The organism is Flavonifractor sp. HCP28S3_F3, from assembly GCF_052065355.1.
Taxonomy (GTDB): domain Bacteria; phylum Bacillota; class Clostridia; order Oscillospirales; family Oscillospiraceae; genus Flavonifractor.
In genome coordinates, this window is sequence record NZ_JBQHUF010000008.1 from 1 (window position 1) to 56,928 (window position 56,928).

General features: G+C 62.2%; 49 protein-coding genes and 1 tRNA gene. 20 read left to right on the plus strand and 30 right to left on the minus strand.

What is annotated here, in order from left to right; all coding sequences use genetic code 11:
* The 3 genes from ACTNB1_RS08665 to ACTNB1_RS08675 form a co-directional block, all read right to left on the minus strand.
* Positions 1–1,732 (minus strand): vWA domain-containing protein (locus tag ACTNB1_RS08665; RefSeq protein WP_441168871.1); only part of this gene is annotated, 1,732 nt, incomplete at its 3' end.
* Between the two features lie 453 nt (positions 1,733–2,185).
* Positions 2,186–2,770 (minus strand): recombinase family protein, encoded by a 585-nt coding sequence (locus ACTNB1_RS08670; RefSeq protein WP_441169024.1) that lies wholly within the window; start codon positions 2,768–2,770, stop codon positions 2,186–2,188.
* Between the two features lies 1 nt (position 2,771).
* Positions 2,772–3,008: an LLM class flavin-dependent oxidoreductase gene (locus tag ACTNB1_RS08675; RefSeq protein ID WP_441168872.1), complete on the minus strand. Its 237-nt coding sequence runs from the start codon at positions 3,006–3,008 to the stop codon at positions 2,772–2,774.
* 567 nt (positions 3,009–3,575) lie between these two features.
* Between ACTNB1_RS08675 and ACTNB1_RS08680 the strand changes: the two genes are divergently transcribed.
* The gene (locus ACTNB1_RS08680; protein WP_441168874.1) at positions 3,576–4,421 is read left to right on the plus strand and encodes a helix-turn-helix domain-containing protein; all 846 of its coding nucleotides are present in this window, start codon (positions 3,576–3,578) and stop codon (positions 4,419–4,421) included.
* 148 nt (positions 4,422–4,569) lie between these two features.
* Here the strand turns inward: ACTNB1_RS08680 and rpoD are convergent, their stop codons facing one another.
* From rpoD to ACTNB1_RS08735, 11 genes are all read right to left on the minus strand, one after another.
* The gene (rpoD, locus tag ACTNB1_RS08685) at positions 4,570–5,793 is read right to left on the minus strand and encodes an RNA polymerase sigma factor RpoD (protein ID WP_441169026.1); all 1,224 of its coding nucleotides are present in this window, start codon (positions 5,791–5,793) and stop codon (positions 4,570–4,572) included.
* A gap of 115 nt (positions 5,794–5,908) precedes the next feature.
* Positions 5,909–7,687: a DNA primase gene (gene dnaG, locus ACTNB1_RS08690; protein WP_441168875.1), complete on the minus strand. Its 1,779-nt coding sequence runs from the start codon at positions 7,685–7,687 to the stop codon at positions 5,909–5,911.
* A 58-nt stretch (positions 7,688–7,745) separates the two neighbouring features.
* Positions 7,746–8,750 (minus strand): deoxyguanosinetriphosphate triphosphohydrolase, encoded by a 1,005-nt coding sequence (locus tag ACTNB1_RS08695; RefSeq protein ID WP_441168877.1) that lies wholly within the window; start codon positions 8,748–8,750, stop codon positions 7,746–7,748.
* Positions 8,751–8,845: 95 nt separating this feature from the next.
* A complete protein-coding gene (locus ACTNB1_RS08700) occupies positions 8,846–9,484 on the minus strand; it encodes a YigZ family protein (protein ID WP_441168878.1) in 639 nt (212 codons plus the stop codon).
* On the minus strand, positions 9,481–10,014 hold the full coding sequence (locus ACTNB1_RS08705; RefSeq protein WP_441168880.1) for a GNAT family N-acetyltransferase: 534 nt from the start codon (positions 10,012–10,014) through the stop codon (positions 9,481–9,483). Before ACTNB1_RS08705 ends, ACTNB1_RS08700 begins: the two co-directional genes overlap by 4 nt.
* A 156-nt stretch (positions 10,015–10,170) precedes the next feature.
* Positions 10,171–11,463 carry a GTPase HflX gene (hflX, locus tag ACTNB1_RS08710; RefSeq protein ID WP_441168881.1) on the minus strand — a complete coding sequence of 431 codons (1,293 nt, stop codon included), beginning with the start codon at positions 11,461–11,463 and terminating at the stop codon, positions 10,171–10,173.
* A 34-nt stretch (positions 11,464–11,497) separates the two neighbouring features.
* Complete coding sequence (locus tag ACTNB1_RS08715; RefSeq protein WP_441168883.1) at positions 11,498–12,001, minus strand: flavin reductase family protein; 504 nt, start codon at positions 11,999–12,001, stop codon at positions 11,498–11,500.
* Positions 12,002–12,085: 84 nt separating this feature from the next.
* On the minus strand, positions 12,086–12,292 hold the full coding sequence (rpmE, locus tag ACTNB1_RS08720) for a 50S ribosomal protein L31 (protein WP_007489589.1): 207 nt from the start codon (positions 12,290–12,292) through the stop codon (positions 12,086–12,088).
* A 118-nt stretch (positions 12,293–12,410) separates the two neighbouring features.
* The gene (addA, locus tag ACTNB1_RS08725; RefSeq protein WP_441168884.1) at positions 12,411–15,983 is read right to left on the minus strand and encodes a helicase-exonuclease AddAB subunit AddA; all 3,573 of its coding nucleotides are present in this window, start codon (positions 15,981–15,983) and stop codon (positions 12,411–12,413) included.
* 12 nt (positions 15,984–15,995) lie between these two features.
* Positions 15,996–17,435: an alanine/glycine:cation symporter family protein gene (locus ACTNB1_RS08730; protein WP_441168885.1), complete on the minus strand. Its 1,440-nt coding sequence runs from the start codon at positions 17,433–17,435 to the stop codon at positions 15,996–15,998.
* A 4-nt stretch (positions 17,436–17,439) separates the two neighbouring features.
* On the minus strand, positions 17,440–20,784 hold the full coding sequence (locus ACTNB1_RS08735; RefSeq protein WP_441168886.1) for a PD-(D/E)XK nuclease family protein: 3,345 nt from the start codon (positions 20,782–20,784) through the stop codon (positions 17,440–17,442).
* A 160-nt stretch (positions 20,785–20,944) separates the two neighbouring features.
* Between ACTNB1_RS08735 and ACTNB1_RS08740 the strand changes: the two genes are divergently transcribed.
* Both ACTNB1_RS08740 and ACTNB1_RS08745 read left to right on the plus strand, forming a co-directional pair.
* Positions 20,945–22,417 carry an S-layer homology domain-containing protein gene (locus ACTNB1_RS08740; RefSeq protein WP_441168888.1) on the plus strand — a complete coding sequence of 491 codons (1,473 nt, stop codon included), beginning with the start codon at positions 20,945–20,947 and terminating at the stop codon, positions 22,415–22,417.
* 19 nt (positions 22,418–22,436) lie between these two features.
* The gene (locus ACTNB1_RS08745) at positions 22,437–23,858 is read left to right on the plus strand and encodes a D-alanyl-D-alanine carboxypeptidase family protein (RefSeq protein WP_441168889.1); all 1,422 of its coding nucleotides are present in this window, start codon (positions 22,437–22,439) and stop codon (positions 23,856–23,858) included.
* 44 nt (positions 23,859–23,902) lie between these two features.
* On the opposite strand, the gene ACTNB1_RS08750 is transcribed toward ACTNB1_RS08745, so the two are convergent.
* The 10 genes from ACTNB1_RS08750 to abc-f form a co-directional block, all read right to left on the minus strand.
* Positions 23,903–25,312, minus strand: coding sequence for an aminopeptidase (locus ACTNB1_RS08750; RefSeq protein WP_441168891.1), 1,410 nt, complete (start codon positions 25,310–25,312; stop codon positions 23,903–23,905).
* Between the two features lie 20 nt (positions 25,313–25,332).
* Complete coding sequence (coaE, locus tag ACTNB1_RS08755) at positions 25,333–25,941, minus strand: dephospho-CoA kinase (RefSeq protein ID WP_441168892.1); 609 nt, start codon at positions 25,939–25,941, stop codon at positions 25,333–25,335.
* Positions 25,942–26,006: 65 nt separating this feature from the next.
* On the minus strand, positions 26,007–26,516 hold the full coding sequence (locus ACTNB1_RS08760; RefSeq protein WP_441168894.1) for a hypothetical protein: 510 nt from the start codon (positions 26,514–26,516) through the stop codon (positions 26,007–26,009).
* The gene (locus ACTNB1_RS08765; RefSeq protein ID WP_441168895.1) at positions 26,509–26,988 is read right to left on the minus strand and encodes an RNA polymerase sigma factor; all 480 of its coding nucleotides are present in this window, start codon (positions 26,986–26,988) and stop codon (positions 26,509–26,511) included. The genes ACTNB1_RS08760 and ACTNB1_RS08765 overlap by 8 nt, the downstream gene beginning before the upstream one ends.
* 21 nt (positions 26,989–27,009) lie before the next feature.
* Positions 27,010–27,243: a hypothetical protein gene (locus ACTNB1_RS08770; RefSeq protein WP_441168896.1), complete on the minus strand. Its 234-nt coding sequence runs from the start codon at positions 27,241–27,243 to the stop codon at positions 27,010–27,012.
* Positions 27,244–27,341: 98 nt separating this feature from the next.
* Positions 27,342–28,358 (minus strand): L-threonylcarbamoyladenylate synthase, encoded by a 1,017-nt coding sequence (locus ACTNB1_RS08775; RefSeq protein ID WP_441168897.1) that lies wholly within the window; start codon positions 28,356–28,358, stop codon positions 27,342–27,344.
* A 147-nt stretch (positions 28,359–28,505) separates the two neighbouring features.
* Positions 28,506–28,763: a hypothetical protein gene (locus ACTNB1_RS08780; RefSeq protein WP_441168898.1), complete on the minus strand. Its 258-nt coding sequence runs from the start codon at positions 28,761–28,763 to the stop codon at positions 28,506–28,508.
* A 12-nt stretch (positions 28,764–28,775) separates the two neighbouring features.
* Positions 28,776–29,840 carry a peptide chain release factor 1 gene (gene prfA, locus ACTNB1_RS08785; protein ID WP_441168900.1) on the minus strand — a complete coding sequence of 355 codons (1,065 nt, stop codon included), beginning with the start codon at positions 29,838–29,840 and terminating at the stop codon, positions 28,776–28,778.
* A gap of 12 nt (positions 29,841–29,852) precedes the next feature.
* Positions 29,853–30,488 (minus strand): YdcF family protein, encoded by a 636-nt coding sequence (locus ACTNB1_RS08790; protein ID WP_441168901.1) that lies wholly within the window; start codon positions 30,486–30,488, stop codon positions 29,853–29,855.
* Positions 30,485–32,386 carry a ribosomal protection-like ABC-F family protein gene (abc-f, locus tag ACTNB1_RS08795; protein ID WP_441168903.1) on the minus strand — a complete coding sequence of 634 codons (1,902 nt, stop codon included), beginning with the start codon at positions 32,384–32,386 and terminating at the stop codon, positions 30,485–30,487. Before abc-f ends, ACTNB1_RS08790 begins: the two co-directional genes overlap by 4 nt.
* A gap of 53 nt (positions 32,387–32,439) precedes the next feature.
* Here abc-f and mtnA point away from each other — a divergent pair, with 53 nt between their 5' ends.
* Positions 32,440–33,429: an S-methyl-5-thioribose-1-phosphate isomerase gene (mtnA, locus tag ACTNB1_RS08800; RefSeq protein WP_441168905.1), complete on the plus strand. Its 990-nt coding sequence runs from the start codon at positions 32,440–32,442 to the stop codon at positions 33,427–33,429.
* 197 nt (positions 33,430–33,626) lie between these two features.
* Here the strand turns inward: mtnA and ACTNB1_RS08805 are convergent, their stop codons facing one another.
* The 3 genes from ACTNB1_RS08805 to ACTNB1_RS08815 form a co-directional block, all read right to left on the minus strand.
* Positions 33,627–35,018 (minus strand): UDP-N-acetylmuramoyl-tripeptide--D-alanyl-D-alanine ligase, encoded by a 1,392-nt coding sequence (locus ACTNB1_RS08805; RefSeq protein WP_441168906.1) that lies wholly within the window; start codon positions 35,016–35,018, stop codon positions 33,627–33,629.
* 33 nt (positions 35,019–35,051) lie between these two features.
* Entirely contained in the window at positions 35,052–36,095 is a 1,044-nt protein-coding gene (locus tag ACTNB1_RS08810; RefSeq protein ID WP_441168908.1) for a D-alanine--D-alanine ligase family protein, read from the minus strand.
* 145 nt (positions 36,096–36,240) lie between these two features.
* The gene (locus tag ACTNB1_RS08815; protein WP_441168910.1) at positions 36,241–37,512 is read right to left on the minus strand and encodes an Ig-like domain-containing protein; all 1,272 of its coding nucleotides are present in this window, start codon (positions 37,510–37,512) and stop codon (positions 36,241–36,243) included.
* A gap of 189 nt (positions 37,513–37,701) precedes the next feature.
* Between ACTNB1_RS08815 and ylxM the strand changes: the two genes are divergently transcribed.
* From ylxM to ACTNB1_RS08860, 9 genes are all read left to right on the plus strand, one after another.
* The gene (gene ylxM / locus ACTNB1_RS08820; protein WP_441168912.1) at positions 37,702–38,070 is read left to right on the plus strand and encodes a YlxM family DNA-binding protein; all 369 of its coding nucleotides are present in this window, start codon (positions 37,702–37,704) and stop codon (positions 38,068–38,070) included.
* A 4-nt stretch (positions 38,071–38,074) separates the two neighbouring features.
* Positions 38,075–39,433 carry a signal recognition particle protein gene (ffh, locus tag ACTNB1_RS08825; protein WP_441168914.1) on the plus strand — a complete coding sequence of 453 codons (1,359 nt, stop codon included), beginning with the start codon at positions 38,075–38,077 and terminating at the stop codon, positions 39,431–39,433.
* Positions 39,434–39,499: 66 nt separating this feature from the next.
* Positions 39,500–39,739 carry a 30S ribosomal protein S16 gene (gene rpsP / locus ACTNB1_RS08830; protein ID WP_087346996.1) on the plus strand — a complete coding sequence of 80 codons (240 nt, stop codon included), beginning with the start codon at positions 39,500–39,502 and terminating at the stop codon, positions 39,737–39,739.
* 18 nt (positions 39,740–39,757) lie between these two features.
* A complete protein-coding gene (locus tag ACTNB1_RS08835) occupies positions 39,758–39,988 on the plus strand; it encodes a KH domain-containing protein (RefSeq protein WP_087346993.1) in 231 nt (76 codons plus the stop codon).
* Between the two features lie 67 nt (positions 39,989–40,055).
* Positions 40,056–40,556, plus strand: coding sequence for a ribosome maturation factor RimM (gene rimM, locus ACTNB1_RS08840; RefSeq protein ID WP_441168916.1), 501 nt, complete (start codon positions 40,056–40,058; stop codon positions 40,554–40,556).
* Positions 40,549–41,292 (plus strand): tRNA (guanosine(37)-N1)-methyltransferase TrmD, encoded by a 744-nt coding sequence (trmD, locus tag ACTNB1_RS08845; RefSeq protein WP_441168917.1) that lies wholly within the window; start codon positions 40,549–40,551, stop codon positions 41,290–41,292. Before rimM ends, trmD begins: the two co-directional genes overlap by 8 nt.
* 32 nt (positions 41,293–41,324) lie before the next feature.
* Complete coding sequence (locus tag ACTNB1_RS08850; protein ID WP_441168919.1) at positions 41,325–42,689, plus strand: alpha-amylase family glycosyl hydrolase; 1,365 nt, start codon at positions 41,325–41,327, stop codon at positions 42,687–42,689.
* A 117-nt stretch (positions 42,690–42,806) separates the two neighbouring features.
* Positions 42,807–43,643: a DegV family protein gene (locus ACTNB1_RS08855; RefSeq protein WP_441168920.1), complete on the plus strand. Its 837-nt coding sequence runs from the start codon at positions 42,807–42,809 to the stop codon at positions 43,641–43,643.
* Positions 43,644–43,747: 104 nt separating this feature from the next.
* On the plus strand, positions 43,748–44,245 hold the full coding sequence (locus tag ACTNB1_RS08860; protein WP_441168922.1) for a GNAT family N-acetyltransferase: 498 nt from the start codon (positions 43,748–43,750) through the stop codon (positions 44,243–44,245).
* A 56-nt stretch (positions 44,246–44,301) separates the two neighbouring features.
* Here ACTNB1_RS08860 and ACTNB1_RS08865 read toward each other — a convergent pair whose 3' ends face one another.
* A complete protein-coding gene (locus ACTNB1_RS08865) occupies positions 44,302–45,780 on the minus strand; it encodes a haloacid dehalogenase-like hydrolase (RefSeq protein WP_441168924.1) in 1,479 nt (492 codons plus the stop codon).
* Between the two features lie 350 nt (positions 45,781–46,130).
* Between ACTNB1_RS08865 and rsmA the strand changes: the two genes are divergently transcribed.
* From rsmA to ACTNB1_RS08900, 7 genes are all read left to right on the plus strand, one after another.
* A complete protein-coding gene (gene rsmA / locus ACTNB1_RS08870) occupies positions 46,131–46,994 on the plus strand; it encodes a 16S rRNA (adenine(1518)-N(6)/adenine(1519)-N(6))-dimethyltransferase RsmA (RefSeq protein WP_441168926.1) in 864 nt (287 codons plus the stop codon).
* 184 nt (positions 46,995–47,178) lie between these two features.
* Positions 47,179–48,786 (plus strand): phosphoenolpyruvate carboxykinase (ATP), encoded by a 1,608-nt coding sequence (pckA, locus tag ACTNB1_RS08875; protein ID WP_441168927.1) that lies wholly within the window; start codon positions 47,179–47,181, stop codon positions 48,784–48,786.
* Between the two features lie 202 nt (positions 48,787–48,988).
* Positions 48,989–49,498 (plus strand): CarD family transcriptional regulator, encoded by a 510-nt coding sequence (locus ACTNB1_RS08880; RefSeq protein WP_441168929.1) that lies wholly within the window; start codon positions 48,989–48,991, stop codon positions 49,496–49,498.
* 62 nt (positions 49,499–49,560) lie between these two features.
* Positions 49,561–50,301, plus strand: coding sequence for an N-acetylmuramoyl-L-alanine amidase (locus ACTNB1_RS08885; protein WP_441168930.1), 741 nt, complete (start codon positions 49,561–49,563; stop codon positions 50,299–50,301).
* A gap of 294 nt (positions 50,302–50,595) precedes the next feature.
* Complete coding sequence (locus tag ACTNB1_RS08890; protein WP_441168932.1) at positions 50,596–50,751, plus strand: hypothetical protein; 156 nt, start codon at positions 50,596–50,598, stop codon at positions 50,749–50,751.
* A 97-nt stretch (positions 50,752–50,848) separates the two neighbouring features.
* Positions 50,849–50,925 (plus strand) — tRNA-Arg (locus tag ACTNB1_RS08895).
* Between the two features lie 103 nt (positions 50,926–51,028).
* Complete coding sequence (locus ACTNB1_RS08900) at positions 51,029–51,730, plus strand: hypothetical protein (protein ID WP_441168933.1); 702 nt, start codon at positions 51,029–51,031, stop codon at positions 51,728–51,730.
* A 54-nt stretch (positions 51,731–51,784) separates the two neighbouring features.
* Here the strand turns inward: ACTNB1_RS08900 and ACTNB1_RS08905 are convergent, their stop codons facing one another.
* Complete coding sequence (locus ACTNB1_RS08905; protein ID WP_441168934.1) at positions 51,785–54,046, minus strand: hypothetical protein; 2,262 nt, start codon at positions 54,044–54,046, stop codon at positions 51,785–51,787.
* Between the two features lie 7 nt (positions 54,047–54,053).
* Positions 54,054–56,792: an N-6 DNA methylase gene (locus ACTNB1_RS08910; RefSeq protein ID WP_441168936.1), complete on the minus strand. Its 2,739-nt coding sequence runs from the start codon at positions 56,790–56,792 to the stop codon at positions 54,054–54,056.
* Between the last annotated feature and the right edge of the window lie 136 nt (positions 56,793–56,928).

The window sequence follows — 56,928 nt, forward strand, 5'->3', positions numbered from 1 at the left end:
CAACATAGGTAGCGTTCTCAGTCACGGTCTCTTCGACTTCAGGTTCCCAGCCAGTGAACTGATAGCCCTCACGGGTGGGAGTACCGTTGAAAGCGGGAGTCGCAGTGCCGGGCAGCACGGCGCTGGCCTGATCGGCAAAGATCTCTTCGTCAGTCACGCCGTCCGTGTAGGTCACGGAATATGCCGTGACATTGGCTTCAGGAGACTGGTCCAGCAGCGTGGGATCGACAGCTTCCCCATCTTTATCCGTATAATTGCTCAGGCCAGCCTTGCTGCCCTCGGCAGTGCTGTTTGTGGGGTAAACATGTTCACCGGCTTGCCATGCCGTGCAGGCGGCATCCGGCTTGATGGGGATCGTGACAACCAGCTTGGCACCGGAATAGGTGATAACGCCTTCCTTCGTGGTCGCTGTCACGGCGTTCTCCGTGTAATCAAAGCCGGTGACGTTGATCTTCTTGCCGATGACTTCGATTTTCGTTGTAGGCTGAGCATCCGCCTTAGCCTTTTCCCAAGTGTAGTTGCCATTTGCATCCTTACCGGTGCAGTCCCACTTTTCCGCGGTGATGGCTTTTGCTGCGTCAGTACCCTCCGGGATATCTAAAGCAAAATATTCGGACAGAGTATCGGAAAGGACCGCATCTGTACGGGCCACGATCGCCAGCGTGGAAATTTCCTCGATGATCTGCTGGAAGATGGTGTTCAGACCGCTCGAAGAATCTGCGGTCAGATAATAGCCGCCTTCTGCCGCACGGTCAAAATTCTTGGTAACCGTATATGAGATGCCAGAGTGTAAAATGCCTAAGCCAGATGTCTCACGCTTTAAACCGATCGAATCTGCATTCGGATAATTACTGGAAACCAGATTCAGGAAGCGGTTCCCGGCAGGTCGGTCAGCTTTCGGGAAATCCGTACTCGGAAACAGACCCCAGCTATCTTCTGCCCATTTCGACCCTATAGTTCCATTGCTATTCGTATCGAAGCCGCTTGCACCATACATTTCGTTTGGATTCGCGCCATTAAAGATACCAACAGTATAGATAGTAGCCCCTGTATTCTTCATGGACTTAGCCGCTGTGATTGCGCTATTGGCAACATTGGTATTAAAATCGCTTTCGGTTGTTGGCACGCCGTCTGTAAAGACGATCACGACCTTCTGACGGTCAGTGCTGGTTTGGCTGTTCACCAGCTTTTGGGCTTCCTGCATACCGGCACCAACATTCGTTGCGCCGCGGGGTTCCTGCGGCAATCCATTGATTGCATTGGTAAGCGCAGACGCGCCGGAAGCGTCCACGGCGGTCCAGCCCACCAACTGCTTTGCTTCGCTGCCGAAGGTCACAATCGCCATGTTGTGAGTACCGTCCGCAGAAGCCGCCTTTTCAATAAAGCTGTTGACCGCCTGCTTCATGGCATACTGGCGGCGTTCGGTGTCCTTACGTGTGCTATTGCCATCGAAGTCATACGCCATCGAGCCGGACTGATCCAGCACCAGTACGATATCCAAAGGCTTGGCGCTGACGGTCTGGGTCACCTCGTTCGTGAGATACGCCTCCAGCGTCAGCTCCGTCCCGGCCGCGTTGACGGATTTTTCGATGTGGACAGAGCCGTTATCCTTCTCCACAGATGTTCGGGGAGAAGCTGCTTCATCACCCGGTCCTTCCGCAAAAGCTGCCGTGGGCAAAAGCGTCACGGTCATGCAGAGGATCAGCAACAGGGATAGGATTCGCTTTTTCATTGACTTTCCTCCATGTGTTTGAAGTATCTATATGAAGCCAGCCTTGCGGCGGGACGAATTTTATCGGTGCGCAGTGTGCGTCCTTTTTGTGTCCCACTTGGCGGCGAGGCCCGGATATAGCTGCGCAAAGTTGTTGTTTTGCCTCGCTTTTTTGCCGGTGCAATAGGAACAGCCGAACTTCACCACAAAGGTGGCAGCAGGCAATAAGCCTGTTGCCATTATGAGACAGAGCAAAGTGCTTAAAATACATTTTCACATAAAACATCCTTCTCTCTGTTTTGTAATGTGTACTTTTGCAAATTCACGCACGACTCTATAACTAAGAACATTATATAGAAGTCTGGCTGGAATTTCAACAGCTTTTGTTGCTCTTCATCCAGAAATTTCTCGGTTTGGAGAAGTACACCTTTGCAAATTTAAGGCTTATTTTGTTTATTCCACATTTTCAAATTTTCAGGCTTCGCCGTAGAAGGTTCCAATGGGCATATGACAGGCGGTTGCCGCTTGTTTCAGCGTGATTTTCTTTGCCCTCCATGCCTTGTGTACTTCATAGAAGTTATCCGGCAAGGGCAGCGGTGGCCTACCAAATTTCACACCCTTGGCCTTTGCAGCGGCAATGCCCTCTGCCTGTCGCTGACGGATGTTGGTGCGCTCGTTCTCTGCCACAAAGGACAGCACCTGTAACACAATGTCGCTGAGAAATGTCCCCATCAGGTCCTTGCCCCGGCGGGTGTCCAGCAGCGGCATATCCAGCACCACGATGTCGATGCCCTTATCCTTCGTCAAAGCCCGCCATTGCAGCAGAATTTCCTCATAGTTGCGCCCCAGACGGTCAATGCTCTTGATGCAGAGCAGATCGTTTTTTTTTATTTTCCGAAACAGCTTCTTATATAGTGGACGGTCAAAATCCTTGCCGGACTTCTTGTCCACATAGATGTTTTTCTCCGGGACACCCACTTCCCGCAGAGCCACAAGCTGCCTGTCCTCGTTCTGATCTTTGCTTGATACACGGATATAGCCATAAGTAGTTCCTGCGATCTTACCTCACCTCCCGGCGCTTGACCCATACAAGGTCATACCCCAGCACATCGGCCAGCTCTACGGCCTCGGTGTACCGCAGGGAGCCTCGCCGCAGCTTGCCGGACAGGTTAGAGACGCTGCTGCTCCAGCCGTATTCGTCGGCCAGCAGCTCCACCACCTCCGTCATGGTCATACCCTCCCGGGTGATGTATGATTTCACTTCGTTGCGGCAGTTTTCTGCCTTGTTTCTGCTCATATTTACAATTCCTTTCCCTTTTTGGATTCGCTCTGTGGTAGAATGGATGTGCTGGATGGCGGCACCCATTTGCCGCAGAGCGTTGTTTGATTATGAACGGCCATCCGCTGGAATTGCCGCCCGTGTATCCTTGTTCACAAGGGCCACCTATCGTTTTTGCTGTTCCGTGTGACTTTTTGTGGTTCGGTGAAAACGCACACGGAACGGCGCACTGCGTTCGCTGTCCGGCGCATCGCAGTTTGATATGGGCAACGGCACAAAAACAGCGGGTTCTTCGCTGTTTTCACATGGTTTGAAAATAGCTGTGGTTTTTGCCGCTTTTCCCGAATGTCGTTCCTGCCCGGAGGATCGCTCCCGGCGTTCCCGTCCCCGTTGGTGCGCGGATGCATCACTCCGCCGGGGGACATATCCCATTCGGACGGTCATTCGATTTTCAAGGTTCAGGTGTTGTTACAGGTACAGTTTAACGAAAAAATGCGCTCTTTCCCGTATATCCATGAGGTCGGAAAAGAGCGCAAAACAGGGTAGATTTCCACGCTTAGAGACAGAAAGAAGGAGGGGTGCGCCATGCAGGTAAAGCTCACCATACAGGAGCGATTGAAGGATTTGCGAGTGGAACGGGGCCTGACGCTGGAACAGCTTGCGGAGCAGACCGGGCTTTCCAAGTCCGCCCTCGGCAAATATGAGGCAGACGATTTCAAGGACATCAGCCCATTCAGCATTGTCACGCTGGCGAAGTTCTACGGCGTGTCCACGGACTATCTGCTGGGTATGACAGAAACGAAAAATCACCCAGACACAGAGCTGGACGCTCTGCATCTGAGTGATGGTGCGATAGAAGTATTAAGGACGGGGATGTTTAATCACCGACTGCTGTCGGAAATGCTGTGCCACAAAGATTTCCAACGTATGATGTTAGATGCGGAGATCTATGTGGACCGGATTGCAGATATGCGGATCAACGATATGAACGCCATGCTGGAAGCAGTACGGAAGATGGCCCTGATGAAGCAGGACGGGCAGGACGATCTTTCCACCCGGACATTGGAGCTGGCCCAGGTGCGGGAGGATGATTATTTCGGTCATGTGCTTGCAGACGATCTGAAAGCGATCCTCCGTGATATTCGGGAGGAACACAGCAACGATACCACAACGGCAGACACCCCCTCCATCGCAGAGGAAGTGCAGGCCCAGTTGAAGGATTCCATGAACTTTGAGGGCAGCGACGCCGAGAAACAGGCGAGGATCTACCTTGCAACATTCGGCATTGACTACGACGCCATTACCAAGGAGCAATTTGTAAATATCATTGATGTTTTGAAGCTGTCCAAGTACATGAAAAGCTCAACCAACCAGCGTGGTAAGGCGAGGGCATACCAGCCGCATGGAAAAGGAAAACGGAAACGCAAATAAACAGAAAACCACGCCATCCTCAGCCTTTGAAGCTGAATATGGCGTGGTTTTTCGTTGACCAATCCTGTCTGACAGATGCTCATTTCGTGTTATTTGGCTAACACTGTTTTACGAACACCTGCCGTTATCCAGGCGCTCTTTTTTATACTCAGTTCAGGAAGTCCTTCAGTTTCTTGGAGCGGGAAGGATGACGCAGTTTCCGCAGAGCCTTGGCCTCGATCTGGCGGATACGCTCGCGGGTGACGTTGAACTCCTTGCCCACTTCCTCCAGGGTGCGGGTGCGGCCGTCTTCGATACCGAAGCGGAGCTTGAGCACCTTCTCCTCCCTGGGGGTGAGGGTACCCAGCACATCCACCAGCTGCTCCTTCAGCAGGGTGAAGGAGGCAGCCTCGGAGGGCTCGGAGGCATCCTCGTCGGGGATGAAGTCACCCAGGTGGGAGTCCTCCTCCTCACCGATGGGGGTCTCCAGAGAGACGGGCTCCTGGGCGATCTTCAGAATCTCACGCACCTTGTCCACAGGCATGCTCATTTCCTCAGCGATCTCCTCCGGCGTGGGATCGTGGCCCAGCTCCTGGAGCAGCTGACGGGAGACGCGGATGACCTTGTTGATGGTCTCCACCATGTGGACGGGGATGCGGATGGTACGGGCCTGGTCGGCGATGGCGCGGGTGATGGCCTGCCGGATCCACCAGGTGGCGTAGGTGGAGAACTTGTAGCCCTTGGTGTAGTCGAACTTCTCCACGGCCTTAATGAGGCCCAGGTTGCCCTCCTGGATCAGGTCCAGGAACAGCATGCCCCGGCCCACGTAACGCTTGGCGATGGACACCACCAGACGGAGGTTGGCCTCCGCCAGACGCTGCTTGGCGGCCTCGCCCCGCTTCACCAGGCGGCGCAGCTCCTTCATCTCCTCGTCGGAGAGGGTGATGCTGTCGTCCCCCTCCAGCTCAGCCAGCTGCTCCTTGGCGGCGTCGCCGGCGCCCATGTCCTGGGCCAGCTGCACCTCCTCGTCGGGGCTGAGCAGGTTCACCTTGCCGATCTCCTTCAGGTACATGCGCACAGGGTCGTCGATGCCGAAGGAGTCCACCAGGGTGTTGGGGTCCACCATCTCCTCCTCGGGCAGCTCCTCGATCTCGTTGAGCTCCTCCAGAGGGGGCATCACGTCGTCGGCCAGCTCGGGCAGATAGTCGTCGCCCACGGTGTCGATACCCAGGTTCTCCAGGGTATCGTAGATCTTGTCCATCTGCTCGCTTTCCAGGTCCAGGTTCTCCAGCACGTCCATCAGCTCGCTGGCCGACAGCTTGCCGTTCTTCTTGCCCCGCTCGATCAGCTCCGCCAGCTTCTCGGCGCCCTGGACGCCCTCTACCACCTTCATGACCTCGACCTTGCCCTGCTCCATCTTCTTGGCGTTTTCCCGGGCAAGCTTGCTCTGGTCCTCCAGGGTCAAGGTGTGTACCCTCTTACCGGTGGTCTTCTTTTCACTCATGCGGCTATCCTCCATACGCTTTTTTCTCTCTGAATTTCTCCCGCGCAGCCAGCAGCGGATCTTGTTCCGACCCGCCTCGCTTCAGCGCTTCCGTTTCTATGGTCTCTATGTAGTCCTTCAGGGCCTGTTCACTGTTGGACAGGACCTGCGGCTGATCCATGATTTCTACCAGGCAGCTCATTTCCTCCGACGTCAGCTCGCCCGTCAGGGCGGCCAACTGGAGGCTGCGCCCCTCCCGGTGCCGCTGACGGAGCAGTCCGTAGATCTTGGCCAGCACCGGCGCGGAGAACCGGTCGGGCTCCAGACCTTCCACCGATGGAAACAGGGTGGGCTCCAGCAGCAGCAGACGGAGCACGCCCTCCTCCGCCCGGGCGGAGCGGACATTCTCGTACCGCAGCTCCCGCTCCCGGGGCTGAACCCGGACCGCAGGGGTCAGGTCCCGGCGCTCCTGCCGCTTTTTGGCCTGCCAGGTGCGGTTCTTCCGGTACCGCTCCACCTCCTGGGCAAAGGCCTGGCCGGAAATACCCGCGGCGGCGGCGGCTTTGTTGCCGTAGATCTCCCGCTCGATGGGGCTTTGCAGGGCGGCCACGGTGGCCACCGCCTCCTTCAGATAGGCCAGACGGCCCTCCTCCGACGACAGGTCGAACCTACTTTGCAGGTCTCCCAGCCGGTAGTCGTTCTGACCCGCGCTGCCGTTGAGGCACTTCTCAAAGGCGGCGGGGCCGAATTTCTTCACAAAGTCGTCCGGGTCCTGCTTCAATGGCTTGCCCTCGCTGTCATAGGCGTTGGGCAGCTGGAGCACCCGCACGGTGAGGTCGGCGTTCTTCAAAATGTCCAGCACCCGCTGGGTGGACTTTTTGCCCGCCGCGTCGTTGTCGTAGCACAGCACCAGCTCCTTGGTGTACCGGGAGAGCACTCTGGCGTGCTCCTCGGTGAGGGCGGTGCCCATGGTGGCTACCACGTTGTCAAATCCCGCCTGATGGAGGGTGATGACGTCGATGTTGCCCTCCACCAGCACCAGGTTGGGCCGCTTGGTGTTCTTGGCCAGGTTCAGGGCGTAGATCAGCCTGCCCTTGTGGAACACCATGGTCTCGGGGGTATTGAGGTACTTGGCCCCCTCCTCCCCCGGCAGAATCCGGCTGGTGAAGCCCGCCACCTCACCCCGCACGTCGATGACGGGGAGCATGAGCCGGGCGCGGAATTTATCGTACACGCCGCCGTTTTTCCCGGCTACCGCCAGGCCGGCGTCGATCAGCTCCATTTTGCTGAAACCCTGGGCTGTGAGGGCTTTTGTCAGGGCGTCCCAGCTGTCCGGGGCGGCACCCAGGCCGAACCGCACGGCGTAGCGGCGGCTGATCTGCCGCTGGGCAATATAGTCCTGGACCCGCTTCCCGCCGGGGCTGTTGAGATACTCGTAATAAAACCGGGCGGCCTGCTTGTTGGCCTCCAGAATGCGGGAACGCTTCTTCCGCCCTGCCTCGTCGGTGCCGGTGTCCGGCACCTCCAGCCCCGCCCGCTGGGCCAGCAGCCGCACCGCGTCGGGAAAGGACAGGTTCTCCATCTCCATAATAAAGGAGATCACCCCGCCCCCCTTGCCGCAGCCGAAGCAGTGGTAAATCTGCTTGTCGGGCGAGACGGAAAAGGAGGGTGTCTTTTCACTGTGGAAGGGACACAGCCCCCACAGATTGCCCCCCTTTTTGGTCAGATGGACGTAGGAGGATACCACGTCGGCAATGTCGCTGCGGGCCACCAGCTCGTCAATGAATTGTTCCGGGATGGCCACCGCATATCCTCCTTCCGACTATGTTTTCCAAAAAGTCCCACATCCATACCTGGGTGGGCTATTTCACGCTCCAGGATTTGGGGATAAACAGCTCTCCGAACTGCTCCACGGCGTATTTGTCCGTCATACCTGATATGTAATCGCAGACGGCACGCTCCACGCCCTCCTCCACACGGATGGCCTGGTACTCCGGCGGCAGCTTGTCCGGGTCCTTCACATAGGCCTCAAACAGGCGGCGGAGCATATCCTGAGCCTTGCCCTCCTCCCCCTTGGCCACCGGGTTGCGGTAGACGTACTCGAACATGAACTCCCGCAGCTCGTGCATGGCGTCCCGGCAGGCGGGAGACTGAAGAATCTCGTCCTTCCCGTCGCTCTGGGTCATGATATCCACCGTCAGGGTATTGATCCGCTCCGAGTGGGTGAAGCCCAGCACCTGGGACACGGAGAGGGGGATATCCATGGGGTAGATGATCTTGCCCCGGATGGCGTCGTCAATATCGTGGTTGATATAGGCGATCTTGTCCGCCAGGCGGAGGATCTGGCCCTCCAGGGTCTCGGCCCGGTCGGGGCCGGTGTGGCACAGGATGCCCCGGCGGACCTCATAGGTCAGGTTGAGCCCTTCCCCGTCCTTCTCCAGCCGGTCCACCACCCGCAGGGACTGCTCGTTATGGGCAAAGCCCCCGGGCATGATCTCGTTGAGCACCCGCTCCCCGGCGTGGCCGAAGGGGGTGTGGCCCAGGTCGTGGCCGTAGGCCGCCGCCTCCGCCAGGTCCTCGTTCAGGTTCAGACCCCGGGCGATGGTGCGGGCGATGCGGCTGACTTCAATGGTATGGGTCATCCGGGTGCGGTAGTGGTCCCCCTCCGGCTCCAGGAAGACCTGGGTCTTGTGCTTGAGCCGCCGGAAGGCCTTGGAGTGGACGATCCGGTCGATATCCCGCTGGAAGCAGGTGCGGACGGGACAGTCCGCCATGGGACGCAGCCGCCCCTTGGACTGGGCGGACAGGCAGGCATAGGGGGACAGGATCTCCCGTTCCCGCTGTTCGGTCTGCTCTCTCAGTGTCAAAAAGGGTCACCGCCTTCCCTTTTTTCGCGCCGGTCTATCTGTCTATATACGCCCTTTCTCGGAAAAACCCTTCCTTTTCCCAAAACATTTACGATTTATTCACAATTCTTTTTGGGTACGCCCCGGAACTGCTCCCCGGCCACGGTGACGCTCAGGCCTCCGGCGGTGAGCTCGGTGAGCCGGGATGTAAAGTTTTCCACACGTTCCTCCGGCAGCAGAGCGTGAATGGTGACGTCGGCGGCGTACTCCACGTCGCCCACCACGCCGTTCTGCCCCTCCACCTCCTGGCGGACCCGCTCAAAGAAGGCATAGGGACAGGGGACGGTCACTTCCACCCACCGCCGCACCACCGAGATGCCGGCGGCGTCCAGAGCGTCCTTGGCGCCCTGGGTGTAGGCCCGCACCAGGCCGCCCGCACCCAACAGGATGCCGCCGAAATAGCGGGTCACCACGCAGCACACGTTGGTGACCTCCTCCCGCTGGAACACGTTGAGCATGGGCTGGCCGGCGGTGCCCTGGGGCTCCCCGTCGTCGGAGTAGCGCTCCACGCCGCCCTCCTTGATGCGGTAGCACCAGCAGTTGTGCCGGGCGTCGTAGTACTTCTTCTTCATTGCCTCGATGCAGGCCCGGGCCTCCTCCTCGCTCTCCACCGGCCAGACGTGGCCGATGAACCGGGAGCGCTTTTCCACCAGCTCCGCTTCCCCGGGAGCTGTGGGGATCTGGTACTCGGTCATTTCCCCTCCCACTCCCTCCTGGTGATGGCAAAGTAGTGGGCCAGCCGGGTCTCGTTCAGCTGGTCCACCGCCTCCACCCGGGACAGGCGGTAGGTCATGCCGCACTTCTGCATCACCCGCTTGGACTTGCGGTTTCCGTCATAGTAGGCCGCCCACAGAGCCTGGTAGCCAAGCGCTGTAAAGGCATGGCGCATGATGGCCTCCACCGCCTCGGGGATCAGGCCCTGGCCCCAGCAGTCCCGGGCCAGGGAGTAGCCGATCTCCTCGCTGGGGGTGCCCAGTTCAGTGCGGTGGCGGTCCACAAAGCCCGCCGAGCCGATGAGCCGGCCGTCGGACTTGCGGATGACGGCCAGGGAATCGGCAGGCTGGAAGATCTCCCGGATCACCCGGAGGCTCTCCTCCACGCTCTCGTGGGGCTTCCACCCGGCGGGAGGACCCACCTCCGGGTGGCTGGCGTAGGCGTACAGGCCCTCTGCGTCGTCTTCCGTAAAGGGGCGCAGAAGCAGGCGGTCAGTCTCCAGTAACTGCATGGCGGTTCCTCCTCATATCGCAAGCATTGAATCCCCCTCGGAGAGCGGAGGGGGTATCGCGCCGTTTACGGCGCGTATCTAGGGGGAACTGGTTCCCCCTGGAAGGCGCTGCTTGGAGCGAAGCGACGCATTTCCCGCAGAAAATGCCAGCGCCGCTCAGTCTTCCCAGAACTCCTTGGGGGGCGTCCAGCCGGAGACGATATACTCCTTCAGGCGGCCCAGCTGGACGGGGGTGCAGATGGCCTCCACCTCGATGCTCTCCCCGTAGTCCACCCGCTCCACCTTGGCCTCCCGGTGGAGCAGATCCACGATCCCGCCCTTATCGTAGGGGATGTGGAGCACTACCTTCTGGGCGCCGGTGTCCAGCCGGTCTCCGATCTTTTGGAGCAGCTCGTCCAGGCCCTGGCCGGTCCTGGCGGACACGGACACGATATCCTCTCCGTGGGGCAGGATCTCGCCGGGGCAGCGGTCGATCTTGTTGAACACGTCGATGCGGGGAGTCTGCTCGGCCCCCAGCTCCACGATCAGCTTTTCCACCACGTCGGCCTGCTCCCGCCACTCCGGGTTGGAGGTGTCGATGACGTGGAGGAGCAGGTCGGCATAGCTCAGCTCCTCCAGGGTTGCCTTGAAGGCCTCCACCAGGTGGTGGGGCAGCTTGCGGATGAAGCCCACGGTGTCGCTGAGGAGCACCGTGCAGGTGTCGCTGATCTCCAGGGTGCGGGTGGTGGTGTCCAGGGTGTCGAACAGCCGGTTGTTGGCCGGGATGTCCGAGCCGGTGAGCTTGTTGAGCAGGGTGGATTTGCCCGCGTTGGTGTAGCCCACGATGGCCACCACCGGCACCTCGTTCTTCTCCCGGCGGGTCCGCTGGGTGGCCCGCACCCGGCGCACCTGCTCCAGCTCCTCCCGCAGCTTCTGGATCTTTCTGCGGATGTGCCGCCGGTCGGTCTCCAGCTGGGTCTCACCGGGGCCGCGGGTGCCGATGGCGCCCTCCTGCCGCTCCAGGTGGGTCCACATGCCCAGCAGACGGGGCAGCAGGTACTGGTACTGAGCCAGCTCCACCTGGAGGCGGCCCTCCTTGGTGCGGGCCCGCTGGGCGAAGATGTCCAGGATCAGGGCCGCCCGGTCCAGCACCTGCACCTTCAGATCCTCCGACAGGGCACGCTGCTGGGAGGGCGACAGGGGATTGTCCACGATCACCATGTCCGCCCCCATGGCCTCCACCAGCTCCTTCACCTCGGCCACCTTTCCCTCGCCGATAAAGGTGCGGGGGTCGGGGGCGTCCTTGTTCTGGAACACGGTGCCCACGCACTCCCCGCCGGCAGTCTCCAGCAGGTCGGCCAGCTCCTCCATGGAGGAGTCGTCGGCGTTTTCCTCCCGGGACAGGCAGTGGGCGTTGAGGCCCACCAGCACTGCCCGGTTGATGGCTTTTTTCTCTTGGTTTTCTGTCATTGGTTCCTCCGCGCCGGGCTCGTGGGCCCCGGCGTCATTTCTTTTTCAGCACCGTCTCGATCTCACCGATGAAGATGCGGTGATAGTCCTTCTGGGGATACCACTTGCCGTCGATCTCCCCGTCCAGGAAGTGGGTGGGGTCCATGTCCTGCCAGTAGGCCTTCTTGCACACCAGCACCAGGTCGGCCTCGGCAAAATAGGGCGCGCCGTCCTCCGTCTCCACCGTAAAGTTACATTCCTTTACCTTGTCGATGTCCCGGCCGCTCTTGGAGCCGCACAGGTTCAGGGCCTTCCGGTACTCCTCCCCGAAGAAGCAGAGGGTGAACTTATCTTCCCGCTCCACAAATTCCAGGGTATACCGCTGGGGGCGGATATATACCGTGGCTACCGGTTTACCCCACAGCACGCCCAGGCCGCCCCAGCTGGCGGTCATGGTGTTGCACTGCTCGCGGGTTCCGGCGGTGATCAGCATCCACTGATCTCCAATCATGGAAAATACATTCTGGTCCAGGCTCTTGGGGTCGAGCTTCTCAAACATGGCGTTTCCCTCCTGTCAGGCTATTGTATGCGTGCCGGATGAAAAAGAGCCCGTACCGGCTCCGGTACGGGCTCTTTGACCAGCTTACTTCTTGTCCAGGCCGAACTTCTTGTTGAAGCGGCTGACACGTCCGCCAGTATCCACCATCTTCTGCTTGCCAGTAAAGAAGGGGTGACACTTGGAACAGACTTCAACGCGGATGTCCTTCTTGGTAGAACCGGTCTCGATCACGTTGCCGCAGGCGCACTTGATCGTAGTCTGCTCATAGTTGGGATGAATGCCTTCCTTCATGTTGTGTTCACCTCTTTCTCGTTCCGGATGAAGCGGCGCAGCAAACCTCCACGCCTTATAAACGCTAGAATATGATAGCACAAAGAAACTCCGATTGCAAGCACTTTTTTAAAAAATTTTACAGCTCCACCGCCCGGCTCAAATGGAAGAACCACAGCACCCGGCGAACCACCGGTTTTCCGGTGATCTCAGACAGGGCGTTGCTGTACGCCTCCAGCTGAGGCCGGTAGTTTTCAGCCCGCTCCCTGACGGTCTTGTCCGTCACCCGGTCGGTCTTGAAGTCCACCACCGTGATACCTTCCAGGGTTTCGAAATAGCAGTCCACCACGCCCTGGAGGAGCACCTCCTCCCCTTCTGGGGCTGTGGGGATATACTGCCGGGCGGGCACCAGGATGGAGAATTTGAACTCCCGGCGGAGGGACACCGAGGCCATCAGCTCCCGCCCCAGCTCCGACTGGAAGAAGGCGGCGATGGGCGCCGGGTCGGCGGCCTCACCCTGCTGGGGGGTGAGGAACTGCTGCTCCACCAGCCGGGAGATTTCCGCCGCCACCCCCTCCACAGTGCCCGCCTTCTCAAAGTCGATGTACTGCATCACCAGATGGAGGGCGGTGCCCTTCTGGGCGGGAGTGAGGCCCCACTCCTCGGCGGCGAACCGGGGCCGGCCGAAGGTGAAGGTCCGGGGAGGCCGGGGCGCCTGCTCCGCCGCCTCCTCGTCCAGCCCCCGCCCCTTCAGCTGGGTGGCGGTGAGCTTGGAGGGCAGCGCCTCGCTGGTCTCATAGGGATAGCGCCAGGCCAGTTTTTCCGTCAGTTCCGCCGGGTCGTGCTCCGGCTCTCCCTCCTCCGGGGTAGGGGCGGCGGCGGGATACACCCGCTCCGGCCCCTCCAGGAAGGGAGTACCGTCCACAAAATGTACGTCCCAGCCCGGGCCAAAGTCCGTGTCGGGCACCGGCACGTCGGTCTCCGCCGCCCGCCGGAGGGCTCCGGCGTCCGGGCGGCACAGGGCAGAGAGCAGCACCCACTGGCCCACGCTCTGGCAGGCCAGCAGCACCTGGGGATCCACCGGGCAGCCCGCGTCCCCCGCCAGCTTGGCCAGGTCCTTCCCCCCGCCGGTGAGGGCCACCGACAAAATCAGCTTCTCCTTGGCCCGGGTCATGGCCACATACAAAAGCCGCAGCTCCTCGGCCATCATCTCCCGCTCCAGCTGCCGGGCCACGGCGGTGCGGGCCAGGGTGGGGTACTCCACCCCCCGCTCCACATCCAGGCCCTTGGGGCCCACACCCAGCTTGGGGTGGAACAGGATGGGCCGGCTCATGTCCTCCCGGTTGAGCCGCCGGGCCAGGCCGCACAGCAGCACCACCGGGAACTCCAGACCCTTGGACTTGTGGATGCTCATGATGCGCACCCCGCCGCCGGTGCGCCCCGCACCGGGCAGGGCCAGCTTGGAGCCGTTCTCCCGCAGACGGGTCAGGTAGGTGAGGAAGCGGAACAGGCCCTTGTGGCCCGCCCCCTCGTACTGCCGGGCCAGCTCCGCCAGGGTGAGCAGGTTGCCCTGCCGGGTCTCCCCCTCCCCCATGGCGCCGAAAATGCCCAGCAGGTTGGTGCGGTCGTAGAGGTGCCAGATCAGCTCATGACTGCTCATGTCCCCCGCGCCCAGCCGCAGCCTGGCCAGCTCGTCCAGGAAGGCCCGGCAGTCCTCGCCGCCGTCGGCCTCCAGGGCGGCGTACAGGTCGGTGTCCGGGGAGGCGGCCCGGAGCTGGGCCAGCCGGTCGGCGGAAAAGCCGTACACCGGGGAGCGGAGGGCCGACACCAGGGGCACGTCCTGCCGGGGGTTGTCGATGATCTGCAACAGGGACAGGGCCACATTCACCTCGGTGGCGGCGAAGAAGTCCCCGCCTCCCTCCGCCTCCCAGGGGATGTCCTGCTCTCCCAGGGCCAGGGCGTAGTGCCGCAGCACCGTGTTGGGGGAGCGGAGGAGGATGACGATGTCGGAGGTGCGCACCGGCCGGGTGCCCCCCTCCCCGTCGGACACGGGAAAACGGGCGTCCAGCAGCTCGCGGATGCGCCGGGCGGCGAAGCGGGCCTCCAGCAGATCCCGGGCCACCTTCTCCCCCTCGTCCTCCCCGGTGACCGAGGCGTCCAGCACGTCCAGCTCCACCTGATAGGTCTGGTCGGGCGCATAGGGGGCGCCGGGATAGAGGGCCTGGTCGTCGGTATAGTCCATCTCGCCAAAGGGCACGGACATGAGGCTGCGGAACAGAAAGTTGCACCCCTCCAGCACCTCGGGCCGGGAGCGGAAGTTCTTTGACAAAATCACCCGCCGCTCTTCCCCCTCCTGGGCCTGTTCATAGGGGGTAAAGCGCCGGTATTTTTCCAGAAAGATAGTGGGGTCGGCCAGCCGGAAGCGGTAGATGGACTGCTTCACGTCACCCACCAGAAAGAGATTGGTTCCGTCCTTGGACAGGGCGGAGAAAATGGCGTTCTGCACCTGGTTGGTGTCCTGGTACTCGTCCACCATGATCTCGTCGTACCGATTGCTCCACTGCCGGGCCAGAGGGGTAGGGCGTCCGTCCGCCCCCACCAGCAGAGCCACCGCCAGGTGCTCCAGGTCGGAGAAGTCCAGCAGGCTCCGCCGCTTCTTCTCGGCGGTGTAGGCCTCCTCAAAGTCCTTAACCAGAGCGAACAGCCCACGCACCGCCGGGTGCACCGCCCGCAGGCCGTCCAGCAGCTCCGAGCCGTTCTCACAGAACCAGTCCTCCAGCTTCTCCATCCGCTTCTTGCAGGCAGTTCGGATGGCCTTCACCCGCTCGGCGGCGGCAGGGTCGTCCACCATCTTCTTCCGTCCCACCGTGGGGAACGGGATGGGCAGGGCGGCGGCAGCGGCGTCCCAGCCTGTCTTGGTACCCGCCAAAAAGGCGTCCAGGGCGGCGATGGTCTCCCCGATGCTGGGGGCGTAGTTGGCCTCCAGATTGGCGTCCCGCTCACACAGCTCCAGGGCCTGACCCATCCGCCGCCGCCAGTAGGCCGCCTGCCCGGCGGCGTCGGTCAGCAGCAGCTCTCCCCAAGGGGTACCGGCGGGGTCGGTCACCCCCTCCAGGGCGAAGGCACGCTCCTGTTCATCCAGCCAGGCCGCCGGATCCGGGTGGGCCTGAACCCGGCCCCGGATATCCAGCACGATCTGCACCAGCCGGGAGTCATCCCGCCCGGCGGACATGGTGTCCACCAGGTTTGCAAAGTCGCTGCCCTCGCTGATGTCCTCATAGCGGGCGTCCAGCACGTCATTGAGGGCGCGGAGCATCAGGATGCCCGTCTCCCCCTCGTCGCACAGCCGGAAGTCCGGGTCCACGTCGGCCTCCTGCCCCCGCTCCCGCAGCAGCTGGGCGCAGAAGGCGTGGATGGTGGAGATCTGGGTCTTGTACACCAGGGCGGCCTGACGGCGCAGGTGGCCGTCGGTGGGCCGTCTGGACAGGCGGTCGGACAGCTCCTCCACGATCCTCCCCCGCAGCTCGGCGGCGGCGGCCTTGGTGTAGGTGATGACCAGGAAGCGGTCGACGTCCGCCCCCTCCTCCACCCGGGCCAGCAGCCGCTCCACCAGCACCCGGGTCTTGCCCGACCCGGCGGCGGCGGATACCAGCAGGCCGCCGCCCCGGTTGTCTACCGCGGCCTGCTGTTCACTTGTGAGGGAAAAGGCCATGGCATTTCCTCCTTATTGTTGCTCCCACTTGCGGGCGTGAGCCTCGTCCCAGATGGAGGGGTCGCCCACCTGGACCTCCTCCCAGCGGTAGACGGGGTTCTTCCCCGCCTTCTTCTGGGCCACGTAGTCGCCCAGCACCTTGACGGCCTTGCCGCCCAGCAGCAGGATGGCCACCAGGTTCACCAGGGCCATAAGGCCCATCAGCACGTCGGCCAGATCCCACACCATGGAGAAATTCATCTGGGCGCCGATGAAGATGGCGGCCACACAGGTGAGGCGGAACACCAGCAGCAGGGGCTTGGAATCCTTGATGAACTTCAGGTTGGATTCAGTATAGTAGTAGTTGCCCACCAGAGAGCTGAAGGCGAACAGGAAGATGGACACGGTGATGAACACCGGGCCCGCCGGGCCAACCTGGGCGTGGACTGCCGCCTGGACGAAGTTCATGCCTTCCTTATAAGCGTCGATGGGCACCCCGGACAGCAGCAGCATGAAGGCGGTGGTGGAGCAGATCAGGATGGTGTCGATAAACACGGAAAGCATCTGCACCAGTCCCTGCTTCACTGGGTGGGACACGTCGGCGGCAGCGGCGGCGTTGGGGGCGGAGCCCATGCCCGCCTCGTTGGAGTAGAGGCCCCGCTTGATGCCCTGCATGACGCAGGAGGCGCCCACCCCGGCGAACATGGCCTTGGGGTCGAAGGCCTGGGAGACGATCAGGGAGATCATCTGGGGCACCTGGCCGATGTTCTTGATGGTGATGAACAGGCCCAGGGCGATATACACGGCGGCCATCACCGGCACGATGCCGGAGGTGATGGCGCTGATGCGCTGCACCCCGCCGAAAATGCACACGCCGGTGAGGATGGCCAGCACCGCGCCCACCACGGCGGGCAGGATGCTCTCGGAATAGCCGGGCAGGTAATACTGCAGGGCGGAACCGGCGTTATAGGCCTGGAGGGCGTTGAAGCCGTAGGCGAAGCAGGCGATGAGCAGCACGGCGAACACCACGCCGAACACCCGGCTGCCCAGGGCCTTTTGGATATAGTAGGCCGGGCCGCCCACCCAGTTCTCCCCGTGCTTTTCCTTATAACACTGGGCCAGGGTGCTCTCCACGAAGGCAGAGGCGGCGCCGATGAGGGCCAGCAGCCACATCCAGAACACCGCGCCGTAGCCGCCGATGAGGGTGGCGGCGATGATGGCGTTGGCCACGCCGGCGATGTTGCCGGTACCCACCCGGGAGGCGGTGGAGATCATCAGGGCCTGGAAGGAGGAGATGTCTTTGCCGTCTTTCTTCTTCTCACCCAGCACCCGGATGGCCTCGGGGAACAGCCGGAACTGCACCCCCTTGGTGCGGACGGTGAAGTATACCCCCGCCGCAATGAGCAGGGCAATGAGAATATAGGTGTACAGAAAGTTGCTGAGATGGCTGAGTATGGCTCCAAACTGGGTCATATCGTCAAGTTTCCTTTCTATCCTCGGTTTCGTTTGCCACCGCCGTCCAGAAGTCCTCTCCCTTGACGGTGGGCAGCCAGCGCCGGCGGTCGTTCCCCCGGCCCTCCTCAAAGTGGCAGGCGGCGGCGTATTCGCACCACTGGCAGGCGTTGTGATCCGGCCCCCGCCAGAAGGGGTCGGCATTGATGTTTCCGGCGGCCAGCTCCTTGCCGATGTCCTCCAACACCTTTTGGGTGTGCCGGGCCAGCTTGCCCAGCCGCTGGGCGGACACCAGGGCCTCCCCGCTGATCGTCCCGGTCTTGGTCACCCGGACGGGCAGGAAACGGATGCCTCCCTCCGCCGGGTCCTCCATGGCGGTGAGCACGTCGGGGTCATCCAACAGGATGCCCTTCCGCCGCAGCTGGGTATCCACCAGCTTCTGGCGCTGGGCGTCGCTCATGGCCCGGCTCCCCGCCGCCACCGCGTCCCGGGCGGGCAGGTATAGCACCCCGGCCCCTGTCACATCCATGTTGTAAAGTTGTTTTCCTTGCTCCTCTAAGGTGAACAGGTAGAGCAGCATCTGCAGGCCCATGCCGTTCCAGATCTCGGTGAGGTCGAAGGATTTCCGGCCGGTCTTGTAATCCACCACCCGCAGGTAGAGCCGTCCGTCGTGGACCCAGCCGTCCACCCGGTCCACAAAGCCGGAAATACTCACCGTCACCCCGTCCACGCTCAGCTCCACCGGGGGCAGGTCCTGATTCCTGCCGAACCCCAGCTCGAAGGAGATGGGCTGGAACTGGGAGGAACGCAGCTCCTCCGCCACGTTGTCCACCACGGCGTACACCGACTTTTTCAGCCGCCGGAACAGGTAGCGGAACCGGGCATTTTCCCCCTCCAGGCCGCCCAACTCCTCCGCCGTGTAGGTTTCCACCGCCTGGTCGCACAGGGCGTGGAGCTCCTCCTGAGAGACCTCCTTCACGCCGCCCTTCTCCTTGCACCACAGCAGCACATGTTCCAGCACATAGTGGACGAAGGTGCCGTACTCCGGTGCCTGGAACCCGGCGGCCCGGCGGGGCTCCGCCTTCAGGCCGTACTGCATGAAGTAGGAGAAATGGCAGGCCTTGTACTTGTCCATCCGGGAGGCGGACATGGGCACCCGGCTGCCGTAGAGGGCGTCCACCGCCTGCCGGTGGAGCCGGCCCCGATCCAGGGAGGCGGCCCTGCGCATCCGCTCCACCAGGGGGGCGTAGTCGGGCAGACGTTCCAACGCCGCCCCCGCCCAGCTCCAGCGGCCCGCCAGCTCCAGGGCGGGCCGGGGCGCGGCCAGCCGGAAGGTGCCGTCCAGCCGGCCCTCCTCCACCCGCTCCAGCTTGGGGAAGAGCAGCTTTAACTTCTCCGCCAGGAAGGAGGGGCGGCGTTCCGCCCCGTCCGGCCCGGCGGCGGCCCAGCTGACGGAGAACCGCTCCCGGGCCATGGCACAGCACTCGTACACAATGGTCATTTCCCGGTACAGCTTGTCCCCCAGCTGGGGAGCCAGCTCCAGGCCGTAGGAAGCCAGCAGGCTCCGGTCGTCATCGTTGAGCAGGCCGGGCGAAGGGGCTGCCGCCGGGATGGCCCCGTCGTCCGCCCCCAGCAGGAATACCGCACGGTAGCGCTTGTGGGCCAGCCGGGGCATCTCGCCGCAGGTCACCTGATCCAGGGACACAGGGATGGAGCCCACGTCGTACTGGGAAAGCACCAGGGCGAACAGCCGGGCAAACTCCTCCAGCTCCATGGGGCTCTCCCCCAGGATCTGGGCGCACTGCTCCAGACCCCCGCACAGGATGTCCCACAGCTGGGCGTACTCCTCCGCCAGGGCCTGCTGGCCGTCCTCGCTCAGGGCCCTGGCCCGCTGGGCCAGCCGCTCGGGCACCCCGATGTCCTCCAGCAGCTTGTAAAGGGCTTTCGCCTGCCCCGCTCCTGTCTTGTCCGGGTTCTTCCGCAGGGTCTCCAGGGGACCTACCACCTGCCGCCGCAGGCCCTCCAGCCGCTCCACCAGGTCCTTGTCCTCCTGGGTGAAGGTACGGCCGTAGCCCTTGGGGTGGTTGGTCCAGGGCTTCTTGCCGGTCCAGGCGCTCCCCTCCAGGTTCCAGGTGAGGGCGTAGTTTTCCAGCAGGTCCACGTCCTCCTGGCTCAGGTCGGTGAGGCCGGTCTTGAGATAGCGGAAAATATCGTCGTACCGATAGCCCCCCGCCGCCGTGTCCAGGGCGGCGGTAATGAGGGCCAGGATGGGCTTTTCCAGAATGTCGCTCATGCGGCTGAGGAAGACGGGCACGCCGTACCGGGCGAATACCGTCTGGATCAGACTGCCGTACTCCTCCATGCCCCGGGCGCACACGGCGATGTCCCGGAACCGGTAGCCCTCTTCCCGCACCAGCCGCAGGATCTCCGCCGCCGTCCACTCCACCTCGGAGTAGGGGGACAGGGCGGTAAAGAGGCTCAGTCCCTCCGGCTGCTCCGGGAAGGGCATGGGCTGGGGGGCGAACAGCTGACTTTCCAAGTGGGCCAGGGCCGGACTGCGGCCTTCGTCGGGCAAAGTGCGCACCTCCACCTGGGCGGGCACTCCCTGCTCCTTGGCCAGCCGGAGCAGCTGGCGGGCGGTGCGGCGGGCGGGCGAGAAGATCCCTGCGCCCCCCTCGTCCTCCTCCAGCTTGTCACAGGTGAGAGCTACTGTAAGGCTATTGCACTTGTCAGCTATGACGGCTACCACCTGCCGCTCCTGGGGGGTCAGGTCGGTAAAACCGTCCAGGTAGAAGTCCTTTCCCTCGGCCCAGTCGGTCCCCCTGAGAGCCTCCGCCAGGCGGGTGAGCCTGTCCCGGGGGTCGGCGCCCTGGCGGGCGGTCAGAGCCTCATAGGCGCCGTATATGAGGGAGAGGTCTGTCAGCTTCTCCCCCTCCTCCCCGCCGCTCTCCGTTCCGGCGTTCCACAGCTGTTCCGGGGTGATCCGGCAGGTCTTCAGCTCGTCCACCGTGGACAGCAGGCCGCTGAGGAAGGCGGGCTTCCGGGAGGGGCGCTGGTAGACCTTCAGCTGGTCTGTCACCGAGCCCAGGGCCATGCGCAGCAGCAGCAGCCGTCCGCCGCCGTCCAGGGCGGGGGCGGCCAGACCGCCGCAGACGGAAAAGACCCGGCTGGCCAGGCGGGTGAAGGAGAGCACCTCCGCACCCAGGGAGACGGAGTTGCCGCCGATGGCGCACAGGGCCCGCTCCATGTCGTGGGAGTGCTGCTCCGGCACAATGAGGATCTGGGGCCGCTTGCCCGCCGAGGCCGCCATGGTCTCCAGCATGGCCCGGGTCTTGCCCGACCCCGACCGGCCCAGCAGCAGCTTCAGCATACCGGATCTCCTCCTTTTTTGCAGAATGATTTATTATACCATAGCTTGCCCAAAAGCAAAAGCCAGACCGCTCCTTATTTGACAATAGGAGGGAACTATGCCATACTAAATTTCAGATATGCGGGCCTCTGACCGCCCGCCGGAATTGGAGATGAAAGGTATGTATCAGCGCAAAGTCCCTCTGTTCGCCCGACTCACCGCACTGACCCTGCTCTTTGCCCTCCTGCTCACATCCACCGTTCTGGCTGCCGAGCCGCCCAAAAAGCCCTCCATCACGGCAGACAGCGCCATCGTCATCGACTACGACACCGGCGAGGTGCTCTACGAGAAGGACGCCGACACCATGCGGGTGCCCGCCTCCATGACCAAGGTAATGACCGCCTACATCATCTTTGAGGAGCTGGAGGCCGGCAACCTGACACTGGACACCATGGTGCCGGTGAGCAAAACCAACGCCGACCGCTCCCGCAGCTCCAGCTATCCCGCCATCGTGCCTCTGCCCTATGGGCAGTCCCAGTCGGTGGACACCCTGCTCAAGCTGATCCTGATCCCCTCCGCCAGCGCCAGCTGCATCGTCATGGCGGATTACATCTCCGGCAGTGAGGAGGCCTTCGTCCAGCGGATGAACGAGACCGCCAAACGGCTGGGCATGACCGCCGAATACAAGAACTGCCACGGCGCCCACGTCCACTACCTCACCGCCCGCTCCCAGGCCATTCTGGTGCGGGAGTTCATCAATCGATTCCCTCAGGTGCTGGAGTACACCTCCATGACCGGAGTGACCTTCAACGGCAAGTACTATCCCAACACCAACAAGCTGCTGCCCGGCCTGGACTACGCCTATGACGGGGTGGACGGCTTCAAGACCGGCACCATCACCGCCGCGGGCTACTGTCTCAGCGCCACCGCCGTGAAGAATGGCCGGCGGATCATCAGCGTGGTGATGCATTCCGACAACGACAAGACCCGCCACACCGACAGCGCCGCCATTCTGGACTACGGCTTTGCCATGCTGGAGTACCAGTCCCCCTACGCCGACGTGGCCTACCACTGGTGCCGGGAGGACGTGGCCGCTCTGAAGGAGCTGGGTGCGGAGCTCCACCCCGACGGGGAGTCCTTCCGGCCTGAGGACAACGTGACCCGGGCGGAATTTGCCGCCATGCTGTGCACCGCCCTGGAACAGTCCGGCGTCCTGCCGGAGGTCCCTGTGGAGGAAACCGCACCGCCCGCTGAAACCACCGAGCCGGAAGGCGCGGAGGAGACCGCCCCTGCGGAAGAGCCTCAGGCTCCCACCTTTGCCGACATCGAGGGTCACTGGGCCCAGGCGTACATTGAGAAGGCCGCGGAGCTGGAGCTGATCTCCGGCACCGGCGACGACACCTTCTCCCCTGACCGCTCCATCACCCGTCAGGAGATGATGGTGCTCATTGACCGCTGCGTGGATCTGCCTGACGAGAACGGCCTGGGCTTCTCCGACGACAGCCAGATTGCCTTCTGGGCTCTGGAGGCCGCCGCCCGCACCGCCGCCGCCGGTCTGTTCCAGGGTGACAACAACAAGCTGATGCCCACCGACACCGCCTCCCGCGCTGAGGCCGCCGCCGTCATCAACCGGGTCCTGGCCCTGACCGCCTGAGAAAGGAGGGAACCGCCCCATGCGCCGAGGTCTTTCCCTGGTGTGCGCCCTGGCCCTGGCTCTGAGCCTGACCGCCTGCGTCCACCGGGAGCCCCAGCCCACCTCCACCCCCACGCCGGAACCTACTCCCACCGCCACGGCGACCCCCACACCCACGGCCACCCCGTCGGCGGAGCCTACCCCCACCCCGGAGCCCACGCCCCCGGTCTTTGACGAGGATCATGAGTTAGACCGGGAGCTGCCCAAGCTCACCTCCGCCGGGCTGGAGCTGCCCATTTACGGCGCTACCGGCTGGGCGGCGGTGGAGATCGGCCTGTATGAGGCCGTGCCCACCCCGACGCCTACGCCCACTGCCACCCCTACACCCACAGCAACGCCCACGCCTACTCCCACTCCGACGGTTACGCCCACCCCGACACCTACGCCTGTGCCGTCGGCAGAACCGCAGGTCTCCCCTTCCCCTGCGCCGGAGCCCTCCGCCACTCCGGAGCCAATGCCGGAGGCCTCCGCCCCGGCGGTTGTTGTCTCTCTGCTCTGCGCACCGGCGGCCACACCGGCTCCCACCCCCGACCCCTTTGCCGGGGCCATGGCGGTGCTGTCCCCGGGAGACTCCTTCACCATCCTCAGCGAGAAGGGCAACTGGTGGAAGGTGTCCTCCTCCCACGGCACCGGGTGGGTGGATCACCGGTTCTGCATGATTAACCTGCCCGACGTGGTGCCCTCCATGGTGTATGACGCCACCAACTCCTACTCCTCCCTGTATGTCAGCTCGGGAAAAGAGATCCCCGGCATCACCGGGGAGGCGTTGTATCAGGGGAAGGTATACAATCCCCGGTTCGATACGGAGCAGTATCTGATGCCGGTGCTCTACCACACCGCCAAGAAGGTGTGCGCGGCCCAGCAGGCGGCGCTGAAGCAGGGCAACAGCCTGAAGCTCTATGAGGGCTACCGGCCCTACTCCGCCCAGCGGGCGGTGGTGAAGGCCCTGTCCGCTCTGGCGGAGCGCGACCCGGAAGTGAAGGCGGGCATCACCACCAAGCCCTGGACCATGACCTACTTCATCAGCACCGGCTACTCCAACCACCAGAAGGGGCTGGCGGTGGATGTGAGCCTGGTGCGGGTGAGCCGCACCGAGACCCGATCCACCGGCGGGTACCGCTACCTGGTGCCGGTGGAATATGAGGAGTACGAGATGCCCACTCCCATGCACGAGCTGAGCATGGCCTCCGCCTCCACCACCGGCCCGGGACAGGACACCCTGGCGGACACCATGAACGAACCCGCCATCGCCCTGCGGGGCTATTTCGGCAAGGCGGGGATGACCCCGCTGGAGTCGGAGTGGTGGCACTTCAACGACTATGCCGCCCGCACCGCCGCCGGCGGCGTCACCGGCACCGGCGGATTTGAGGTCACCCGCTGCCGCAGCCTGGCGCCGGGATAACAAAAAAGTCCGGACCCATCTGGGTCCGGACTTTTTTATGCGTTTTATTCCGCCTCGTATACGGCCTTCATGCCGCGGTAGGTCATATAGCAGTCCAGCTTGGACACGGTCTCGAAGGGGGCGTGCATGCTCAGCACGGGCACGCCGGCGTCGATGGTGTCGATGTCACGCTCGGCCATATAGCAGGCCACAGTGCCGCCGCCGCCGGCGTCCACCTTGCCCAGCTCGGCCATCTGCCACGCCACGCCGTTGGCGTCCAGCACCTTGCGGACGTAAGCCACCAGCTCGGCGGAGGCGTCGGAGGCGCCGGACTTGCCCCGGGCACCGGTGTACTTGCACAGGCCCATGCCGTAGTTCACCCGGGCACTGTTGCGCTTCTCATACACGTCGGCAAAGTTGGGGTCAAAGGCCGCCGTCACGTCGGCGGACAGGCAGAAGGACTTCTCATAGCACACCTTCAGGGGCACCCGCTGGGCGTCGCACAGGTCGCTCATAAAGGTGTCGAAGGCGGCGGAGCGCATGCCGGACACGCCTTCGGAGCCGATCTCCTCCTTGTCGGCCAGCATGCACACGGCGGTGCGGGCCGGGGTGCCCAGCGCGAACAGGGCGGCCAGGGAGGCGAAGCCGCACACCCGGTCGTCATGGCCGTAGGCGCCGATGAGGGAGCGGTCGAAGCCGATATCCACGGCCCGGAAGGCGGGCACGGCGGACAGCTCGGCGGAGATGAAGTCCTCCTCCACAATGCCGTACTTCTGGTTCAGCAGGTCCAGAATGGCCAGCTTCACCCGGTCGGCGCCCTCGTCGTCCTTGAAGGGGCGGCTGCCGATGAGCAGGTTCAGGCTCTCACCGGGGATGGCCTCACCCAGGGGCTTCTTGGACTGCTCCACACCCAGGTGGGGCAGCAGATCGTCGATGGTGAACCGGGGCTCGTCCTCCCCGGCGCCGATGACCACGTTGACGGTAGAGCCGTCCTTCAGGGCGATGACGCCGTGGAGCTCCAGGGGGATGGTCACCCACTGATACTTGCGGATGCCGCCGTAGTAATGGGTCTTGAAGAAGGCCAGCTCCGCGTCCTCATAGAGGGGGTTGGGCTTCAGGTCCAGGCGGGGAGAGTCGATGTGGGCGGCGCCGATGTTGACGCCCTCGCTGAGGGGACGGCTGCCGATGACGGCCAGCATAACAGCCTTGCCACGGTTCACCCGGTAAACCTTGTCACCGGGGTTCAGCGCGGTGCCCCGGGTAAAGGGCTTGAAGCCGTGCTGCTCAGCCAGGCGGACGGTCTCCGCCACACACTCCCGCTCGGTCTTGCCCGCATCCAGGAACCGCTTGTAATCCTCGCAGTAGGCGTTCATGTCCGCCTCTTCCTGGGGGTTGAGCCGGTCGTATCCGTTCTTGGGTTTATAGCACAGCGCCTCACGGCGCAGGTCGCCTTGGGTCTTCTGCTTTTCTTCCATGGGGTAGTTCCTCCTGTATCTTAATTTTGGTTTTTCTCCAGCCAGGGGCGAAACAGTGCCAGAGCCCTGGCCTCAAACTCGGCCGGGTCCTCCCCACCGTTGTCCAGGATGTGGGTGCAGTTGGACCGGAAAAAGTCGTCGCTCTGCTGAGCCTCCACCCGCTTGCGGGCGTACTCCTCCGAAATGCCCTCCCGGGCCATGATCCGGCGGATGCGCACCTCCTTGGGTGCCAGAACGCCCACCACTGCGTCGCAGCCCTCCGCCGCGCCGCTCTCGATCAGCGCGATGGCGTCGATGGCTATTGCGGGCCGTCCTTCCGCCTCCGCCTGAGCCGCCTGCCGGTCGATCTCCGCCAGGATGAACCTGTGGGTGATCCCGTTCAGGTCGGACAGCGCCTCAGGGTCGGCAAACACCACGCCGCCCAGAGCCTTTCGGTCTATTTTGCCCGTCTCGTCCAAAATACCCCTGCCAAAACGTTCCGTCAGCGCCTGACGCATGGGCGCGCTGGACGAAAGCAGGTCATGGTACACCGCGTCCGCGTCGATGACGTGAGCGCCCAGACTGGTCAGGGCATTGAGGGCGGTGGTCTTGCCCGCTCCGGTGGGGCCGGTGATGCCGATACGCTTCATGGCTGTTCGCCTCCAGCAGTTAGTATACCACATCATGCAAATGGTGTGTGAGAAATTTGTAAATTTCACCGTCCGCCGTGGCCATAGCCATGGCCGTGGCCGTTCCCGGCGCCCGCCTGGCCGCAGCGGACGTTCTCATGCCCGGCGGCGCAGCGCCGGGTCTCCTCCAGCAGACGGCCGCACTGGCCCTCCGCTCCGGACACGGTGATGGACACCGGCTGGTTTGTCCCCAGCTGGTCCAGCAGCAGCTCCAGAGCCTGGGCGTAGCTGAGGCCCCGCAGGCTGTCCGCCAGGCCGTCGTCCCCGCCTTGCACCGCCACCACCCGGTCGAAGCGGTTGAGCTCCAGCTCCAGGCCGGAGCCGCTCTCCACGCTGACGGCGGAGGTGGGCACGAACCAGGCCCACCAGCCTCCCATCAGCACCGCCAGCAGCACTGCGCAGGCCGCCAATGCCCCCAGCCGCCGCCGGGGCGCAGTCCGTCTGTGCCTGGCCCGGTCCAGAAAGGCCCGGGTCTCCTCCTTCTGCTCCTCGGTGGCCCGCACCTGGTCAAAGGCCGCTTTGATCCGTTCATCCATCCGCCTCACCTCCCAGCATGGTCCTGAGCTTCTCTCTGGCACGGGTCAGGTCCGTGTAGACCGTGTTCACGTTCCTGCCCAGAATGTCTCCGATCTCCGGGGCGGTGTACCCTTCATAGTAGTGGAGATACACCACCTCCCGGTACTTGGGAGGCAGGGACAGCACCGCACGGAGTACTTCCCCGCTCTCCCCCTCCGGGGCGGGCAGGTCCCGCACCTCCTCCAGAGAAACGGTACGCCTGCGGAACACGCTTTTCAGCACGTCCCGGCAGGCGTTGATGGTGACCCGGATGAACCAGGCCTTTTCATGCTCCCGGCTCTCGAAGTCGGCGGTATGGAGGAGATACTTCAGAAACACCGTCTGAAAGATGTCCTGGGTATCCGCCTCGTTTTTCAGATGAAGCATGCACAGCCGCCGGACGGTATCGCCGTACCGCTCGATGGCCTCGTTGGTCTCCCGCTCGCTCCGCATCCGGTCTCCCGTCCTCTTTTCTTACCAGCGGCAGCCGTGACAGCCCCGTCCAGCCCATCGGCCGGTGCCGTAGTTGTCGCACACGCCGTCGCCGTCAGCATCCACATAGCAAACGCCCCGACCGGTGCCCCGGTTGTCGCAGATCCCGTCGCCGTCGGCGTCCACAAAGTTTCTGCCTCCCGCCGCAAAGGCGGTGGTGACGCCCAGGGCCAGTACGACGGCGGCGGCAATGGCCGCGATCCTGATCTTCTTCATGCTGAGTTCCTCCTTAAATAAATGGGGGCTGATTGACCCGTCTCACTACCAATACGACGGAGCGCGCCCCATCCATTCATGCACGGGAGGAAAATTTTTCAGGTGGCGTCCACGATGTGGAAGCCGGCGGCCTTATTCAGGCGGTTGGACACCGCCAAGCCAATGCCGGCGGGGTCGGGGCACTGGGCCCAGATGTGGGTGACGTCGGTGCCGTCGAAGTACCGCAGGGCGTCAAACACCCGCCGGGCCTGCTCCGCCACGTCGTCCTTGGGCCCGATGGGCTCCACCGGATGGCCCTCGAACAGGGGCACGAACTCGTTGAAGCAGATGACGCCCTCCCCGTCGGTGAGGTGGCGCCGGATGTACCGGGCGGCGTCGGCGGGCTCTCCCCGCACCACCGTCACGGGAGCCTTGGGGGCGTAGTGGCGGTACTTCATGCCAGGAGCCTTGGGCTGCTCCCCGGCCCCCATGAGCCGGGTCACCGCCGGGTCTACCGCCACCTCACCCAGCACTTCCTCCAGCTCCTCCAGGGTGATGCCGCCGGGCCGCAGCAGCCGGGGGGGCTGCTCGGTGAGGTCAATGATGGTGGACTCCACCCCCACCGCGCAGGGGCCGCCGTCCACGATACCGTCGATCTTGCCGTCCATGTCCTCCAGCATGTCCGCCATGTTGGTGGGGCTGGGCCGGCCGGAGGTGTTGCCCGAGGGGGCGGCCACCGGCAGGTCGGCGGCGGTGATGATGGCCCGGCACACCGGGTGGGCCGGGCAGCGCATGCCCACCGTATCCAGTCCGGCGGTCACCGCGTCGGGGACGATGGGTTTCCGCTTCAGGATCATGGTCATGGGTCCCGGCCAGAACCGCTCCGCCAGGGCGTAAGCCGCCGCCGGGATATCCGCGCAGTACCGCTCCAGCCAGTCGGCTGTGGGGATATGGAGAATGAGGGGGTTGTCCTGAGGACGGCCCTTGGCCTCAAAGATATGGGCCACCGCCTCAGAATTCAGGCCGTCGGCCCCCAGACCGTACACCGTCTCGGTGGGGATGCCCAGCAGGCCGCCCCGGCGGAGGATCTCCGCCGCCTGTTCCGTCTGGGCGGCGGTCAGTCGCTGTGTATTCACGCTGCTCGCCTCGCTCCTCAGAAATGACGGCGGCTCCGCCGGGTACGCCGGGGCTGGGCGATGGTCAGCACGCCCGCCGCCACCAGGGCGGCTCCCGCCACGATATTCAGGATGCCAATGGCAGTCTTCATAGAGGTGTCCTCCTTCTTATTCGTAGATGCCCACCGGGGTGCCCGCCAGCTCGATGGAGGTGTCAGGGGCAAACTGGGCCTTTTGCAGGTAGTTCTTTACGGTGAGAATGCCGTACTTGGGGTTGACCTTCTCGTCCTCCAGCTCCAGCTCGATATAGTCCGCGCCCGAACCGGTGAGCCAGCCGTCATCCTCCAGCAGCTCCGCCAGGTCGGATTTCACCGCGTCCAGAGAGAGCTTTTCCGGAATGGCGGTAAAGTGAATGATCAGTTCCATGGGTGTTCCTCCTTATGTGTCCTGGCTGTTTTTCAGCCGCTCTGCCTGGTCGGCGGTAATGAGGCCGTCGATGATCTCGTCCAGGTCGCCGTTCATCACGTTTTCCAGCTTGTACAGGGTCAGGCCGATGCGGTGATCGGTCATCCGGCCCTGTGGGAAGTTGTAGGTGCGGATACGCTCGTTGCGCATGCCGGTGCCCACCTGGCTGCGGCGCTCCGCCGTCACCGACTCCTCCTGCTCCCGCACCTTCTCCTCGTACAGCCGGGAGCGCAGGAGCTGCATGGCCTTGTCCCGGTTCTGGAACTGGCTGCGCTCCTGCTGGCACTCCACCACCGTGCCGGTGGGCTTGTGGATCAGCCGTACGGCGGAGGAGGTCTTGTTCACGTGCTGGCCGCCCGCACCGGAGGAGCGGAAGACCTGCATCTCGATATCTGCGGGGTTGAGCTCAAAGTCCACCTCGTCCACCTCGGGCAGCACCGCCACGGTAGCGGTGGAGGTGTGGATGCGCCCGCCGGACTCGGTCTCGGGCACCCGCTGGACCCGGTGGACGCCGCTCTCGAATTTCAGCCGGGAGTAGGCCCCGTCCCCTTCAATGGTGAAGCAGATCTCTTTCACGCCGCCCAGCTCGGTCTCGCTGACCGAGTCCACCTCCACCTTCCAGCGGCGGGCGTCGGCGTACATGGAGTACATGCGGAACAGAGAGTGGGCGAACAGGGCGGCCTCCTCGCCGCCCACCCCGGCCCGGATCTCCACGATGACGTTCTTGTCGTCGTTGGGGTCGCGGGGCAGGAGCAGGATGCGGATCTGGTCCTCCAGCCGGGCCAGGTCCTCCTTGGCCTGCTGGAATTCCTCCTTGGCCATGTCACCCAGCTCCGGGTCGCCCATCAGCTCCTCCGCGTCCTTCAGGTCCTGCTGACGGCGCAGCCAGCTCCGGTAGGCGGTGACCACCGGCTCCAGCTCTCGCTGCTCCTTATTCAGTTTGGCCACCAGGGCGGGGTCCTCGTAGGTCTCACCCGCACCCAGCTGGGCCTCGATATTGGAAAAGCGCAAGTCCAATGCGCTCAGTTTTGCCTGCATATCCAAACTTGATCACCTGTCGAACACAAAGGATTTTACCAGAGCCAGAGGCTCCCGGATGTACATTTTCAGACGGGAGGGCACATGGGAGCTGGGTGCCGCCAGGGTGGACAGATTATAGTCTCCCCCGCATACCCGGCTCCACAGCATCCGCACCCGGGTCAGGTGGAAGCCGTTGGACACCACCACCACGTCCGCGGTGGGATCGTACCCCTCTTCCGTCAGCAAGTCCACGGTATAGCGCAGATTTTCCACCGTGTTGTGGGACTGGTCCTCCATGAGGATCTGATCCCCGTCCACGCCGTGCTCCGTCAGATAGTCATACATGCACTGGGCCTCGCTGATGTGCTCGTCGGGGCCCTGACCGCCGGAGACCACGATGGTCAGATCCGGGTGGTCCTCCAAATAATCCAGAGCCTTGTCCAGACGGTCCTGAAGGAGGATCGAGGGACCCCAGGGCTTCACCTGGCAGCCCAGGATGACCATCACCTGGGGATCTCCCTGAACGTGGTCATAGGAACCGTACAGCACCGCCCCGAACAGGGCACCGAAGGCCAGGACCCCGGCCAGGATCAGACCCAGCAGCACCTTGAGCCACAGGGGCTTCCGCTTCCCCTCGTAGGGATGATAGTACTGCTTCTTTCTCACCCCTTGGCCTCCTCCAGCTCCGCCGCCAGCTTCTCCCACTGGGTATAGAGGGTGGCAATCTCCTCCTCCAGAGCCTTCTGTTCCTCATAGACCTTCTGGAGCTCCAGATAGTTGGAGGCCACCTCCTCGGCCTTCAGAGACAGCTCGTACTGCCGCTCCTCCGCCTTGGCCACCGCCCGCTCCGCCGCGGCCACCTGCTTTTCCAGCTCCTTGGTGCCGCCGGGGCGCTTGGGCTTCTCCTTCTTGGGCTTCTCCGGCTCAACCTTCGCGGGCGCGGACGCCAGATTTTTGGCCCGGTCACGGGCCGCCCGGAACTCCTCAAAGGTGCCCCGGAAATCGGTGATGTGCCCGTCCTCCAGCATCCAGATCCGGGTGGCAAACTGCTTGATGAAGTAGCGGTCGTGGGAGACGAAGAGCAGGTTGCCCTCGTAGTCGGCCACCGCGTCCTCGATCCACTCCCGGCTGGCGATGTCCAGGTGGTTGGTGGGCTCGTCCAGAATCAGCAGATTGATCTTCTCGTCCATCAGCATGCACAGCCGCAGGCGGCTCTGCTCGCCGCCGGACAGGGCGGATACCGGCTTGAACACGTCCTCCCCACGGAAGTTGAAGGCGGCCAGCCGGTTCCGGGCGGTCTGGGTGGAGCAGTCCTGATCGTAGATCATGGTGTCCACCAGGTTGCGCTCCGGGTGGGAGAAGTGGATGATCTGCGGCAGGTAGCCTACCTTTACAGTGGGCCCCATGCGGAGCTTTCCGCTGTCCGGCTCCTCCTCACCCAGCAGGATTTTCAGCAGGGTGGATTTGCCGGTGCCGTTGTCGCCCAGCAGGGCGATGCGCTCGCCGCCCACCACCTCCAGATCCACGTGGTCGAAGAGGGTGCGCCCGTCAAAGGACTTTTTCAGGTCCTTGATGGTAAGCACCTCGTCACCCCGGAACTCCCGCTCCCCGAACTTCACGTCCAGGCGGCGCTCCTTGGTGGGCTTGTCAGTGGTACGCATCCGCTCGATGCGCTTCTCCATGGACTGGGCGCGCTTGAAGGTCTTGTCCATGCCGGAGTAGGCCCACACCCGCAGCTGCTCGGCGGCCTTCTCCAGCTGCTCGATCTTGGCCTGCTCCTTCTCGTACTGCTTCAGCTTCTCCTGATAGCGGCGCTCCTTCTCCTCCACATAGAAGGAGTAGTTGCCGGAATAGAACTCCGCTTTGCCGTTCTGGATCTCGATGACCCGCTTGACCACCCGATCCAGGAACCAGCGGTCGTGGGAGATGGCCAGCACGGTGCCCTTGTACTTGTCCAGATATTCCTCCAGCCACTCGGTGGCCCGCAGGTCCAGGTGGTTGGTGGGCTCGTCCAGCAGGAGGATATCGGTGTCCTCCAGAATCAGGCGGGCCAGGTTCACCCGGGTCTTCTCCCCGCCGGACAGGGAGGAAAAGAGCTGGCTCCGCATGTCCTGGGAAATTTCCAGGCCATTGCACACCTTGTTCAGGGGGGTGGTGGTGTCGTAGCCGCCCCCCGCCTCATAGGCAGCAGTCAGGGCGTCGTACCGGCGCAGCAGGGCGGGGTCGCTGTCCCCCGCCATCCGCTCGGTCAGCTCCACCATCTCCCGCTCCATGTCGTGGAGCCGCTGAAAGGCGGTCTGGAGCACATCCTCCACGGTGTACTCCGGGGGATACACCGGGATCTGGGAAATGAGGCCCAGGCCCTTGCCGGGGGCGATGTGGATCTCCCCCTCGTCCCAGTCCAGCTCCCCGGTGAGCATCTTGAACAGGGTGGTCTTGCCGGCGCCGTTCTTGCCCAGCAGGCCCACCCGCTCGCCCTGATCCACCTGGAAGGTGAGTCCGTCCAATATTTTCTTGCCTACCTCGAACTCTTTCACCAGGTTCGAGACGGAGATATCGATCATAGCTTGTCTCCCCGTACTGTATGTGGTATGATTCTCCCAAAGGAGGTCGTCTTATGGATGCCATTCAATGGAAAGGAAATACCCTTTACCTGCTCGACCAGGCCAAGCTTCCGGTGGAAGAGGTCTGGCTGTCCTATACCGATTACCGGCCAGTGATCGACGCCATCCGCACCATGGTGGTGCGGGGCGCTCCCGCCATCGGTGTCACCGCCGCCTACGCCTACTGCCTGGCCGCCCTGGAAGGAGCCGACCTGAAGCAGGCCAAGGAAGCCCTGGCCGCCAGCCGCCCCACGGCGGTCAACCTGTTCTGGGCCCTGGACCGGATGGAGAAAAAGGCCGAAACCTGCGGCGGCAACCCGGAAACCCTGATCGCCGAGGCCGTCGCCATCCACCAGGAGGACGTTGCCATGTGTAAGGCCATGGGCCTTTACGGCGCAGCGGTGGTTCCCGACCACGCCCGCATCCTCACCCACTGCAACGCAGGGGCGCTGGCCACTGGCGGCTACGGCACTGCCCTGGGTGTTATCCGGGCGGCCCACGAACAGGGGAAAGTAGAAATGGTTTACGCCGACGAGACCCGTCCCCTCCTCCAGGGAGCCCGTCTCACCGCCTACGAGCTGGTTACCGACCACATCCCCGCCACCCTGATTGCCGACAATATGGCGGCCAGTCTGATGGCCAAGGGGAAGATCGACATGGTGGTGGTGGGCTGCGACCGGATGGCGGCCAACGGCGACTTTGCCAACAAGATCGGCACCTACTCGGTGGCGGTGAACGCCCACCATCACGGAGTGCCCTTCTATGTTGCTCTCCCCTGCTCCACCATCGACCTGTCCATTCCGGACGGCTCGGGCATCCCCATCGAGGAGCGGGAGAAGGACGAGGTGCGCACCCTGTACGGCGTGCAGACCGCGCCCAAAACGGTGGAGGTGTACAACCCCGCCTTCGACGTGACCCCCCACAGTCTGGTCACCGGCATCATCACCGAAAAGGGCGTCATCTATCCGCCCTTCAAGGAAAATCTGCAAAAGCTGTTTGGATAAGGCACGGGGGCCGGTGGAAACACCGGCCCTCTTTTGCTATGCTTTGCATAGCAAAAGAGGGCCATGTGCCGCTTCCAGCGGCATGGCCGTAAATTCACAGCGCATGGGCCGGAACGGCCCATATGCGCATAAACTTCATGCGCAGCAGGCCTTTGTGTGCTTTCACAGTGCGCTCTTAGCGCATGAAGTTTTACGTTTTATGCCTCTTTCGTAATCGTCAGCAGGTACTCCACCAGCTCCTCCAGGGCCATGCCCCGGGAGGCCTTGACCAGGATGGTGGCGTGAGGCTTCACCAGGCTGTCCAGCACCGGCTTGGCCTGCTCCTTGGTCTCGCAGTAGAAGCACTGGGGCACCCCCGCCTCCTGGGCGGCGGTGTAGATGTGCTTGGCCAGCTCGCCTACCGCCACCAGGCAGCCGATGCCCGCCTTGCCCAGGTATTCTCCGATACCGGCGTGGAGGGCAGGGGCCAGGGGGCCCAGTTCGAACATGTCGCCCAGCACGGCGATCTTATCCGCCCCGTTGGCGTTGGAGAGCACCTCCACCGCAGCCCGCATGGACTGGGGATTGGCGTTATAGGTGTCGTTGAGGATGGTGATATCGTCCTGCCGGTTGAGGATGTTCATCCGCATTTTGGTGGGTGCGAAATGGAGCACGCCGCTGGCGATCTCCTCCGGCGTGAGGCCGAAGTGCTCGCCCACGGCGGCGGCCATCAGGGTGGGGTAGATCATGTGCTCGCCCAGGGCGGGGATCTCCGCCCGGAAGGTGCCCCGGGGGGTGGTCACCTGGCAGGTGAGGCGGCTCTTGCCGTCGCTGCTCAGGCTGCTGGCCCGGTAGTCCAGGCCCTCCGCCGCCCCTACCCGCACGAAGGGGAAGGGCAGCTTGCCCGGCAGGGTGTTCAGCAGAGGATCGTCCCCGTTGATGATGGACAGGGCGCCCGGCTTGGCGTGGTGGAAGATCTCGCTCTTGGCCTCCAGGATCTTCTCCCGGGAGCCGAAGTGCTCGATGTGGGAGTCCCCGATGTTGGTCATCAGGATCACGTCGGGCTCCACGATGGCGGAGAGGTAGTCGATCTCCCCGGCGTGGTTCATGCCCAGCTCCAGCACCGCCATCTCATGCTCCGGCTTGAGCCGCAGCAGGGTCATGGGCACCCCGATGTCGTTGTTCAGGTTGCCCTCGGTCTTGAGTACGTTGTACTTCTCCCCCAGCACCGCCGCCGTCATGTCCTTGGTGGTGGTCTTGCCCACCGAGCCTGTGATGGCGATCACGGGGATGGGGAACTTGGCCTTGTAGTATTTAGCCAGGTCCCGCAGAGCCCTGTGGGTGGAATCCACCTTAATATAGAACTTTCCGGGCAGATAGCTCTCCCGCTCCCGCTGGGTAAAGCACCCGGCGGCACCGCCCTCCAGGGCGGCGTTGATATAGGCGTGGCCGTCAAACCGCTCTCCCACCAGGGGCACAAACAGGGACCCGGCGTGGATGGTGCGGCTGTCGGTCTCCACCCGGCTGACGGTGCGCTTCAGATCGCCGAACTCTCCCAGCAGACTGCCGTGTACGGCCTCCAGGATCTCACCTATGGTCATGGGCTCCATAACTAGCTTCCTCTCTACTTCTCTTCTGTCCTGTTACCTGCCCTGCTGGCGGGCCTCCAGGGAGGCCTCCACGATCCGGCTGCACAGTTCATTGTAGTTGATACCCACTGCCGCCGCCTCCTGAGGCAGCAGGCTGGTGGGGGTCATGCCGGGCAGGGTATTGATCTCCAAAAACCAGGGCTCCCCGTCCTCGGTGACAATGAAGTCCGCCCGGGAGTAGACGCTCAGTCCCAGGGTCTCGTACACCCGCAGAGCGGCGGCACGGAGCTTCTCCTCGATCTCCGCCGAAATCTCCGCCGGGCACACCTCCAGGGCCGCGCCGGGCTGGTACTTGTTGGCGTAGTCGTAAAAGCCCTCCTTGGGGATGATCTCGATGGAGGGCAGTGCCTTATCCTCCAGGATGCCCACCTGGATCTCCCGGCCCTTGATGTACTCCTCCAGCACCGTGCGGCCGCCCAGAGCCAGGCCGTCGGTGAGGGATTTCCGCAGCTCGTCGGCAGTATGGGCGATGGACACGCCGATGGAGGACCCGCTGGCCACCGGCTTCACCACCAGGGGCAGCCGGGCGTTCTTCACCAGGCTGTCGATGTCCTCGGCGGTGTAGGTCACCGTCTTCCAGCCGGGGGTGGTCACTACGTCCTCCACCATCCGCTTGGTCAGGTCCTTATCCATGGCGATGGCACTGCCCAGGTAGCCCGCGCCGGTATAGGGGATGCCCATCAGCCCCAGAGCGGCCTGGACCCTGCCGTCCTCGCCGCAGGAGCCGTGGAGGGCCAGGAACACCAGGTCGGCCATCTGGCACAGCTCCAGCACGTTGGGACCGAACATGCTCCGGCTGTCCCCGGGCCGGCTGGAGCGGACCTGCTCCAGGTCGGGAGCCTCCCGGCTCACTTTCTTGAAGGTCTCGGGCACCGGGGCGTCAAAAAAGCCCTCGTCCGCACTCTCAGTTCCAAAATACATGTCCACCAGTCCCGCCCGGTGGCCCAGCTCCCGCAGGGCCTGGGTCACCATGGCACCAGTAGACAGGGATACGTTCCGCTCAGGAGAAAGGCCGCCGGCCAATACAACGATCTTCATATTCACACCTCGTCAGAGAGAAATGGACTCTCGTATCATATGCGCTAATGCTACATTATACCACACATTTCTGTTATACTCAACCATGATTCCCCTACCTAGGAATGAAAAAAGGACCGGGCCGTTTATGGCCCGGTCCTCCGGTTCAGAACCAGCCGGTGTCCCGGCTGTCCAGCAGCTCCAGAGCGGAGCACAGCAGCTGGGCGGCCTCTCCCCGGGTCAGCTGGGTCCCCAGACTGGTGCCGCTGTCCAGTACGCCGCAGGTGGACAGATTGGCCGCCGACTGGGCGGCCCAGGCGGGGGCATCAGCGGAGGCGAAGGTCTGAGCGTCCACATCGGTGATCTGGAGGGCCCGGTCCAGCAGCACCGCCGCCTCAGCGGCAGTCACCGTCTCGCTCCCCCGGAACACCGCCTGGCCGCTCTCGTCCAGGCTGCCCTGGATCAGTCCGCTCTTCAGGGCGGAGGACACATAAGGCTTGGCCCAGGTCTCGATGGCCTCGTCGTCGGCAAAGCCGGTGCGCTCCACACCCTCCAGGGCCTCCAGACCCGCCGCGTCCATCACCATGGCCACAAACTGGCTGCGGGTAACGGCGGCGTCAGGCTGGAAGAAGTAGGAGCCGTTCATGCACTCCCCCACAAAAACACCCTCCTCCGCCAGGCGGATGGCCGCCTTCTGAGCGGGGTGGCCGTCCAGGTCTGCATAGGTCACCTTGGTGTCCGGCTTCTCGATCTTCACCTTCACCGTGGCCGGGTCGGAGGAATTGCCCACCGCGTCCACCGCCACATAGGTGAAGGTGTCCTTCCCCGTCTTATTCTCATAGGGGGTGTAGACAAAGGTGCCGTCCTCCTGAACGGTGACGGCTCCCCGGGCGGGCTTTTTCACCACATGGTAGGTCAAAAGGTCGCCCTCCGGATCCACTCCGTTGAAGCGCTCGGTAACGGCTACATTTTTATAGGTGGTCAGCTCCAGATCCCGGGCCACCGGAGCGCCGTTTTCCTCGGCAAGCAGGAACAGGTCGGCGTTGGCCGCCTCCCCGCTGGTACCGTTGGCAAACACCGGCAGGAACTGGAAGCTGGCGGCAGAGGAATTGACGGTGTCCTTGGCGGTATAGGTCAGGCCGTCCACCGCCTCCATGGAAATCACGTCGCCCACCCGCAGCAGCTGGCCACCCAGGGTCAGGGTGCCCGTCTGGCTGTCCGGCAGGGCCGAAATGACGATGGCGTCCAGCTCGTCGCCGTCGGTGAGAAAGTCGGCCTGAGTAAAGGTAAGGCTCTGGCCCACGGGAGCGTTTTTCATCAGGTCGTAGGCCACGGGGACCGTCTCCCCTTCTTCCGCGGAGAAAAAGGCGGAGGCGGGCAGGGCGGCGGCAAACAGCAGCGCCGCCGTCATTGCCGCGGTCAGGATGCGGTATTTCAATTGGATGACCTCCTTATTTGGTAATCGCCCATAGTCTCTGCCAAAAGGGCCAAAATATGCGCGCTCTGCCAGGGAAAAATCCCTCTTGACAAACGGCGGAAAATCGTGTATCATCCTTCTTGTTGTTGTAAAGCTTTGAAACTTTACTTCCTTTACAGAACCACCGGAGGTCCGGAAGGAGGCGGCAGGATGAAGAATCAGGCATACCGTATGGCTCTGCTGTACGATTTCTACGGCGACATGCTTACCGACCGGCAGAAGGAGTTCTACGACCTTTATTACAACGAGGACCTGTCTCTGGCGGAGATCGCGGAGAACTACGGCATCACCCGTCAGGGTGTGCGGGACGTGATCGTCCGGGCGGAGGCAGTGCTCACCGAGCTGGAGGACAAGACCGGCATCATCAAGCGGTTCCACAAGATGCAGGGTCAGTTCGCCCAGATCCAGGAGGCGGTGGACATCATCGCCAAGCGCAACGATCAGAACTGGCAGGACGACGAGGTGGAGGTCCAGTGCGGCCGCATCCGTGACCTGCTGGCCCAGCTGAAACAGGAGTGACCCCATGGCATTTGAGGGATTGACCGAAAAGCTCTCCGCCGCTTTCAAGAAGCTGCGGGGCAAGGGCCGTCTCACCGAGGCCGACGTGAAGGAGGCCATGAAGGAGATCCGGATGGCCCTGCTGGAGGCCGACGTCAACTTCAAGGTCGTCAAGCAGTTCGTGGCCTCCGTCACCGAGCGGGCTGTGGGCTCCGACGTACTGGAGAGCCTGACCCCCGCTCAGATGATCGTAAAGATCGTCAATGAAGAGCTCACCAGCCTGATGGGCGGTGAGAACACCAAGCTGATCATTTCTCCCAAGCCCCCCACGGTAGTCATGCTGTGCGGCCTCAACGGCGCGGGCAAGACCACCAACGGCGCCAAGCTGGCGGGGCTGTTCAAGCGGCAGGGCAAGCGGCCCCTGCTGGTGGCCTGCGACACCTTCCGTCCCGCCGCCATCACCCAGCTGGAGGTGGTTGGCTCCCAGGTGGACGTGCCGGTGTTCCAGATGGGCCAGATTGACCCCATCGACATCGCCAAGGCGGGTATCGAGCACGCCAAGAAGCACGGCAACGACATCGTATTTATCGACACCGCCGGCCGGCTCCATGTGGATGAAGAGCTGATGGATCAGCTCAAGCAGATGAAGGCGGCCATTGACCCCACTGAGATCCTGCTGATCGTGGACGCCATGATCGGTCAGGATGCTGTGAACGCCGCCAAGGCCTTTGACGAGGCGCTGGACATCACCGGCGTGATGCTCACCAAGCTGGACGGCGACGCCCGGGGCGGCGCGGCCCTCTCCATCAAGGCGGTGACCGGCAAGCCCATCAAGTTCGTGGGCCAGGGCGAGAAGCTGGATCAGGTAGACCTGTTCTACCCCGACCGGATGGCCTCCCGCATCCTGGGCATGGGCGACGTGCTGTCCCTCATTGAGAAGGCACAGCAGAATTTTGACGCACAGAAGGCCGCCGAGCTGCAGCAGAAGCTGCGCAAGAACAAATTCACTCTGGCGGACTTTTATGACCAGCTGGTGCAGCTCAAGAGTATGGGCTCTCTCAGCGATATCGCCGGGATGCTGCCCGGTGTCAACGGCAAAGCCCTGGAGGGCGCCATGGTGGATGAATCCGCCCTGGCCCGCACCGAGGCCATCATCCTGTCCATGACCCCCGCCGAGCGGGAGGACCCCTCCCTGCTGAACAACAGCCGGAAAAAGCGCATCGCCGCCGGCTCCGGCACCCAGGTGGTGGACATCAACCGTCTGCTGAAGCAGTTCGAGCTGATGCAGCAGATGAGCAAGCAGTTCTCCGGCAAGAACATGAAGAAGCTTGGCCGGATGGGAAAGATGGGCGGCTTCGGAAAGCTGCCCGGCCTGCCCTTCTAAATGTTGGTAAGCGCGCCAAGCCGCGTTTCCATAGATGTTTGAAACTTACATGGAGGTGAAGATACAATGGTTAAGATCAGACTGCGTCGCATGGGCGCTAAGAAGTCTCCTTTCTACCGCATCGTGGTGGCGGACTCCCGCTATCCCCGTGACGGCCGCTTCATCGAGGAGATCGGCACTTACAACCCCCTGACCCAGCCCGCCGAGATCAAGGTGGACGCCGAGCGCGCCCAGGCCTGGATCAAGACTGGTGCTCAGCCCACTGAGACCGTGAAGGCTCTGCTGAAAAAAGCTGGCGCCATCTAATTTGGAGGTCAGGCTGGCATGAAGGAACTGCTCACCTACATCGCCCGCAGCCTGGTAGACCATCCCGACTCCGTGGTGGTCACCGAGCACGCCGGCGAGAGTGAGACCGTCCTGGAGCTTCGGGTGGCCCCCGAGGACATGGGCAAGGTGATCGGCCGCCAGGGCCGCATCGCCAAGGAGATCCGCACGCTGATGCGCTCCGTGGCTCAGCGCCAGGGCACCAAGGTCTCCGTCGAGATCGTCGACTGAAAAGCGGGGGGGTAGCTACCCCGCCGCTTTTTGCATCAAATTCCAGCCTGCAGGAGGTTGCAGAACTATGAAAAACCAATTTCTCGAGGCCGGGCAGATCGTCAATACCCACGGTATCCAGGGTGAGGTCAAGATCGTCCCCTGGTGCGACACCCCGGAGTTCCTCTGCCAGTTCGATACTCTTTATATCGATGCCAAGCCCGTCAAGGTCCGGGCCACCCGTGTCCACAAGGGCAATGTGCTGGCTACCCTGGAGGGGGTAAGCGACGTAAACGCCGCCATGGCCCTGAAGGGCAAGACCGTCTCCATCGACCGCACCGGCGTGGTGCTCCCCGAGGGGCGGCACTTTATCGCCGACCTGATGGGCCTGGAGGTCATTGACGCCGCCACCGGCGAGAAGATCGGTATCGTGGCCGACGTACTCACGCCCCCCGCCCACGAGGTCTACGTGGTCAAGGGCGAGCATGAGTATATGATTCCCGCCGTGGACGAGTTCCTGGCGGAGACCAACGTGGAGGGCGGCTATATCAAAGTCCGGCTCATTGAGGGGATGCGCACCGATGTATAGCATTGATATTATGACCCTCTTCGATCTGACTGTGGGGGATATGATGAATGAGTCCATCCTGGGCCGGGCCCAGGAGCGGGACATCATCCGCATCGAGGCCCACCAGATCCGGGACTACACCCTGAACAAGCAGAAGCAGGTGGACGACTACCCCTACGGCGGCGGCCGTGGGGCAGTGATGCAGGCCGACCCCCTCTACCAGTGCTGGAAGCACATTGTGGACACCTACGGGCCGGGGCATACCATCTATATGTCCCCCGCGGGTAAGACCTTCACCGAGGGCGACGCCCGCCGTCTGCGGGACGACTACGACCACCTGATCCTGGTGTGCGGCCACTATGAGGGCATTGACGAGCGGTTCATCGAGGAGTGCGTGGACGAGGAGATCTCCATCGGAGACTTCGTCCTCACCGGTGGCGAACTGGCCGCCATGGTGGTGGCCGACGCGGTGTCCCGTCTGGTACCCGGTGTACTGTCCGACCCCGAGTGCTTTGAGAATGAGAGCCACTGGAACGGCATGCTGGAGTATCCCCAGTACTCCCGTCCCGAGGAGTGGCACGGCCGGAAGGTCCCCCCTATCCTCCGCTCCGGCGACCACAAGAACATCGCCAAATGGCGGCGGAAGCAGTCCATCCTCCGCACCCGCCAGCGGCGGCCCGACCTGTATGAAAAGCTGGACCTGTCCTCCAAGGAGGACCAGAAGCTGCTGCGTGAGCTGGAGGAAGAGGGCAATTAACGGATCCACACATTGAAACGGAGGCATTTGTTATGAGTCATTGGTCCACCGATTCTGTGTTCTACCATATCTATCCCCTGGGATTCTGCGGCGCGCCGGAGTACAACGACTTCGGAGCCCCGGTCCAGCGGCTGGAGCAGCTGCGGGACTGGATCCCCCATCTGAAGGAACTGGGGATCAACGCCCTCTATCTGGGGCCGGTGTTCCAGTCCGTCAAGCACGGCTACGACACCGCCGACTACTACCAGGTGGACTGCCGCCTGGGAGATAACGAGTCTTTTGCCAAGCTGTGCGACGAGCTCCATGAAAACGGCATCCGCGTCGTGCTGGACGGAGTGTTCAACCATGTGGGCCGGGAGTTCTGGGCCTTCAAGGATGTGCGGGAAAAGGGCCAGGGCTCTCCCTACTGCGGCTGGTTCCACGACCTGAACTTCGGCGGCCCCTCCCCCATGGGAGATCCCTTCTGGTACACCGCCTGGCAGGGCCACTACGAGCTGGTGAAGCTGAACCTGCGCAACCCCGATGTGGTCCGTCACCTGCTGGACGCAGTGGGCATGTGGATGGACAAATTCCACATTGACGGTCTGCGGCTGGACGCCGCCGACTGCGTGGACTTCGACTTCTTCCGCACCCTGAAGGGTTTCGTCAAGAGCCGGGACCCGGAGTTCTGGCTCATGGGTGAGATCATCCACGGGGACTACGCCCGGTGGGCCAACCCGGAGATGCTGGACACCGTTACCAACTACGAGTGCTGGAAGGGTCTGTGGTCCTCCCACAACGACAAGAACTACTTCGAGATCGCCCACTCCCTCAACCGGCAGTTTGGCCCCGGCGGCATCTACCGGAATCTGAGCCTGTACAACTTCGCAGACAACCACGACGTGGACCGGCTGGCCTCCAAGCTCACCGATCCCGCTCACCTGGAAAACGTGTACACCCTGCTGTACACCATGCCGGGCATCCCCTCTCTGTACTACGGCAGCGAGTGGGCGCTGAAAGGCGCGCGCACCAAGACCTCCGACGCGGTGCTCCGCCCCCATCTGGAGCTGAAAGAGATGATGGAGCTGGACCAGAGCCTGTGCGGCCACCTGTCCAGGCTGGCCGCCATCCGCGCCTCCTTCCCCGCCCTGCGGGTGGGCCAGTACGAGAATGTGGTCATCAAGAACCAACAGCTGGTCTTCCGCCGCTCCACCGACAATCAGCGGGTATACGTGGTCCTGAACCTTGAGCCCCAGGAGGTCCACGTGGAGTTCCCCCACAATGAGCCGGTGCTCCAGGACGTGCTGAACGACAACACCATTTTCAACAACGACGGCGGCCGCACCTGGCTGCCGGTGCCCCCCTGCTCCGCCCGGATCCTGGTGGGCGCCCCTGACCGGTTCGCCTGGCCCGACTGATCCACCCAAGGAAATCCAATTTGTTTACATCTTCTCCCTTTACTTTTTGCGGTATTGATGATACAATGACCCAAAAGAGAGATGTAATCTTTACAATTATATTTGAGGGTTTCTATTATGAGTTTTAAGATCATTGTCGATAGCTGCTGCGACCTGACGCCCGCCCAGCTGCGGGACGGTCCTTTTGTCAGTGTACCGCTGACCATCCATGTGGGGGAGCAGTCCATTGTGGACGATCCCTGTTTTGACCGGGGCGCCCTGCTCCACGCCATGAAGGAGTGCCCCACCGCCCCCCACACCTCCTGTCCTTCCCCCGCCCAGTATCTGGACGCCTTTGACTGTGGGGCAGACGATATTTATGTGGTTACCCTGTCCGCCCTGCTCTCTGGCTCCCACAATGCCGCGGCTCAGGCACGGAACCTGTGGCTGGAGGATCATCCCGGTACCAATGTCCACATTTTCAACTCCTGCTCCGCCTCCGCCGGCGAGGTGCTGGTGGCGCTGAAGATCCAGGAGCTGGCCCAGTCCGGCGTGGACTTTACCACCGTGGTGGCTCAGGTGTCCCGGTATATCGAGGAGATGGACACTCTGTTTGTCCTGGAGAATCTGGACAACCTGCGGAAAAACGGCCGTCTGTCCCGGATGCAGTCCCTGGTGACCAGCACCCTGCGCATCAAGCTGCTGCTGGGCTCCACTCCGGAGGGAGAGATCTGCAAAAAGGGGCAGGCTATGTCGGTGAAGCAGGCCCTGAGCAAGATGGTGTCCATTATGGCTGCCGACCCCTGCCACGTGGGCAAGCGGCTGGCCATCGTCCACTGCAACTGTCTGGAGCGAGCCTACCACCTGCGGGAGCTGGCGCTGAAGCAGTGCCAGTTCTCAGAGATTCTGATCAGCGAGACCGGCGGCATCTCCACGGTGTACGCCAACGACGGCGGCGTGGTGGCCGCGTACTGAGCGCTTTGTTCTGCCGCCCGGAGGGTATGCCCTTCCGGGCGGTTGTTTTTTGCTTCCTTTTGTGGTATAGTGGCAAAAATATTTTGTTGTAAGGAGGATGCCCTATGAACTATACCATTCGCCCCACCCGGCCGGAGGACGCCGAAGGAACCGCCGCTCTGCGGAAGATGCCGGGGGTGTTTGAAAATACCCTGGGCCTGCCCTCCTACCGGGCGGCCGACAGCGCAGCCTTCATCAATGGGCTGGGTCCCAATGACCATCACTTTGTGGCGGTGCTGGAGGACGGCACCGTTATCGGCGCCGCAGGTCTTCAGGTCTTTTCCAATCCCCGGATGCGCCACGTGGGCAGCGTGGGTCTTTTTGTCCACACCGACTACCAGAACATGGGGGTGGGCACCGCCCTCATGCGCACCCTGCTGGATCTGGCGGACAACTGGCTCATGCTGGTGCGGGTGGAACTCACAGTTTTTGCCGACAATCAGCGGGCTATCCACCTCTACGAAAAGCTGGGCTTTGAAAAAGAGGGACTCAAGCGTATGTCCACCGTCCGGGACGGACAATATGCCGACGAGTACATGATGGCCCGGCTGAGAATGTCCTGAAAAAGTACCGGAGGCGCCGCAAATGCGGCGCCTCCGGTTTCTTCTCTCTGAATTAGTTACTGTGCAGGACGGACCAGCACCTCTTCGGTGGTGCCCAGCATGATGGACTTCTCGCTGGGACGCAGTTCACCGGTGTTCTCGTCCCGGCCCTGAAGCACAAACCGGGCATCGGGATCGCCGATGGTCTGGGCCGCCTCGTTGGAGCCTTCCCAGATGGGATCGCTGGAGGGCTTGCGGTAGCGGTTGAAGATGACACCCAGCACGGTGTCGCCTTCATCCATCCAATCGGTCATCATGTTCCAGTCGCCCGCGCTGTCGCCGAAGACAATCAGCGGGCCGGAGCCGTTGTACTTGGGCGCGATGAAGTTGGTGATGATGGTGCTCTTCCCCTCACCCTGGGTCTGAGCGTACTTGCCCTCGCCGCCCCAGTCGTAGTTATACTCGTTGATGTAGCGGCCGTTGGCGTCCAGCTTGTTGCGCATGGCGAAGACCTGATCCTCCGGCACACCGTAGCCCATGGCCTTGTTGGCCGCCAGGACGGTGTCGATGGGAGAAGCGGAAACGATGTACACATCGATGCCGTTGGCCATCAGGGTGGCATACAGGTCCTTCAGCTCGTCGGTGAAGGTGAGGCCGGTGATAAAGCTGGCGGAAACCACGCCGCTCTTGCCGGGCAGCTCAACGGGAGAAGTCCAGGTCTCCTCGGCATAGCGGCCGTAGGAAGCCCAGTACTTGTGGGAAGCGGTGGCCAGCTCCTGGACCTCAGCGGGGGTCATGCCGGTGAACAGATAGGTGACCCAGGGATAGGAGACGGCGTGATCAAAGTAGTCGCCCAGGTTGTTGTACATGAAGCGCACCTTGGCCGCGAAATCCTGGTACTGGTTGGAGGCGTGGATGTAGTCCAGATCCTTGTCGCCGGCCAGGCCCTTGTAGTTCTTGTACAGCCAGGCATAATCGCTGGAGATGTCGGCGGCCAGGGTGGCGGGGGTGATGTTCTTGCCATCGATGCTGGTGCCCATGCTCTTGTTCAGATCGGGGATGCCGGTCTCCAGCACCTCGGTCATGTCCTCGGGCTTGATCTTGAAGATCAGGTTTTCGATCTGATAGACCAGGAGGGCTTCCTGAATATCAAAGATCACGGAAGTATTATCAAAGTCAAAGACCACATATTTGCCCTTGTTGGCATTTTCATCGATTACAGCCTGGATCCGGGCCCGGGTAGCAGGCGCCCAGTTGCCGGTGATCAGCTGAGTGGGATCGGGCTTGTAGTGGCTGGTGGTGTCGATGGCGGCGGAATCGGTAGCCGCATCCCAGGTGACGCCGATGTCCAGCGCTTCCGCCAGATCCCGGATCTTGAAGAAGTTATTGCCGTTGTTGATGTTGTAGGCTTCCACCTGAACGGGCTTGCCGTCCACGCTGATCTTGGTGGTGGCAGGATTGACCGACAGCGCCGCAAAAGCGGTGGTCATACCCAGGCCCAGAGCGGTCGCCAGACCAAGGGCAAGAATCTTGCTGCTGATGCGATGTTTCTTCATAAAGGGTCTCCTCCTAATACACAATGTGGCCGGAACAGGCCGAACCTGTCCAGCTGCGGAGTCTGTCCTCTTTGCCGGCTCTCCCTCCTTCCTGGTAAAGGCAGGGCCATCATAACACGAGCATGTTTTCCTTTGCAACGAAGCATCGCTATTTCTCCGTATGCGACAATTTCGCTTTCGTTATTTGTGCAATTTATACATTTTTATCTTCCAATATTTCTCTGTTTTTAGCAAGCATGCTCAGTTTGGTGCAAAACAAGTCCATGCTTCCTGTTTTCTTTCCCACCTGGCTGTGGTATAATGCAGGCACGATACGCCCTGCGGCAGACTGAGACATGAGGTGATCCCCAATGGATCTGTGCAACGAAAAAGACATCCGGGCCCTGCTGGGCCGTCACGGCTTCCGGTTCTCCAAGAGCATGGGCCAGAATTTTCTGATCGAAGGATGGGTTCCCCGCGATATCGCCGACGCCTCCGGCGCTGACGAGCACTGCGGCGTGCTGGAGATCGGGCCGGGCATCGGTCCGCTGACGGTGCAGCTGGCCCAGAGAGCGGGCAGAGTGGCCGCCGTTGAGCTGGACAAGTCCCTGCTGCCCATCCTGGACGAGACTCTGGCACCCTATGATAACGTGACCATTATTCCCGGTGACGCCATGAAGCTGGATCTGGCCGCTCTGGCGGCGGAACAGTTCCCCGGCCTCACTCCCCTGGCCTGCGCCAACCTGCCCTACAACATCACCACGCCGGTGATCACCGCCCTCATTGAGGCGGGCTGCTTCCAGGCCATCACGGTGATGATCCAGCGGGAGGTGGCTCTGCGCATCTGCGCCGCCCCCGGCTCGGCGGATTACGGCGCATTTTCCCTGTTCTGTCAGTACTACACCACCCCGGAGCTGCTGTTCCAGGTGCCGCCGGAGTGCTTCCTCCCCGCCCCCAAGGTCACCTCCGCCGTCATCCGGCTGGTGCCCAGGCAGACGCCGCCTCAGGATCTGGTGGAGGAAAAGCTGTTCTTCCGGGTGGTGAAGGCCGCCTTCGCCCAGCGGCGCAAGACGCTGCTCAACACCCTCTCCTCCTCCCTGGGCTCTTCCCTGGACAAGGACGGCCTGCGGCAGGCCATCCAGGAGGCCGGGCTGTCTCCCGATGTCCGGGGCGAGCGGCTGGGAATTGCTGAGTTCGCCGCTCTGGCTGCAAAAATCCGGGATCTGGAGCCCTGACCTCCCGTCGTTCTCAGGTCTGTTTGAAACTTGCAGGAAATAAAATTGCAAAATTGCGCAGGATAGAGAATTGACTTTATGGCCATTTCTGTGTATGATTATGGTCATAGCATCTGAAACTTCCGGGGCTTGACCGCTCCAACCGAGCCCCAGAGAGATCAATACAGAAAAGGGGTCATGCATTATGGCAAACATTGATTTGAATCAATACGGCATCACCGGCGTCACCGAGGTCCTCCGCAATCCCTCTTATGAAGTCCTGTTCCAGGAGGAGACCCGCCCCGACCTGGAGGGCTATGACAAGGGCCAGGTCACCGATCTGGGCGCCGTCAATGTTATGACCGGCATCTACACCGGCCGTTCCCCCAAGGATAAGTTCATCGTCATGGACGACGTGTCCAAGGACACCGTGTGGTGGACCTCCGACGAATTCAAGAACGACAACAAGCCCGCCTCTCCCCAGGCCTGGGCAGCCTGCAAGGAGCTGGCCATTCAGGCGCTGTCCAACAAGAAGCTGTACGTCATGGACGTGTTCTGCGGCACCAATGCCGACACCCGCATGGCCATCCGCTTCATCATGGAGGTGGCCTGGCAGGCTCACTTTGTGAAGAACATGTTCATTGAGCCCACCGCTGAGGAGCTGGAGAACTTCAAGCCCGACTTCGTCTGCTACAACGCCTCCAAGACCAAGGTGACCAACTATAAGGAGCTGGGCCTCAACTCCGAGACCGCCGTGATCTTCAACCTCACCTCCCGTGAGCAGGTCATCCTGAACACCTGGTACGGCGGCGAGATGAAGAAGGGCATGTTCTCCATGATGAACTACTTCCTGCCCCTGAAGGGCATGGCCTCCATGCACTGCTCCGCCAACACCGACATGAACGGCCAGAACACCGCCCTGTTCTTCGGCCTGTCCGGCACCGGCAAGACCACCCTGTCCACCGATCCCAAGCGTCTGCTCATCGGCGACGACGAGCACGGCTGGGACGACAACGGCGTGTTCAACTTCGAGGGCGGCTGCTACGCCAAGGTCATCAACCTGGATAAGGAGTCCGAGCCCGACATCTACAACGCCATCAAGCGCAACGCTCTGCTGGAGAACGTCACTGTGGACGAAAACGGCCACTGCAACTTCAACGACGACTCCGTCACCGAGAACACCCGTGTATCCTACCCCATCGACCACATTGAGAAGATCGTCCGCCCCGTGTCCGCCGGCCCCGACGCCAAGAACGTGATCTTCCTGTCCGCCGACGCCTTCGGCGTGCTGCCTCCCGTGTCCATCCTGACCCCGGAGCAGACCGAGTATTACTTCCTGTCCGGCTTCACCTCCAAGCTGGCCGGCACCGAGCGGGGCATCACCGAGCCCACTCCCACCTTCTCCGCCTGCTTCGGCCAGGCCTTCCTGGAGCTCCATCCCACCAAGTACGGTGAGGAGCTGGTGAAGAAGATGCAGAAGAGCGGCGCCAAGGCTTACCTGGTGAACACCGGCTGGAACGGCACCGGCAAGCGGATCTCCATCAAGGATACCCGCGGCATCATCGACGCTATCCTGGACGGCTCCATCGGGAAGGCGGAGACCAAGACCATCCCCTACTTCAATTTCGAGGTACCCACCGCCCTGCCCGGTGTAGACACCAACATTCTGGATCCCCGCAATACTTACGCCGATCCCTCTGAGTGGGACACCAAGGCCAAGGATCTGGCCGCCCGCTTCATCAAGAACTTTGCCAAGTACACCAGCAACGACGCCGGCAAGGCCCTGGTGGCCGCCGGTCCCAAGGTGGACTAAATACAGCTGTCTTTCCCGGCCCCGGTGCGCCAAGGCGCACTGGGGCCGCTTTTTCTGAGGGAACCACGCTTTCCCTGCGCGTTGTGCACAAATCCCGCCCCGCCTATATTAATGCAAAATATACAAATATCCTTACATAACCCGCATTTCTCCTGGAATTTCCTCCTTAAAAGTGTTAAAATATCAACAAAGGAGGGATCTCATGTATCAGATCGGAGATCTGGTGGTCTACGGCGGCAGCGGCGTCTGTCAGGTCACCGCCCTGGGCGAACCAGCCGGTATGCCGGACAATCGGCGTCTTTATTACACCTTGCAGCCTCTCCACGGAACGGAGGTCATCTACGCCCCTGTGGACTGCAAGGTATCCATGCGTCCTGTGCTTACCGCAGATGAGGCCGAGCATCTGATCGGGCAGCTGCCTGCCATTCAGGCAGACCTTCCTGAGACCGGCAACGTCCAGCTTCTCTCCCGCCGCTATCAGGAGGCTTTCCGCAGCAACAGCTGTCTGGATCTGGTCCGGCTGCTCAAAACCATCCACCAGAAGGACAGCGCCGCCCGCAAGCAGGGCAGGCGTCCCGGCAAGGTGGAGGAACATTTCCGCAAGCGGGCGGAGGACCTGCTCTACGGAGAGCTCTCTGCTGCGCTCTCCATCCCAATAGAAGAGATTCCGGCGTACATCCGCCGCCGTCTGGGCAGTCAGACCACCGCATAGCCATTTTACAGTCTCACCCCCTCCTTTCCCCGCATAGGATAGGCGGAAAGGAGGGTTTTCTTATGCCCATCATCTACCTGTCTCCATCCACTCAGGAAAATAACCTCTACGTCACCGGCGGTACGGAAGAGGAGTGGATGAACCGGCTGGCCGACGCCATGGAACCCTATCTCACCGCCGCCGGTATCCGGTTCTCCCGCAACACCCCCGAAATGACTGCCGTCTCCTCCATACGGGCCTCCAACGCCGGAAATTATGACCTCCACCTGGCGCTCCACTCCAACGCGGCGCCGGAGGGGAAATACGGCCAGGTCCGGGGCATCCTGGTGTTCTACTACCCCGGCTCCGCGGAGGGCCAGAAGGCCGCCGACCTGATCGCCAACGGCCTCAAGACCATCTACCCGCTGCCCAACCTGGTGCGTGCCCAATCCACCAACACCATCGGTGAGGTGCGCCGGGTGCGAGCCCCCTCCGTCTTCCTGGAGCTGGGCTACCACGATAACCCGGACGACGCCGCCTGGGTGACCGGCAACCTGGATGCCATCGCCCGCAACATCGTCCTCTCCCTGACGGAGTACTTCGGCCTGCCCTTCCTGGAGCCTCAGGCGCCCCGCCCGGCGGTAGTGGACGTATCCTGGGGCTATCTCAACATCCGGGACACCCCCTCCCGCTCCGCGCCCGTGCTGGCCAAGGCCTACGACGGCGCCAAGCTCACCGTCCTGAACCAGTGGGAGGACTGGTATGTGGTCCGCTTCGATGGCCTGGTGGGCTGGGCCAGCGCCGATTTCATCACCTTGATCTAACGGTGTCGATTTCAGCGTTCATAAATCGTTCACAGTAAGTTCGGAAACGGTTCATCACTTCCGGGAGGAATCTGATATGATAGAGACCGTAAGGATACCAAAGACATGAGACTCCTCCTCTCTCTTCTCTTTCCAAGTGCACAGCCCACTGTCCTCCCGCAGAGCGGCAACAGCTCTCTGCGGGAGGGACAGACAAAAGTTCCGCGCTGCCTGACCTCAGGGGCGCGTTTTTTGATGCCGGAAACAGGAATAGAAACCATTTATTTCGGCAATACTGCATATGAGGTGAGTAATTTGTCTTATGTCAATCCCGCGATCCGTCCCCAATTCGATTCCATGCCCGCTGATTTGAAAGAACACATCCTGCAAATGAACATCAGACTGGAGACCATGAACGACCTGATGGGCTGTCTGGAGCGCATCATAGCGGAGGAAAAAACCGCCCGCTGAGCCTTCGGCAAAATTTTTCAAGTTTTTTTAAAATAATGCTTGCATTCTGTTTCTATCTGTGCTATCATAACTAAGCTGTCAGCGAGAGAGTTGACACGCGGCTGTAGCTCAGTTGGATAGAGTGTTTGGCTACGAACCAAAAGGTCGGGGGTTCGAATCCCTTCAGCCGTACCAAAAGAAAGACATCTGCTTTTGCAGATGTCTTTCTTTTTTATTGCGCGCAGGCAGGCCTCACAGGTATAATAGAAGCATCAGCAGCCTGAATGGAGGGATCCCTATGTCGCAAACATCGTCTTTTGAACTGCATGTGGCTCAGACCGCCACCCGCTCGCCCAAGCTCTTTTTGTACACGCATTATCAAGACCAGGGCCACGCTCCCTTCCTGACGGTGACGCCGCCCTCGGACAACGACCCCTGCATCGTGCTGGAGTGCAGGGACACCTTTAAGTTCAAGCCCAATCTCCAGGGTGCGGCCAAGAACCGGATCGACCTGTATGCCGCCCGCAGCGCGGCTCTTCCGCTCAGCCAGGCACTGGAGCAGGCGGCGGAAGGCAAGTCTGCGGCTCAGGAGGCACAGGTCCACCCGGAGCGGAACCAGAGCGGCCCCAAGGCCCTCCCTCTGATTCCCACAAAGACCTATCAGGTCCCCCTGGTCAACGCCGGGATGTGGATCGCCGGCGCCAGCGTCTTTTCCGCCAGCTGCCAGCTTTATGCGGAGATGGAGCGGCCCGACCCCAACCATGGCGTGATGCTGGAGGAGGAGCTCCATCTGGGCATCGCGCTGGGACCGGACACCAAGCTCAACGATACGATCAACAAACAGAAAGTAACGGATGTCCAGGTCCCGGATGAGGAACTGAAGGTGCGCAAGGAGAAGAACCCGGTCCCAAAGGGACAGGGCCTGATCCGGATCCGGCTCACGCCCACGCAGGCCGGCAGGCTAGCCCACGCCATCGAGCTTCTCTGTACCTCTACCTAATTATATGGGGAGTGGCCCTTACCTGAGGTAAGGACCACTCCCCTGTTTTTTATCTCAAAGGGTCATGCCGGAGCACTGCTCCAGCAGCTCCCGCTGTCTCTTGTCCAGCTGATAGGCCAGAACAAACAGCTGGTCCAGTTCTCCCCTGGTGTCCTCATAGGAACATTCCGGGCGGAGAAAGGGCTCCGCAAGGGCGCGGGTCCAGGGCTCCGCGGAAAGAAGCGCTGCCACCCGCCCCAGGATATGCTCCTCTATGGTCCCGACTTGTCCCCGGAAGGATACCGTTTGCTCCAGCACGTCGGGTCTGGGGACCGGGATCTGTCGGATCACGCTCTGGGTCAGGTCGATCCCCGGCATTTTGAGCCGGACAAAGGCGTCAAAGCTGGTGGAATTGAAGAGCCCCAGCAGATACAGCAGCGTCCTTTTATCGGAGATCTGCAGCAGCTGGACGGACTGGCAGGTGGGCAGCGTAGGCAGGATCATGGCCACCATGGTACGGTGATTGGTGGGCGAAGTGAGGCTGCGCCAGCACAATGCGTAGGGCTCCGGATAATTGGCCCGCAGCCTGTCCCAAAAGGCCCCGTCGATAAAATAACGGCTGACCGGCTCCGGCTTGAGACCGTCGCTCTGAGGCTGCGTGCGGGCAGATGCCTTGGCGCTGTACTTCTGGGCGTCGGTCATGTCCCCAAAGGTGGAATAGCGGGCGTCATACTGGTAGAGGAATTTCCCCTCATAGATGGGCAGCCAGCCCTTCTCCGGCGTCTTTCTGATGTGGGAGGCGTGGCCGGTCAGGTGTACAATCCGCCCGAAATGGCACGCCGGATAGACCTCTTCAAAGACCGGATGGTCCCTGTGGATCTGGCTCAGGAGCTCCAGTGCCTGGGTGGAAGACACGTTGGGCACCATGGCAGAGGCGGGATTGATCTGTTCCAGTGCCCCATAGTCCAGGGACGCTCTGGGGCAGGTGCGCAGCTCACCGCTGTCGGTCAGCCCCGCCGCCAGCTGGATCTGGCCCCGGCATCTGGTTCCCGCCGTCAGGATACAGAATTTTTCCCGGGCATCAATGGAGAAGATGCGTTTGGTATTGTCAAACAGCGCCAGTGCGTACAGGTGGCCCGGCCCGGCTATGGACCGGAACAGGTCCCGGTAGGTCGGCATGGTGACCAGCGAACTTTTCACGATCAGAGAGAGAACTCCGTCCGGCGCCAGAGCGTGCAGGGCCAGCTCGGTAAACAGAGCGTAGGTGTTGAGCTCACCCCGCAGCGACTCCTTCAGCATGGGATGTGCCTGGGCCAGCCCGGAGTAGGCCTTGTAGTCCGCCAGAATAGCGGAATAGCATCGCCACAGTCCGGGTCGTTCCTCTTTCAGCGCCCGAATCCGCGCTTCCCGCTCCCCCTTCTGGGAGATGGCGGAAATTTCAGGACACAGCAGTTTGAAAAACTTCCGCTCCTCAAAGCGGATCTTTTCCCAGGGAGGGTTCCCCACCACTACGTCGAATCGTTTCCCCAGCAGCGGCCCGTCCCGCCGGAATCCCATGGCCGCCGCGTAATACCGCCCCTGGGCAAACAGCCGCACCTTCTCCTCATAGGCGCCCTCCCCCTCCGTGCAGATCAGGGGATTTCCCAGGTGGAAGTGGCACGCCACCTCGCCCCAGCGGTCCCTGGGCACCATGGGCAGCAGCCCGCACACGGCGATCTGCAGGGCGATGGGGTCGATATCCGCGCCGTGGAACCGCAGGCAGAGCTCCACCGGGTCGGCTCCTCCCTCCCCGCACAGCACCTGGAGCATGGCCTGATAAAACTCTCCGCATCCACAGGAAAAATCCACATAGGACCGCTCTGTGACCGGGGTCTCCTGCCGGCACTCATTCCAATAGAGGTCCTCCACCAGCGCCCGAGCCAGCTGGGGCGGCGTGTAGTAGGCCCCCGCCGTGTCCCGGATGGCCTTTCCCGTCTGATAGCACGCCCCCGTCTCTGTCACCTGAAAATCCTGCTGCAGCAGCGTCTCATACAGCACGGCCACAGAGGGGACAGCTGCCTCCCTTCTCCACGGGATCTCGCCGGACAGCAGCCCGGCATGCTTACCAAAGAACCGGCAGATATCCCGGGACAGGAGCCCCAGCCCCGCCATCCGCTCCAGCGCTGTCCCGGGGTCCGGGATCTCCCCGGGCTGGAACAGGCCCTGGGCATTCAGGCAGGAGAACACGATGGCCTCCAGATAGTGTTTATAGATCTTCACCTGGCCCACATCGGAAAAATCATCCTTCAGCAGGGCGGGCAGATGGTTTGTTACATAGGCCTGGATCGCTTGCAGCAAGATCATCTCATCCTTCAATTGTGGTTATGGTCTGACTGTCCTTCTCAAAGCGGAACACCGGTGCGCCCCGGAAGGCCTTCTCATGGAAGGCGGAAAACTCCTGTTCCACCCAGCGGCAGACCTGATCCCGGTCGTCCCGCAGTCCGGGATACTCCCGCACAAGCAGCGCCCTGAAATCTTCCAACGAAAGATCCAGCCGGGGCAATGGGGCGTCGGTACGGAAGCCCAGAACGGAAATGACCAGTGCGTGCAGGAAGGCGTCCTGATATCGTTTCTGCACCCTTGGGAAGGCCTCAGGCTCCGACAGAAACCTGTCACAGAGCGTTTCACAACTGCCCCCCGTCTCCAGGGCCAGATATTCCAGCAGGCTGTCGCAGCCCCGCACATTCTTGGAAGGCCTGGTCCTGCTCAGTCCGCAGCTTTCCGTCAGCAGAGCTGCCGCCTTCCGATCCAGCTCCTCCGGCCTGATTCCACCGGCAGGTGCTTCCGGCAGAGAAAAGAGATCAGGACCCACGCTTTTTTCCACAGCGGCCATGTCATCCGCCGAAAGGCCCATATGCTTGGCAAGGAACCGGTCCATCTCCCGCTCCAGCAGCAGCTGCTCCCGCTGGCTGGCAAGGTCCTGCCGCAGCCATTCCAGCGCCTCCGCCCGGATGGACCCGGCAGTGCCGGACAGCCGTACGGGGACAAACTCCAGGTTGCAGGGGTGCCGGGAGAGCCGCTCCGCCTTCAGGCTCACGCACCGGTTGCCCCACCGGTCCAGGTCCTCCGAATAGAGGATATCCCGGTCCACTGGGAGCTGCCCGATGTAGCCGGCAGATACCGTCAGCTTCGGGGAGAGCAGGCGGATGAAATAGGTGGCCAGCTTTGTGTTCAAAAAGGCCAGGTGGGCCATGGGCAGTCCCTCGTTAACTCGGATACCCGGGCCGGAGGCGATGAAGATCTGTCCCTTCCGCAGGATGCGGATGTTGAGTCCCGCCGTGCCCGTATCACTGAACACCATCTGGGTCTGCCCAAAATAAGAGGTGTTCCGGAGGGCTGAGCCCGGCGTCTGCCTGATATACTCGCCGTCTTCGCCCCACTTGACGCAGTATTGGTTCAGTCCTTGCCAGCGGGCGTAGCCGCCGCCTTTACTAACGGGGACCCACTCCCGCTGCCCCAGGTGCCTCCAATAGTAGTCCACCAGCTTTTTAGCGTCTCCGGTGGAGGTGCCCTGCATGGGGACCGCATAGGTGCGGTAACTGCCCCAGCGGTCCAGGATGCGCTGGAGGCCGCTGGCGTCGGACATGGAAAAGCGGTGCTTGGGGGCGGAGCGGATCTGTGCCTGAGGGATGGAGGACACATAGGGCCGGTGGTCGGACGCCATCTCCAGCAGCTCCACACACTCCTCCCGCCGGTATGCCGACAGCCCCCAAATCTCCATCCGGTCATCCGGCTGGGGCGGCCTCCGCCTGCATACCACCAGCGCCACATTGGCCTTTTCCCCGGACAGGTCCAGGAAGGCGTCGGCGCCCAGCTCGACGATACACGTAATGGTGCTTCTGTCCAACAGCCAGCCCCGCAGCTCCTCAAAGCTGTCAAGGTACATCCAGCTGGTCTGGGTCACCAGGCCGCAGAAGCCGTCCGGGGCGGTGTCCTCGATACACCGCTGAAGAAAGGCGCTGCACATGTCGCATTTGGCCATGGGGTATGCCTGCTTCAAAAACCGCTTCTGGTCCTCCGGCATCCCTTTCACCGTCTGAAAGGGCGGGTTGGTGATCACATATTTCTTGCCGCAAATCACCTGATCCAGCGTGGTCACGGTATCGGTACCCACCCTGCGGACCGGATGCTGGGCGGGGTCCGGATCCAGGGCCCCCCGTTTTCCGTCCCCAACGGAGGCGTATATGCGGGGCACACAGTCGAAAAAGGTCTCCAGGCTGGGCCTCAGCCCCGCCTCCTCCATCAGCTGGAGTGTCTTCAGCCGCAGATTGATGCTGGCCACCACAGCCAGATCCTGGTCCAGTTCATAGCCGTACAGCCGGTCCAGCCGCCGGCAGAACTCAGCCTCGTCCGACGGCGCTTCTCCCTCCCGGCATAGCCGCTCCAGCACGTGCAGCAGGAAATTCCCGCTGCCGCAGGCCGGGTCCACCACAGAGCCGTCGGGATCGGAGAGAGGCAGGCGCTCTACAATGGCCGAGACCATATATTTCTCCGTAAAAAACTGCGTGGCCGCCAGATCACTGTCCTTGTCCTCCTTGTTGAGATACTGGTACGACCAGGAGAGGACATCGTCAGAAAAGGGGACGACACGCATCAAATGCTTGTCAATAAGAGGCAACTGGGACTGGTCAACCCCGGAGAGCACGTCCGCAAATCCAAAATAGCGCCGGATCCTCTGGGCCACCTCCGATATTTCCTCCTCTTCCAGCCCATGCAGCCGCAGGGAGAGAAGCTTTGCAGAGAGCAGAAGGATGGCCGCCTCCTTCGCCTGGAGCGCACCCAGACCCTGGTCCAGGAGCCCCTGATACAGGCTGCGGGACAGCTTCTTGATGCTTCCGCGGACCTGCTGGACGGACAGCGTCCTGCGCGCGCCTTCCTCATGGCTGACCCTTGCATCCGCCGGCTTCTCAGCGTTCTCGGGAATCCTCCAGACATGGTCTGTCAGTTCGGCACCGGGCACACGGCCCTGGGCGCATAAAATCTGGATGCGCCGCTTTGAAACACCCCATTTTTCAGCCAGTTCTTGTGCAAGCAGATAGCGCATAAAATCACCCGGAATGAAGTATAGCGCTTGGTGCGAATAAAATCAAGAATTTCCCCTCATCTTATTTATCTGTGTTTCCTTCTGCCACTGTTGATTTTTCTTTTCAGGGCGCAAAGGCGCCTATTTCTCCCTTGAC

What these genes read in the sequence shown, in the direction of transcription:
- ACTNB1_RS08675 (WP_441168872.1), bottom strand. Translation starts at nt 3,008, where the DNA reads ATGAGCAGAAACAAGGCAGAAAACTGCCGCAACGAAGTGAAATCATAC.
- ACTNB1_RS08680 (WP_441168874.1), top strand. Translation starts at nt 3,576, where the DNA reads ATGCAGGTAAAGCTCACCATACAGGAGCGATTGAAGGATTTGCGAGTG.
- rpoD (WP_441169026.1), bottom strand. Translation starts at nt 5,793, where the DNA reads ATGAAGGTGGTAGAGGGCGTCCAGGGCGCCGAGAAGCTGGCGGAGCTG.
- ACTNB1_RS08700 (WP_441168878.1), bottom strand. Translation starts at nt 9,484, where the DNA reads ATGACCGAGTACCAGATCCCCACAGCTCCCGGGGAAGCGGAGCTGGTG.
- ACTNB1_RS08705 (WP_441168880.1), bottom strand. Translation starts at nt 10,014, where the DNA reads ATGCAGTTACTGGAGACTGACCGCCTGCTTCTGCGCCCCTTTACGGAA.
- hflX (WP_441168881.1), bottom strand. Translation starts at nt 11,463, where the DNA reads ATGACAGAAAACCAAGAGAAAAAAGCCATCAACCGGGCAGTGCTGGTG.
- ACTNB1_RS08715 (WP_441168883.1), bottom strand. Translation starts at nt 12,001, where the DNA reads ATGTTTGAGAAGCTCGACCCCAAGAGCCTGGACCAGAATGTATTTTCC.
- rpmE (WP_007489589.1), bottom strand. Translation starts at nt 12,292, where the DNA reads ATGAAGGAAGGCATTCATCCCAACTATGAGCAGACTACGATCAAGTGC.
- addA (WP_441168884.1), bottom strand. Translation starts at nt 15,983, where the DNA reads ATGGCCTTTTCCCTCACAAGTGAACAGCAGGCCGCGGTAGACAACCGG.
- ACTNB1_RS08730 (WP_441168885.1), bottom strand. Translation starts at nt 17,435, where the DNA reads ATGACCCAGTTTGGAGCCATACTCAGCCATCTCAGCAACTTTCTGTAC.
- ACTNB1_RS08735 (WP_441168886.1), bottom strand. Translation starts at nt 20,784, where the DNA reads ATGCTGAAGCTGCTGCTGGGCCGGTCGGGGTCGGGCAAGACCCGGGCC.
- ACTNB1_RS08740 (WP_441168888.1), top strand. Translation starts at nt 20,945, where the DNA reads ATGTATCAGCGCAAAGTCCCTCTGTTCGCCCGACTCACCGCACTGACC.
- ACTNB1_RS08745 (WP_441168889.1), top strand. Translation starts at nt 22,437, where the DNA reads ATGCGCCGAGGTCTTTCCCTGGTGTGCGCCCTGGCCCTGGCTCTGAGC.
- ACTNB1_RS08750 (WP_441168891.1), bottom strand. Translation starts at nt 25,312, where the DNA reads ATGGAAGAAAAGCAGAAGACCCAAGGCGACCTGCGCCGTGAGGCGCTG.
- coaE (WP_441168892.1), bottom strand. Translation starts at nt 25,941, where the DNA reads ATGAAGCGTATCGGCATCACCGGCCCCACCGGAGCGGGCAAGACCACC.
- ACTNB1_RS08760 (WP_441168894.1), bottom strand. Translation starts at nt 26,516, where the DNA reads ATGGATGAACGGATCAAAGCGGCCTTTGACCAGGTGCGGGCCACCGAG.
- ACTNB1_RS08765 (WP_441168895.1), bottom strand. Translation starts at nt 26,988, where the DNA reads ATGCGGAGCGAGCGGGAGACCAACGAGGCCATCGAGCGGTACGGCGAT.
- ACTNB1_RS08770 (WP_441168896.1), bottom strand. Translation starts at nt 27,243, where the DNA reads ATGAAGAAGATCAGGATCGCGGCCATTGCCGCCGCCGTCGTACTGGCC.
- ACTNB1_RS08780 (WP_441168898.1), bottom strand. Translation starts at nt 28,763, where the DNA reads ATGGAACTGATCATTCACTTTACCGCCATTCCGGAAAAGCTCTCTCTG.
- prfA (WP_441168900.1), bottom strand. Translation starts at nt 29,840, where the DNA reads ATGCAGGCAAAACTGAGCGCATTGGACTTGCGCTTTTCCAATATCGAG.
- abc-f (WP_441168903.1), bottom strand. Translation starts at nt 32,386, where the DNA reads ATGATCGATATCTCCGTCTCGAACCTGGTGAAAGAGTTCGAGGTAGGC.
- mtnA (WP_441168905.1), top strand. Translation starts at nt 32,440, where the DNA reads ATGGATGCCATTCAATGGAAAGGAAATACCCTTTACCTGCTCGACCAG.
- ACTNB1_RS08805 (WP_441168906.1), bottom strand. Translation starts at nt 35,018, where the DNA reads ATGGAGCCCATGACCATAGGTGAGATCCTGGAGGCCGTACACGGCAGT.
- ACTNB1_RS08810 (WP_441168908.1), bottom strand. Translation starts at nt 36,095, where the DNA reads ATGAAGATCGTTGTATTGGCCGGCGGCCTTTCTCCTGAGCGGAACGTA.
- ylxM (WP_441168912.1), top strand. Translation starts at nt 37,702, where the DNA reads ATGAAGAATCAGGCATACCGTATGGCTCTGCTGTACGATTTCTACGGC.
- ffh (WP_441168914.1), top strand. Translation starts at nt 38,075, where the DNA reads ATGGCATTTGAGGGATTGACCGAAAAGCTCTCCGCCGCTTTCAAGAAG.
- rpsP (WP_087346996.1), top strand. Translation starts at nt 39,500, where the DNA reads ATGGTTAAGATCAGACTGCGTCGCATGGGCGCTAAGAAGTCTCCTTTC.
- ACTNB1_RS08835 (WP_087346993.1), top strand. Translation starts at nt 39,758, where the DNA reads ATGAAGGAACTGCTCACCTACATCGCCCGCAGCCTGGTAGACCATCCC.
- rimM (WP_441168916.1), top strand. Translation starts at nt 40,056, where the DNA reads ATGAAAAACCAATTTCTCGAGGCCGGGCAGATCGTCAATACCCACGGT.
- trmD (WP_441168917.1), top strand. Translation starts at nt 40,549, where the DNA reads ATGTATAGCATTGATATTATGACCCTCTTCGATCTGACTGTGGGGGAT.
- ACTNB1_RS08850 (WP_441168919.1), top strand. Translation starts at nt 41,325, where the DNA reads ATGAGTCATTGGTCCACCGATTCTGTGTTCTACCATATCTATCCCCTG.
- ACTNB1_RS08855 (WP_441168920.1), top strand. Translation starts at nt 42,807, where the DNA reads ATGAGTTTTAAGATCATTGTCGATAGCTGCTGCGACCTGACGCCCGCC.
- ACTNB1_RS08860 (WP_441168922.1), top strand. Translation starts at nt 43,748, where the DNA reads ATGAACTATACCATTCGCCCCACCCGGCCGGAGGACGCCGAAGGAACC.
- ACTNB1_RS08865 (WP_441168924.1), bottom strand. Translation starts at nt 45,780, where the DNA reads ATGAAGAAACATCGCATCAGCAGCAAGATTCTTGCCCTTGGTCTGGCG.
- rsmA (WP_441168926.1), top strand. Translation starts at nt 46,131, where the DNA reads ATGGATCTGTGCAACGAAAAAGACATCCGGGCCCTGCTGGGCCGTCAC.
- pckA (WP_441168927.1), top strand. Translation starts at nt 47,179, where the DNA reads ATGGCAAACATTGATTTGAATCAATACGGCATCACCGGCGTCACCGAG.
- ACTNB1_RS08880 (WP_441168929.1), top strand. Translation starts at nt 48,989, where the DNA reads ATGTATCAGATCGGAGATCTGGTGGTCTACGGCGGCAGCGGCGTCTGT.
- ACTNB1_RS08885 (WP_441168930.1), top strand. Translation starts at nt 49,561, where the DNA reads ATGCCCATCATCTACCTGTCTCCATCCACTCAGGAAAATAACCTCTAC.
- ACTNB1_RS08900 (WP_441168933.1), top strand. Translation starts at nt 51,029, where the DNA reads ATGTCGCAAACATCGTCTTTTGAACTGCATGTGGCTCAGACCGCCACC.
- ACTNB1_RS08910 (WP_441168936.1), bottom strand. Translation starts at nt 56,792, where the DNA reads ATGCGCTATCTGCTTGCACAAGAACTGGCTGAAAAATGGGGTGTTTCA.